71 protein-coding genes and 1 tRNA gene (2 of these 72 cut by a window edge) are annotated in these 52,380 nt (G+C 67.3%); 58 read left to right on the top strand and 14 right to left on the bottom strand.

Going from position 1 to position 52,380, the window contains the following annotated elements; all coding sequences use genetic code 11:
- Together CQ042_RS11435 and CQ042_RS11430 are read right to left on the bottom strand one after the other, a co-directional pair.
- Positions 1–1,927 carry the 5' portion of an RNA degradosome polyphosphate kinase gene (locus tag CQ042_RS11435; RefSeq protein WP_105670606.1) on the bottom strand. 239 nt of this gene lie to the left of the window's left edge, so only the first 1,927 of its 2,166 coding nucleotides appear in the window; its start codon is at positions 1,925–1,927; the stop codon falls past the left edge of the window.
- 51 nt (positions 1,928–1,978) lie between these two features.
- Entirely contained in the window at positions 1,979–2,662 is a 684-nt protein-coding gene (locus CQ042_RS11430) for a response regulator transcription factor (RefSeq protein WP_105670605.1), read from the bottom strand.
- Positions 2,663–2,734: 72 nt separating this feature from the next.
- Between CQ042_RS11430 and CQ042_RS11425 the strand changes: the two genes are divergently transcribed.
- The 3 genes from CQ042_RS11425 to CQ042_RS11415 all read left to right on the top strand — a co-directional run bounded on the left by CQ042_RS11425 (position 2,735) and on the right by CQ042_RS11415 (position 4,910).
- Entirely contained in the window at positions 2,735–3,025 is a 291-nt protein-coding gene (locus CQ042_RS11425) for a hypothetical protein (RefSeq protein WP_105670604.1), read from the top strand.
- A 150-nt stretch (positions 3,026–3,175) separates the two neighbouring features.
- Entirely contained in the window at positions 3,176–3,778 is a 603-nt protein-coding gene (locus tag CQ042_RS11420) for an FABP family protein (protein ID WP_105670603.1), read from the top strand.
- Position 3,779: 1 nt separating this feature from the next.
- Positions 3,780–4,910: a folate-binding protein YgfZ gene (locus CQ042_RS11415; protein WP_105670602.1), complete on the top strand. Its 1,131-nt coding sequence runs from the start codon at positions 3,780–3,782 to the stop codon at positions 4,908–4,910.
- 1 nt (position 4,911) lies between these two features.
- Here the strand turns inward: CQ042_RS11415 and CQ042_RS11410 are convergent, their stop codons facing one another.
- Positions 4,912–5,739 (bottom strand): class I SAM-dependent methyltransferase, encoded by an 828-nt coding sequence (locus CQ042_RS11410; protein ID WP_105670601.1) that lies wholly within the window; start codon positions 5,737–5,739, stop codon positions 4,912–4,914.
- Between the two features lie 59 nt (positions 5,740–5,798).
- On the opposite strand from CQ042_RS11410, the gene CQ042_RS11405 reads away from it, so the two are divergent.
- Entirely contained in the window at positions 5,799–6,548 is a 750-nt protein-coding gene (locus CQ042_RS11405) for a phosphoglyceromutase (protein WP_105670600.1), read from the top strand.
- Between the two features lie 71 nt (positions 6,549–6,619).
- On the opposite strand, the gene phoU is transcribed toward CQ042_RS11405, so the two are convergent.
- Positions 6,620–7,330, bottom strand: a complete 711-nt coding sequence (gene phoU, locus CQ042_RS11400; RefSeq protein WP_105670599.1) for a phosphate signaling complex protein PhoU — start codon at positions 7,328–7,330, stop codon at positions 6,620–6,622.
- Between the two features lie 216 nt (positions 7,331–7,546).
- Here phoU and CQ042_RS11395 point away from each other — a divergent pair, with 216 nt between their 5' ends.
- Together CQ042_RS11395 and CQ042_RS11390 are read left to right on the top strand one after the other, a co-directional pair.
- Positions 7,547–8,770, top strand: a complete 1,224-nt coding sequence (locus CQ042_RS11395; protein WP_105670598.1) for a cell wall metabolism sensor histidine kinase WalK — start codon at positions 7,547–7,549, stop codon at positions 8,768–8,770.
- A complete protein-coding gene (locus CQ042_RS11390; RefSeq protein ID WP_105670597.1) occupies positions 8,767–9,450 on the top strand; it encodes a response regulator transcription factor in 684 nt (227 codons plus the stop codon). Before CQ042_RS11395 ends, CQ042_RS11390 begins: the two co-directional genes overlap by 4 nt.
- Positions 9,451–9,515: 65 nt before the next feature.
- On the opposite strand, the gene CQ042_RS11385 is transcribed toward CQ042_RS11390, so the two are convergent.
- Positions 9,516–10,043: a DNA modification methylase gene (locus CQ042_RS11385; RefSeq protein ID WP_105670596.1), complete on the bottom strand. Its 528-nt coding sequence runs from the start codon at positions 10,041–10,043 to the stop codon at positions 9,516–9,518.
- A 134-nt stretch (positions 10,044–10,177) separates the two neighbouring features.
- Between CQ042_RS11385 and CQ042_RS11380 the strand changes: the two genes are divergently transcribed.
- The 5 genes from CQ042_RS11380 (at position 10,178) to CQ042_RS11360 (ending at position 15,098) form a co-directional block, all read left to right on the top strand.
- On the top strand, positions 10,178–10,660 hold the full coding sequence (locus CQ042_RS11380) for a CarD family transcriptional regulator (RefSeq protein ID WP_017201416.1): 483 nt from the start codon (positions 10,178–10,180) through the stop codon (positions 10,658–10,660).
- Positions 10,661–10,729: 69 nt separating this feature from the next.
- Positions 10,730–11,926 carry a 2-C-methyl-D-erythritol 4-phosphate cytidylyltransferase gene (ispD, locus tag CQ042_RS11375; RefSeq protein ID WP_105670595.1) on the top strand — a complete coding sequence of 399 codons (1,197 nt, stop codon included), beginning with the start codon at positions 10,730–10,732 and terminating at the stop codon, positions 11,924–11,926.
- A gap of 103 nt (positions 11,927–12,029) precedes the next feature.
- A complete protein-coding gene (gene cysS / locus CQ042_RS11370; protein ID WP_105670594.1) occupies positions 12,030–13,433 on the top strand; it encodes a cysteine--tRNA ligase in 1,404 nt (467 codons plus the stop codon).
- Positions 13,426–14,436, top strand: coding sequence for a 23S rRNA (guanosine(2251)-2'-O)-methyltransferase RlmB (gene rlmB, locus CQ042_RS11365; RefSeq protein WP_105670593.1), 1,011 nt, complete (start codon positions 13,426–13,428; stop codon positions 14,434–14,436). Before cysS ends, rlmB begins: the two co-directional genes overlap by 8 nt.
- A gap of 20 nt (positions 14,437–14,456) precedes the next feature.
- Positions 14,457–15,098, top strand: coding sequence for an NAD(P)-dependent oxidoreductase (locus CQ042_RS11360; RefSeq protein ID WP_105670592.1), 642 nt, complete (start codon positions 14,457–14,459; stop codon positions 15,096–15,098).
- Positions 15,099–15,130: 32 nt separating this feature from the next.
- On the opposite strand, the gene CQ042_RS11355 is transcribed toward CQ042_RS11360, so the two are convergent.
- Positions 15,131–16,435 carry a DUF4032 domain-containing protein gene (locus CQ042_RS11355; protein ID WP_105670591.1) on the bottom strand — a complete coding sequence of 435 codons (1,305 nt, stop codon included), beginning with the start codon at positions 16,433–16,435 and terminating at the stop codon, positions 15,131–15,133.
- 80 nt (positions 16,436–16,515) lie between these two features.
- The gene (locus CQ042_RS11350) at positions 16,516–17,619 is read right to left on the bottom strand and encodes an ABC transporter ATP-binding protein (protein WP_105670590.1); all 1,104 of its coding nucleotides are present in this window, start codon (positions 17,617–17,619) and stop codon (positions 16,516–16,518) included.
- Between the two features lie 228 nt (positions 17,620–17,847).
- Here CQ042_RS11350 and CQ042_RS11345 point away from each other — a divergent pair, with 228 nt between their 5' ends.
- A complete protein-coding gene (locus CQ042_RS11345; RefSeq protein ID WP_105670589.1) occupies positions 17,848–18,792 on the top strand; it encodes a thioredoxin domain-containing protein in 945 nt (314 codons plus the stop codon).
- A gap of 41 nt (positions 18,793–18,833) precedes the next feature.
- A tRNA-Thr gene (locus CQ042_RS11340) sits at positions 18,834–18,906 on the top strand.
- A gap of 81 nt (positions 18,907–18,987) precedes the next feature.
- Here CQ042_RS11340 and CQ042_RS11335 read toward each other — a convergent pair.
- The 3 genes from CQ042_RS11335 to CQ042_RS11325 all read right to left on the bottom strand — a co-directional run bounded on the left by CQ042_RS11335 (position 18,988) and on the right by CQ042_RS11325 (position 21,005).
- Complete coding sequence (locus CQ042_RS11335; RefSeq protein ID WP_105670588.1) at positions 18,988–20,151, bottom strand: site-specific integrase; 1,164 nt, start codon at positions 20,149–20,151, stop codon at positions 18,988–18,990.
- Entirely contained in the window at positions 20,151–20,594 is a 444-nt protein-coding gene (locus tag CQ042_RS11330; RefSeq protein ID WP_105670587.1) for an ImmA/IrrE family metallo-endopeptidase, read from the bottom strand. Before CQ042_RS11330 ends, CQ042_RS11335 begins: the two co-directional genes overlap by 1 nt.
- Before the next feature lie 72 nt (positions 20,595–20,666).
- Positions 20,667–21,005: a helix-turn-helix transcriptional regulator gene (locus CQ042_RS11325; RefSeq protein ID WP_105670586.1), complete on the bottom strand. Its 339-nt coding sequence runs from the start codon at positions 21,003–21,005 to the stop codon at positions 20,667–20,669.
- Positions 21,006–21,108: 103 nt separating this feature from the next.
- Between CQ042_RS11325 and CQ042_RS11320 the strand changes: the two genes are divergently transcribed.
- Together CQ042_RS11320 and CQ042_RS11315 are read left to right on the top strand one after the other, a co-directional pair.
- The gene (locus CQ042_RS11320; protein WP_105670585.1) at positions 21,109–21,342 is read left to right on the top strand and encodes a helix-turn-helix domain-containing protein; all 234 of its coding nucleotides are present in this window, start codon (positions 21,109–21,111) and stop codon (positions 21,340–21,342) included.
- Positions 21,339–21,575 carry a helix-turn-helix domain-containing protein gene (locus CQ042_RS11315; protein WP_105670584.1) on the top strand — a complete coding sequence of 79 codons (237 nt, stop codon included), beginning with the start codon at positions 21,339–21,341 and terminating at the stop codon, positions 21,573–21,575. The genes CQ042_RS11320 and CQ042_RS11315 overlap by 4 nt, the downstream gene beginning before the upstream one ends.
- A 95-nt stretch (positions 21,576–21,670) precedes the next feature.
- Here the strand turns inward: CQ042_RS11315 and CQ042_RS11310 are convergent, their stop codons facing one another.
- Positions 21,671–22,048: a hypothetical protein gene (locus tag CQ042_RS11310; RefSeq protein ID WP_105670583.1), complete on the bottom strand. Its 378-nt coding sequence runs from the start codon at positions 22,046–22,048 to the stop codon at positions 21,671–21,673.
- Positions 22,049–22,177: 129 nt separating this feature from the next.
- Here CQ042_RS11310 and CQ042_RS11305 point away from each other — a divergent pair, with 129 nt between their 5' ends.
- The 7 genes from CQ042_RS11305 (at position 22,178) to CQ042_RS11275 (ending at position 26,093) form a co-directional block, all read left to right on the top strand.
- Positions 22,178–22,369 (top strand): hypothetical protein, encoded by a 192-nt coding sequence (locus CQ042_RS11305; RefSeq protein ID WP_105670582.1) that lies wholly within the window; start codon positions 22,178–22,180, stop codon positions 22,367–22,369.
- A complete protein-coding gene (locus CQ042_RS11300; protein WP_105670581.1) occupies positions 22,366–22,806 on the top strand; it encodes a hypothetical protein in 441 nt (146 codons plus the stop codon). Before CQ042_RS11305 ends, CQ042_RS11300 begins: the two co-directional genes overlap by 4 nt.
- Entirely contained in the window at positions 22,803–23,552 is a 750-nt protein-coding gene (locus CQ042_RS11295; protein WP_105670580.1) for a phage antirepressor KilAC domain-containing protein, read from the top strand. Before CQ042_RS11300 ends, CQ042_RS11295 begins: the two co-directional genes overlap by 4 nt.
- A gap of 64 nt (positions 23,553–23,616) precedes the next feature.
- Complete coding sequence (locus CQ042_RS11290) at positions 23,617–23,904, top strand: hypothetical protein (RefSeq protein WP_105670579.1); 288 nt, start codon at positions 23,617–23,619, stop codon at positions 23,902–23,904.
- Positions 23,905–23,906: 2 nt separating this feature from the next.
- Positions 23,907–24,893: a hypothetical protein gene (locus tag CQ042_RS11285; protein ID WP_105670578.1), complete on the top strand. Its 987-nt coding sequence runs from the start codon at positions 23,907–23,909 to the stop codon at positions 24,891–24,893.
- Positions 24,883–25,659 carry a hypothetical protein gene (locus CQ042_RS11280; RefSeq protein WP_105670577.1) on the top strand — a complete coding sequence of 259 codons (777 nt, stop codon included), beginning with the start codon at positions 24,883–24,885 and terminating at the stop codon, positions 25,657–25,659. Before CQ042_RS11285 ends, CQ042_RS11280 begins: the two co-directional genes overlap by 11 nt.
- Complete coding sequence (locus CQ042_RS11275) at positions 25,659–26,093, top strand: hypothetical protein (RefSeq protein ID WP_105670576.1); 435 nt, start codon at positions 25,659–25,661, stop codon at positions 26,091–26,093. Before CQ042_RS11280 ends, CQ042_RS11275 begins: the two co-directional genes overlap by 1 nt.
- Here the strand turns inward: CQ042_RS11275 and CQ042_RS11270 are convergent.
- A complete protein-coding gene (locus CQ042_RS11270; protein ID WP_105670575.1) occupies positions 26,053–26,643 on the bottom strand; it encodes a hypothetical protein in 591 nt (196 codons plus the stop codon). The two genes, CQ042_RS11275 and CQ042_RS11270, sit on opposite strands and share 41 nt — an antisense overlap.
- 27 nt (positions 26,644–26,670) lie before the next feature.
- Between CQ042_RS11270 and CQ042_RS11265 the strand changes: the two genes are divergently transcribed.
- From CQ042_RS11265 to CQ042_RS11105, 33 genes are all read left to right on the top strand, one after another.
- The gene (locus tag CQ042_RS11265) at positions 26,671–27,069 is read left to right on the top strand and encodes a hypothetical protein (RefSeq protein WP_105670574.1); all 399 of its coding nucleotides are present in this window, start codon (positions 26,671–26,673) and stop codon (positions 27,067–27,069) included.
- 2 nt (positions 27,070–27,071) lie between these two features.
- On the top strand, positions 27,072–27,524 hold the full coding sequence (locus CQ042_RS11260) for a hypothetical protein (protein ID WP_146115384.1): 453 nt from the start codon (positions 27,072–27,074) through the stop codon (positions 27,522–27,524).
- Positions 27,521–27,823: a hypothetical protein gene (locus CQ042_RS11255; RefSeq protein ID WP_105670572.1), complete on the top strand. Its 303-nt coding sequence runs from the start codon at positions 27,521–27,523 to the stop codon at positions 27,821–27,823. The genes CQ042_RS11260 and CQ042_RS11255 overlap by 4 nt, the downstream gene beginning before the upstream one ends.
- Positions 27,820–28,062, top strand: coding sequence for a hypothetical protein (locus CQ042_RS11250; protein ID WP_105670571.1), 243 nt, complete (start codon positions 27,820–27,822; stop codon positions 28,060–28,062). Before CQ042_RS11255 ends, CQ042_RS11250 begins: the two co-directional genes overlap by 4 nt.
- Before the next feature lie 366 nt (positions 28,063–28,428).
- The gene (locus tag CQ042_RS11245) at positions 28,429–29,082 is read left to right on the top strand and encodes a hypothetical protein (protein ID WP_219844848.1); all 654 of its coding nucleotides are present in this window, start codon (positions 28,429–28,431) and stop codon (positions 29,080–29,082) included.
- Positions 29,066–29,242: a hypothetical protein gene (locus CQ042_RS20475; protein WP_181157542.1), complete on the top strand. Its 177-nt coding sequence runs from the start codon at positions 29,066–29,068 to the stop codon at positions 29,240–29,242. The genes CQ042_RS11245 and CQ042_RS20475 overlap by 17 nt, the downstream gene beginning before the upstream one ends.
- Positions 29,239–29,607 carry a hypothetical protein gene (locus tag CQ042_RS11240; RefSeq protein WP_105670570.1) on the top strand — a complete coding sequence of 123 codons (369 nt, stop codon included), beginning with the start codon at positions 29,239–29,241 and terminating at the stop codon, positions 29,605–29,607. The genes CQ042_RS20475 and CQ042_RS11240 overlap by 4 nt, the downstream gene beginning before the upstream one ends.
- Entirely contained in the window at positions 29,607–30,071 is a 465-nt protein-coding gene (locus tag CQ042_RS11235; RefSeq protein ID WP_105670569.1) for a single-stranded DNA-binding protein, read from the top strand. The genes CQ042_RS11240 and CQ042_RS11235 overlap by 1 nt, the downstream gene beginning before the upstream one ends.
- Positions 30,072–30,178: 107 nt before the next feature.
- Complete coding sequence (locus CQ042_RS11230; protein ID WP_219844847.1) at positions 30,179–31,120, top strand: hypothetical protein; 942 nt, start codon at positions 30,179–30,181, stop codon at positions 31,118–31,120.
- A gap of 212 nt (positions 31,121–31,332) precedes the next feature.
- A complete protein-coding gene (locus CQ042_RS11225; RefSeq protein WP_105670568.1) occupies positions 31,333–31,773 on the top strand; it encodes a hypothetical protein in 441 nt (146 codons plus the stop codon).
- Complete coding sequence (locus CQ042_RS11220) at positions 31,770–32,183, top strand: hypothetical protein (protein ID WP_105670567.1); 414 nt, start codon at positions 31,770–31,772, stop codon at positions 32,181–32,183. Before CQ042_RS11225 ends, CQ042_RS11220 begins: the two co-directional genes overlap by 4 nt.
- On the top strand, positions 32,180–32,500 hold the full coding sequence (locus tag CQ042_RS11215; protein ID WP_105670566.1) for a hypothetical protein: 321 nt from the start codon (positions 32,180–32,182) through the stop codon (positions 32,498–32,500). Before CQ042_RS11220 ends, CQ042_RS11215 begins: the two co-directional genes overlap by 4 nt.
- Before the next feature lie 656 nt (positions 32,501–33,156).
- On the top strand, positions 33,157–33,453 hold the full coding sequence (locus CQ042_RS20825; RefSeq protein WP_105670565.1) for an HNH endonuclease: 297 nt from the start codon (positions 33,157–33,159) through the stop codon (positions 33,451–33,453).
- 18 nt (positions 33,454–33,471) lie between these two features.
- Positions 33,472–33,741, top strand: coding sequence for a hypothetical protein (locus tag CQ042_RS11200; RefSeq protein WP_105670564.1), 270 nt, complete (start codon positions 33,472–33,474; stop codon positions 33,739–33,741).
- The gene (locus CQ042_RS11195) at positions 33,741–33,995 is read left to right on the top strand and encodes a hypothetical protein (RefSeq protein WP_105670563.1); all 255 of its coding nucleotides are present in this window, start codon (positions 33,741–33,743) and stop codon (positions 33,993–33,995) included. The genes CQ042_RS11200 and CQ042_RS11195 overlap by 1 nt, the downstream gene beginning before the upstream one ends.
- 129 nt (positions 33,996–34,124) lie before the next feature.
- Complete coding sequence (locus CQ042_RS11190) at positions 34,125–34,607, top strand: hypothetical protein (protein ID WP_146115383.1); 483 nt, start codon at positions 34,125–34,127, stop codon at positions 34,605–34,607.
- Between the two features lie 28 nt (positions 34,608–34,635).
- Positions 34,636–36,099 carry a terminase large subunit domain-containing protein gene (locus tag CQ042_RS11185; RefSeq protein ID WP_105670561.1) on the top strand — a complete coding sequence of 488 codons (1,464 nt, stop codon included), beginning with the start codon at positions 34,636–34,638 and terminating at the stop codon, positions 36,097–36,099.
- A 14-nt stretch (positions 36,100–36,113) separates the two neighbouring features.
- The gene (locus tag CQ042_RS11180) at positions 36,114–36,338 is read left to right on the top strand and encodes a hypothetical protein (RefSeq protein ID WP_105670560.1); all 225 of its coding nucleotides are present in this window, start codon (positions 36,114–36,116) and stop codon (positions 36,336–36,338) included.
- A 9-nt stretch (positions 36,339–36,347) separates the two neighbouring features.
- On the top strand, positions 36,348–38,360 hold the full coding sequence (locus CQ042_RS11175; RefSeq protein WP_146115382.1) for a phage portal protein: 2,013 nt from the start codon (positions 36,348–36,350) through the stop codon (positions 38,358–38,360).
- A gap of 8 nt (positions 38,361–38,368) precedes the next feature.
- Positions 38,369–39,382: a hypothetical protein gene (locus CQ042_RS11170; protein ID WP_105670558.1), complete on the top strand. Its 1,014-nt coding sequence runs from the start codon at positions 38,369–38,371 to the stop codon at positions 39,380–39,382.
- Positions 39,383–39,385: 3 nt separating this feature from the next.
- Positions 39,386–40,642, top strand: coding sequence for a phage major capsid protein (locus CQ042_RS11165; protein WP_105670557.1), 1,257 nt, complete (start codon positions 39,386–39,388; stop codon positions 40,640–40,642).
- A gap of 59 nt (positions 40,643–40,701) precedes the next feature.
- Positions 40,702–41,052: a hypothetical protein gene (locus CQ042_RS11160; protein WP_105670556.1), complete on the top strand. Its 351-nt coding sequence runs from the start codon at positions 40,702–40,704 to the stop codon at positions 41,050–41,052.
- A 14-nt stretch (positions 41,053–41,066) separates the two neighbouring features.
- Complete coding sequence (locus tag CQ042_RS11155) at positions 41,067–41,609, top strand: hypothetical protein (RefSeq protein WP_105670555.1); 543 nt, start codon at positions 41,067–41,069, stop codon at positions 41,607–41,609.
- A complete protein-coding gene (locus CQ042_RS11150) occupies positions 41,606–41,947 on the top strand; it encodes a hypothetical protein (RefSeq protein ID WP_105670554.1) in 342 nt (113 codons plus the stop codon). Before CQ042_RS11155 ends, CQ042_RS11150 begins: the two co-directional genes overlap by 4 nt.
- Positions 41,947–42,198, top strand: a complete 252-nt coding sequence (locus CQ042_RS11145) for a hypothetical protein (protein WP_105670553.1) — start codon at positions 41,947–41,949, stop codon at positions 42,196–42,198. Before CQ042_RS11150 ends, CQ042_RS11145 begins: the two co-directional genes overlap by 1 nt.
- Positions 42,195–42,635, top strand: coding sequence for a hypothetical protein (locus tag CQ042_RS11140; protein ID WP_105670552.1), 441 nt, complete (start codon positions 42,195–42,197; stop codon positions 42,633–42,635). Before CQ042_RS11145 ends, CQ042_RS11140 begins: the two co-directional genes overlap by 4 nt.
- Before the next feature lie 61 nt (positions 42,636–42,696).
- Positions 42,697–43,278 (top strand): hypothetical protein, encoded by a 582-nt coding sequence (locus CQ042_RS11135; RefSeq protein WP_105670551.1) that lies wholly within the window; start codon positions 42,697–42,699, stop codon positions 43,276–43,278.
- 83 nt (positions 43,279–43,361) lie between these two features.
- On the top strand, positions 43,362–43,628 hold the full coding sequence (locus CQ042_RS11130) for a hypothetical protein (RefSeq protein ID WP_105670550.1): 267 nt from the start codon (positions 43,362–43,364) through the stop codon (positions 43,626–43,628).
- Complete coding sequence (locus CQ042_RS11125) at positions 43,571–43,990, top strand: hypothetical protein (protein WP_105670549.1); 420 nt, start codon at positions 43,571–43,573, stop codon at positions 43,988–43,990. Before CQ042_RS11130 ends, CQ042_RS11125 begins: the two co-directional genes overlap by 58 nt.
- 13 nt (positions 43,991–44,003) lie before the next feature.
- Positions 44,004–45,980: a phage tail tape measure protein gene (locus CQ042_RS11120; RefSeq protein ID WP_105670548.1), complete on the top strand. Its 1,977-nt coding sequence runs from the start codon at positions 44,004–44,006 to the stop codon at positions 45,978–45,980.
- Positions 45,981–46,004: 24 nt separating this feature from the next.
- Positions 46,005–46,757 carry a hypothetical protein gene (locus tag CQ042_RS11115; protein ID WP_105670547.1) on the top strand — a complete coding sequence of 251 codons (753 nt, stop codon included), beginning with the start codon at positions 46,005–46,007 and terminating at the stop codon, positions 46,755–46,757.
- Between the two features lie 11 nt (positions 46,758–46,768).
- Positions 46,769–47,839, top strand: a complete 1,071-nt coding sequence (locus CQ042_RS11110; RefSeq protein ID WP_105670546.1) for a hypothetical protein — start codon at positions 46,769–46,771, stop codon at positions 47,837–47,839.
- On the top strand, positions 47,836–48,492 hold the full coding sequence (locus CQ042_RS11105) for a hypothetical protein (protein WP_105670545.1): 657 nt from the start codon (positions 47,836–47,838) through the stop codon (positions 48,490–48,492). The genes CQ042_RS11110 and CQ042_RS11105 overlap by 4 nt, the downstream gene beginning before the upstream one ends.
- Here CQ042_RS11105 and CQ042_RS11100 read toward each other — a convergent pair.
- Positions 48,489–48,914, bottom strand: coding sequence for a DUF732 domain-containing protein (locus tag CQ042_RS11100; protein ID WP_105670544.1), 426 nt, complete (start codon positions 48,912–48,914; stop codon positions 48,489–48,491). The two genes, CQ042_RS11105 and CQ042_RS11100, sit on opposite strands and share 4 nt — an antisense overlap.
- A gap of 109 nt (positions 48,915–49,023) precedes the next feature.
- On the opposite strand from CQ042_RS11100, the gene CQ042_RS11095 reads away from it, so the two are divergent.
- Both CQ042_RS11095 and CQ042_RS11090 read left to right on the top strand, forming a co-directional pair.
- The gene (locus tag CQ042_RS11095; RefSeq protein WP_105670543.1) at positions 49,024–49,500 is read left to right on the top strand and encodes a hypothetical protein; all 477 of its coding nucleotides are present in this window, start codon (positions 49,024–49,026) and stop codon (positions 49,498–49,500) included.
- A 3-nt stretch (positions 49,501–49,503) separates the two neighbouring features.
- The gene (locus CQ042_RS11090) at positions 49,504–51,096 is read left to right on the top strand and encodes a right-handed parallel beta-helix repeat-containing protein (protein WP_105670542.1); all 1,593 of its coding nucleotides are present in this window, start codon (positions 49,504–49,506) and stop codon (positions 51,094–51,096) included.
- Here the strand turns inward: CQ042_RS11090 and CQ042_RS11085 are convergent.
- Entirely contained in the window at positions 51,093–52,238 is a 1,146-nt protein-coding gene (locus tag CQ042_RS11085) for an acyltransferase (protein WP_105670541.1), read from the bottom strand. The two genes, CQ042_RS11090 and CQ042_RS11085, sit on opposite strands and share 4 nt — an antisense overlap.
- Positions 52,239–52,322: 84 nt before the next feature.
- Here CQ042_RS11085 and CQ042_RS11080 point away from each other — a divergent pair, with 84 nt between their 5' ends.
- Positions 52,323–52,380: the 5' end (the start) of a peptidoglycan DD-metalloendopeptidase family protein gene (locus CQ042_RS11080; protein WP_105670540.1), read on the top strand. Its footprint extends 908 nt past the window's final position; 58 of the gene's 966 nt are visible here — the first part of the coding sequence; the start codon lies at positions 52,323–52,325; the stop codon falls past the right edge of the window.

The raw sequence follows: 52,380 nt of genomic DNA, 5'->3' as shown, positions 1-52,380 counted from the left end.
GCATCATGTCGGCGCTGCCGATGTAGACCTGCGGATCGCCGCCGTTCTCGAACGCGAAGATCCGCGAGTGCTCCAGGTAGCGACCCAGGATGCTGCGCACGGTGATGTTGTCGCTGATGCCGTCGAGATCGGTGCGCAGGCTGCAGATGCCGCGCACCCAGACGTCGACCTTCACTCCGGCGGCACTCGCACGGTAGAGCGCGTCGATGATCTCCTCGTCGACCATCGAGTTCACCTTGATGCGGATGTGCGCGGGGATCCCGGCTTCCGCATTCTTGCGCTCGGCATCGATCTGCCGCACGAGGCCCTTCCTCAGGTGCAGAGGCGCGACCAGGAGGCGCTTGAACTTCTTCTCGATGGCGTAGCCGCTGAGCTCGTTGAAGAGCCGCGTCAGATCCTTGCCGACCTGTGCGTCCGCGGTGAACAGCCCGAAGTCCTCGTAGATGCGGCTGGTCTTCGGGTTGTAGTTGCCGGTGCCGACGTGGGAGTAGTGCTGCAGCCTTCCCTCTTCCTCGCGGATGACGAGGGCGAGCTTGCAGTGCGTCTTCAGGCCGACGAGACCGTAGACCACGTGCACGCCGGCCTTCTCGAGCTTGCGCGCCCAGACGATGTTGTTGGCCTCGTCGAAGCGGGCCTTCACCTCGACCAGGGCCAGCACCTGCTTGCCCGCCTCCGCCGCGTCGATGAGTGCCTGCACGATGGGGCTGTCACCCGAGGTGCGGTACAGGGTCTGCTTGATCGCCAGCACGTGCGGGTCACGGGCCGCCTGCTCGAGGAAGGCCTGCACGCTCGTGGTGAACGACTCGTACGGGTGGTGCACCAGCACGTCGGACTTGCGGATCGCCTTGAAGATGTCGGCGCGGGTGCTCGATCCTGCAGGCTGGAAGGCCACGGCGGTGGTGGGCAGATGCGGCGGGTAGCGGAGGTCGGGACGGTCGATGCGGGACAAATCGAACAGGCCCCGCAGATCGAGCGGGCCGGGAAGGCGGTAGACCTCGAGGTCGGTGATGTCGAGTTCGCGGACCAGCAGGTCCATCGTGACGTCATCCATGTCGTCGGTGATCTCGAGGCGGATCGGCGGGCCGAACCGTCGCCGCAGGAGCTCGGCCTCGAGCGCCTGGATGAGGTTCTCGCTCTCGTCCTCCTCGATCTCGACGTCTTCGTTGCGGGTGAGGCGGAACGCGTGGTGGTCGAGCACCTCCATGCCGGGGAACAGATCGCCCAGGTGGTTGGCGATGAGCTCCTCCAGGCGCAGGAAGCGCTTGATCTCGCCGCCTCCTGGCACCTCGACGAAGCGCGGGAGCATGGGGGGCACCTTGAGGCGCGCGAACTCCTGACGCCCGGTGCGGGCGTTGCGGATGCGGATCGCGAGGTTCAGCGAGAGGCCGGAGATGTAGGGGAACGGGTGGGCCGGGTCGACGGCGAGCGGCATCAGCACCGGGAAGACCTGGGCCTGGAAATACTCCGAGAGGGCGGAGCGCTCGGCGTCGGTGAGCTCGGACCACTCCATGATCTCGACACCGGACTCGGCCAGGGCGGGGCGCACCAGCGAGATCCAGGCGTCCGCGTGGCGCAGCTGCAGCGCGTGCGCCTCGCGAGAGATGTCGGCGAGCGCGTCGACGGGGGAGCGGCCGATGTTGGTCGGCACGGCGAGACCGGTCATGATCCGACGTTTGAGGCCGGCGACGCGCACCATGAAGAACTCGTCGAGGTTGCTCGCGAAGATCGCGAGGAAGTTCGCGCGCTCGAGCTCGGGCAGTGACGGATCCTCGGCCAGCTCCAGAACGCGCTGGTTGAAGGCGAGCCAGCTCAGTTCGCGATCCAGGTAGCGGTGGTCAGGGAGCAGGGAGTCGGGCGACTCGATGGCGTCGAAGTCGTCGTCTTCGGCGTCACCGAGTCCGGCGTCGGCGAGTGCGGGATCGATCATGGGGTACATCTAAGCACCGCGAGGTGACGCTCGTGTGAACGGAGCCGTCCGTCAGTGGGCTCCGACGAGACTCTCGTCCTCGTTCACGTTGAAGCGGTAGCCGACATTGCGCACCGTGCCGATGATCTGCTCCTGGTCGCCGAGTTTCGCCCTGAGTCGTCGCACGTGCACGTCGACCGTACGGGTGCCGCCGAAGTAGTCGTAGCCCCAGACCTCGCTGAGCAGCTGTTCGCGGGTGAACACCCGGGAGGGGTGCGTGGCAAGGAAGTGCAGCAGTTGGAACTCCTTGTAAGTGAGATCCAGGGGTCTGCCGCGCAGCTTCGCCGAGTACGACTGCTCGTCGATCGTGACACCGGACGCCTGCACGCGTGCGGGCTCGGCGACCTCGTCGCGACGGGCCAGCGCGAGACGGAGCCGGGCGTCGATCTCGGCCGGGCCGGCGGTGACGAGCAGCACGTCGTCGATCCCCCAGTCGCCGGAGAGGGCGCTCATCCCTCCTTCTGTGACCACGAGCAGCAGCGGGGCGTCCTGACCGGTGGCCCGCAGCAGCCGACACAGTGACTTCGCGGCGACCAGATCATGACGGCCGTCGACGATCACGACGTCGTAGTCGGGGGCGTTGACCAGCTGGGCGGGCTCTGCAGGGATCTGACGCGTGCGATGGCTCAGCAGCTCGAGGGCGGGCAGCACCTGCTCCGAGAGCGGAGCGTTGGTCAGTACCAGCACCTGGGCCACGCGCACTCCTCACCGACGCGGATCGTCGTCGTGCCGCCATGATACCGGGAGCGGATGCGCAACAATGGAGACATGACGGATCCCGCACTGGCACCACGCAACGCCTTCGTCGGTGTGCTCGTCGTCTGGGTCACCGCCTTCCTCGCGACCATCGCCATCGGCATCTTCGTTCCGGAGGAGTGGCGCGTTCCGTGGCTGCTGGTGGCCTTCGGCGGTGTCGTGCTGCTGTCGTTCGCCGTGCAGCTCTGGTACGGGCGGACGCAGGGGTTCATCTTCCGGGTGGCGAGCAGCGTCACCGGGGGTCTGCTGCTGATGGGCATCATCTCGGTCGGTTTCGGCCTCGCGGCATTGATCCCCGCCTGACATCGGCGTCGCGCGGTAAGGTGGAGCACATGGACCTCATGGCGCTCGAAATCTTCTTCATCGGCCTGCTGGGCCTCGCGAGCCTCGCTATCGTCTTCGTCTCGGCAGTGGTGCTGCGCAACCTCTTCCGCGGCCAGCGCTGACGCGATCGTGATCGAACTCCCCACAGACCTCCCCGCCGACATCGTTCCGTTCGCGTGGCTGATCGGCGTGTGGGAGGGCACCGGCGTCATCGACTATCCGGTCGGCGACGATCGTCTGCAGGGCGAGTTCACGCATCGGGTCAGTTTCAGCCATGACGGCGGCCCCTTCCTGAACTACTCCGGCACGGCGACGTTCCTCACCGAAGACGGCGCCCCGGCTGCCGCCCTGCTCGCCGAGACCGGTTTCTGGCGGCTCGCCCGACCGGCGACAGCCGCGGATCCCGGCCCCGCGCTGCTCCCGCCGACGGCACCCACCGTCACCCGCACGGTCGACGACGTCGAGGAGTTGCGCGCTCCGAGCGGCGGATTCCCGATCGAGGTCTCGCTCGCGCATGCAGACGGCGCCCTCGAGCTCTACATCGGCGAGATCAACGGCCCGCGCATCGACATCGGCTCGGATGCGGTCGTGCGCAGCGCGGGCGCGAAGGTTCACACGGCCTCTTCGCGCATGTACGGCCTCGTCGACGGGCATCTTCTGTGGGCATGGGACATCGCCGCCCTCGGCACCCCGCTGCGCTCGCACGCCTCGGCGCGACTGGCCAAGGTCTGACGTGTCGGGTTTCGCGGGGATCGACGGCGTCGTGTCCGACGGAGACACGATCGCGCATTTCGGTGACGCCTTCCGCGAGCAGCGTCGTCTTGCCGATGGTGCCGCTCTCGCGCCCCTCGGGGACCGTGCGGTGATCGAGGTCGCCGGTCCCGAACGGCTGACCTGGCTCGACTCCATCACTTCGCAGGCCGTCGGTCATCTGGCTCCCGGCGACAGCACCGAGCTTCTCGTGCTCGACCCGCAGGGTCGCGTCGAGCATGCCGCGGGGGTCTTCGACGACGGCGCATCGACCTGGCTCATCGCCGACGCCGGCGATGCCGAGGCACTCGCGGGATGGCTGACTCGCATGAAGTTCCGCACGCAGGCCACCGTCGAGATCCGCTCCGATCTCGTGCTGGTCGGCTACATCGATGGGGGAACGGTCGCGTCGACGGCATCTGCTGCGGCTTTCGCCCCGAACGGCGTGCCCCTCGTCTGGGCGGACCCATGGCAGCGCATCAGCGCCGGAGGGCACCAGTACGCCGAGGTGGCCGCGCATCCTGCCGCCGACTTCTCGTGGCGCGTCGCGATCCTGACCGGCGAGGGCGCGGATGCGCTCGTCACGGCGCTCGACCGTGAGGCACTCGCGGGTCTTCTGGCCGCCGAGGCGCTGCGCGTCGCGGCGTGGCGTCCGCGTTGGACGACCGAGGTCGACGAGCGTTCCCTGCCGCATGAGTCCGACTGGATCCGCAGCGCGGTGCACCTGAACAAGGGGTGCTATCGCGGGCAGGAGACCGTCGCGAAGGTGCACAACCTCGGACATCCGCCCCGTCGTCTCGCCGCGCTCCACCTCGACGGCAGCGATGCGGTCCTGCCCGAGCCCGGTGCGCCGGTCTTCTCCGGTGACGACGAGGTCGGACACCTCACCTCCGTGGTCCGTCACCATGAAGACGGCCCGATCGCCCTTGCGATCCTGTCCCGTCGCGCGCCGATCGGCGACCTCGTGGTGCGTGCTGACGGCATCGACATCGCGGCCTCCCAGCAGGTGATCGTGCCGGCAGATGCGGGCGCCATGGCCGACATCCCGCGACTCACGCGGCTGTCGCGGCGGCCCTCTGCGCCGGATCCGCGCGACTCCCGCACGGGTATCTGAGTCAGGTGGAACGGGGAGCGACAGCCTCCCAGGGCAGCGTGAGCTCGCCCAACCGCCAGCGGGTGCGCCCGCCGAGCACGGGCCATCCCTGTCCGCGGAGGGCGGCGACGGCGGCGAGGAATCGCTGGGTGGCGCCGAACGTCGACAGCGGGGCCGCATGATCCCATTCGCGGTCGAGATCGACGAGCAGCGCGTGGATGCGCTCACCGGGGACGTTGCGGTGGATCAGCGCCTTCGGCAGGCGCTCGGCGACGATGCTCGGATGCTCGAGGTCGGCGAGTCGCAGCGAGATCGTGAAGCGCAGGGGAACAGCGTGCGTGTCGACATCGATCCAGCTGGCGATGCGGCCGATCTCGTCGCAGGTGCCCTCGAAGAGCAGACCGCGCGGTGCCAGGCGTGATGCCATCCGACTCCACGCGTCGGGGACGTCCTCTTCGTCGTACTGGCGCAGCACGTTCATGGCGCGGATGACCGCGGCCTTCCGCGCGCCCGGGAGCGGCACCTCGAATCCTCCGCGCGCGAACGAGACCGGCAGGTCGGCAGCGAAGGGTGTATGCCCGGCACGCACCTCGGCGAGCTGCGCGTCGGCAGTCGCGACGCGGGCGGGGTCGATCTCGAGTCCGCGGACCTCGACATCGCCGCGCACGCGCACGAGGCGGGTCGCGAGCTCGAGCGCGGTCACGCCGCTGGCACCGTAGCCGAGGTCGACGACCAGGGGATCGGGTGCTTTCCGCAGGGCATCGCTCGCGGCGATCCAGCGATCGTTGCGCCGCAGTCGGTTGGTCCCCGTCGTCCCGCGGGTGGGCCGACCGAGGGGAGATGACGCCATGTCTCCATCCTCCCAGCATCCGACTCGGGCGCCGCGTCCCGGGCAGATAAACTGACGGCATGACTGCGACGCGCACCCTCATCCTGCTCCGCCACGGCCGGAGCGAGTGGAACGAACTGAACCTGTTCACCGGTTGGGTGGACGTCCGCCTCAACGCGCAGGGCGAGAAGGAGGCGCGCCGCGGCGGCGAGCTGCTGGCCGAGTCCGGCATCCTTCCCGACGTGCTGCACACGTCGCTGCTGAGCCGCGCGATCCAGACGGCGAACATCGCGCTCGACGCCGCCGATCGCCTGTGGATCCCGGTGACCCGCTCCTGGCGGCTCAACGAGCGTCACTACGGTGCGCTCCAGGGCAAGGACAAGGCGCAGACGCTCGAGGAGTTCGGCCCCGAGCAGTTCCAGCTGTGGCGTCGCTCGTTCGACGTGCCGCCGCCCGTGCTCGACGATGAGAGCGAGTTCAGTCAGGTGAACGACGTCCGCTACGTCGGCATCGACGGCGAGGTACCGCGCACCGAGTCGCTCAAGCTCGTCATCGACCGTCTTCTGCCGTACTGGGAGAGCGCGATCGTCCCCGACCTCGAGGCCGGCAAGACCGTTCTCGTCACAGCGCACGGCAACTCGCTGCGTGGTCTCGTGAAGCACCTCGAGGGCATCAGCGACGACGACATCGCCGAGCTCAACATCCCCACCGGAATCCCGCTCGTGTACGAGCTCGATGGGAACAACGTGCCGACCGGTCCCGGCCGCTATCTCGACCCCGAGGCTGCGGCCGCGGGTGCCGCCGCCGTCGCGGCGCAGGGCAAGAAGTAGGAGCTTCCGCAGAACACGGAGAAGCCCCCGATGCGAGTGCATCGGGGGCTTCGTCGTCGTCGAAGCGCGCGTCAGGCGTGACCGAGCTCCTGCTGCTCCAGCTCCTGCTGCTCGACGGCGAGGGGGATGTCCTCCTCCTCGACCGCCCAGTCGCCGGTGGCGAGGTAGACGACCTTCTTGGCGACCGCGACCGCGTGGTCGGCGAAGCGCTCGTGGTAGCGGCTGGCGAGCGTGGCGTCGACGGTCGCGGTGGCCTCGCCCTTCCAGTTGTCGCTGAGCACCTTCTCGAAGACGGTGGCGTGCAGCTCATCGACGTCGTCGTCCGCGTTGCGGATCGCGTCGGCGAATCGCAGGTCCTGCGTGCGCAGCAGCTCGGAAAGCGTGCGGGCGACCTCGACGTCCAATTCGCCCATCTTCACGAAGGTGCCCTTGAGGCCCTTCGGGATGGCGCGCTCGGGGAAGCGGAGGCGGGCGAGCTGCGCGATGTGCTCGGACATGTCACCCATGCGCTCGAGCGAGGCGCTCACGCGCAGTGCGGTGACGACGATGCGCAGATCGCGGGCGACCGGCTGCTGGCGGGCGAGGATCTCGATGGCCTGCTCGTCGAGCGCGACGGCAAGCTCGTCGATCTTCGCGTCGTCGGCGATGACCTCTTCGGCCAGGGCGACGTCGCTGGTGGCGAATGCCCTGGTGGCCTTGTCGATCGAGACCGTGACGAGGTCGGCGATCTCGACCAGGCGGTTCTGGAGGTCCTCGAGGGACTGGTGGAAGACTTCGCGCATGTTGGGGCGCAACCTTTCATTCGGATCTCGGCTGTGGCAGCGCGAGACGGCGGGTCGTCCGCACGAGAGCAGGTCCGTGCTCCCGCACAGGCCCGAAGCGATTGTCTGCTTCGAAGGTTAACGAACGGTGCCCAGCACGTGAATAGTACTTCTCCTGTTCCCGTCAGGGCGCGGAAACCCGCCGGACGGACGGTGAACGCACTCTACGCTGGAGTCATGACCTTGCCGCAGCTCGCGCTGTCTTCGCTCGCCATCGGGCTGGTGATCGGCGTCGGCCTCTCCCTGCTCGTCGTGTGGGCGTATCGCGCCCGAGCACGGGTGCAGGAGGAGACATCGCTGGCGATTCCGGCCGGCATCACCGATGTGCTGCGCAGCATGGATGACGCCGCGGCGATCGTCGATACCTCGGGCCTCGTGCTCGCCTCCTCGCAGGCCGCGGCCCGATTCGGCATCGAGGTCGGCTCCACGCTCGAGAATCCGGAACTCCGCCAGCTCGTACGAGGGGTCAGGGAGGCCGGAGGCTCCGTCACGGAGTCGATGCGCATCACCAGGGGCGGGCTGAGTCTCGACCCACGCCTCGTGTCTGCCCGTGCGAGCGTGATCGGCGCGCGACTGGTGCTGCTGATCATCCGCGATGTCACCGAGCAGGAGCGCCTCGATCAGATGCGGCGGGACTTCGTGGCGAATACGAGCCATGAACTCAAGACGCCGGTCGGAGCGGTGAGCCTTCTCGCCGAAGCCATCGAATCCGCTGCCGACGATCCGGCGCAGGTGCGCATCTTCGCGGCACGGATCTCGGCGGAGGCCGGGCGACTCGGACAGCTCACCGGGCGCATCATGAGCCTCTCCCGGCTCCAAGCCGAGGACGGCCTGGCGAAGGTGGGGCCGGTCTCGATCGACGAGGTGATCGCCTCCTCCATCGAGGCTCACGTCGTGCAGTCCGATTCCGCCGGTGTCGATCTCGCGAGAGGCGGCGACCGCGGCGTCTGGGTGCGTGGTGACGCGCAGATCCTGATCGAGGCCGTCGGCAACCTGATCGCCAACGCGATCGTCTACTCGCCCCGTGGATCCCGCGTCGGAGTAGGTGTGCGTGCCGAGGACGGCGTGGTCGAGATCGCGGTGTCCGACCAGGGGATCGGCATCGCCGAGGCGGATCGCGAGCGCATCTTCGAACGGTTCTATCGGGCCGACGAGGCCCGTTCACGACGCACCGGAGGAACCGGACTCGGTCTCTCCATCGTGAAGCACGCCACCCAGCGTCACGGCGGAGAGGTACGACTGTGGTCCCGTCCTGGACGGGGATCCACCTTCACGATCCGTCTGCCTCGGATCGACGCCCCGGACAACGCCGATGCGGGCAAGAAGAGCAAGAAGAAGCGTGCGCGCAAAGCGGCCAAGACCGCCGCATCCGCGCGCGTTCGAAACGGAGAGAGAGCATGACCCGAATCCTTCTCGTCGAAGACGAGCCCGACCTCGCCGATCCGCTCGCCTATCTCCTGCGCCGCGAGGGATACGAGGTGGAGATCGCGGAAGACGGCCCCGGTGCGCTGGCGGCGTTCCGCGAGCGCGGTGCGGACATCGTGCTCCTCGACCTGATGCTGCCGGGGATGCCGGGCACCGAGGTGTGCCGGCAGATCCGTTCGACGTCCGCCGTGCCGATCATCATGCTCACGGCGAAGGACTCCGAGGTGGACATCGTCGTGGGCCTCGAGCTGGGAGCCGACGACTACATCACGAAGCCGTACTCGTCCCGCGAGCTGCTCGCGCGCATGCGCGCCGTCCTGCGCCGGGTCGTGCAGGCGGAGAACGAGCTCGACGAGCGCGTGCTCGACGGCGGACGGGTCTCGCTCGACATCGATCGGCATACCGTCTCCGTCGCCGGTGACCAGATCAACATGCCCCTGAAGGAGTTCGAGCTGCTCGAGGTCCTGATGCGCAACTCGGGGCGCGTCCTCACCCGCGGCCAGCTCATCGATCGGGTGTGGGGGAGCGACTACTTCGGGGACACCAAGACCCTCGACGTGCACATCAAGCGCATCCGTTCGCGCATCGAGGAGAACCCGAGCGAGCCGGTCATGCTCGTCACCGTGCGCGGGCTGGGCTATCGCTTCGAGGGCTGACGGTCCGACCGAAAGAGAAGAGGCCGGTACCCCGCGGGGTACCGGCCTCTTCTCTGTGCTGCTCGTCAGTTCGAGGGCGCCGGTGCGGCCGTGTCCGTCGGAAGCGGCGTCGGGGTGGACGCCTTCTCGGACGGGACGAGGTCCGCGTAGTAGGGGAGGGAGCCGTCGAGGACGGGCACCTCTGCCTTGACACCCGTGGAGTCGCCCGACTGGAAGTGCATCTCGACGGTGGCACCCGGCTTGGTGTCGAGCCCGTCGATGCGCAGCGGCTCCTCGTCGGCGCCGAGGCTCACGCGTCCGCCCGCGGGGACGGTGACGGTGAGCGGGTCGAGATCCCCGACCGTGATGGTGAGCGTCTCGCTCTCCTCGGTGGGGTTCACGACCGCCGCGATCAGGTTGCCGATCGAGCCGTCCTCGGTGGCGATGACCAGGACGTTGCGGACGTCGATGGGGCCGTCGGCGTCGGAGATGTTCACACCGTCGGAAGCCGGGTACTCGATCTTCGTCGACTGGGGGGTGATGAATGTGCACCCGGTCGCGCCGAGCAGAACGAGGGCGCTGAGGGCTGCAGACGCAACAAGGCGCGATTTCACGGGTCCTCCTGAGGTCCGGCGGGATATCCGCATCCATTCTATGGGTAAGTCGTGACGGCTCCTGGTCCAGGGGGCGCGAACCTTAGCGCATATCCCCTGTGGTATCCTTGAGGTTGCCGAAAGGACACGTTTTTATGCTTTTTGAGGTTGGCGAGACCGTCGTCTATCCCCACCATGGCGCTGCGACCATCATCGAGGTCAAGGAGCGCATCATCAAGGGTGAGGCGAAGAAATACCTGAAGCTCAACGTCACCCAGGGCGATCTCATCATCGAGGTCCCCGCGGAGAATGTCGACCTGGTCGGCGTTCGCGACGTCATCGGCAAGGAAGGCCTCGATCATGTCTTCGAGGTGCTGCGAGCACCCTTCACAGAAGAGCCCACCAACTGGTCGCGCCGGTACAAGGCGAACCTCGAGAAGCTCGCCTCCGGCGATGTGATCAAGGTGAGTGAGGTCGTCCGCGACCTGTGGCGTCGCGATCAGGACCGCGGACTCTCCGCGGGCGAGAAGCGGATGCTGGCCAAGGCTCGGCAGATCCTCATCTCCGAGCTCGCGCTCGCGGAGAAGACCGACGAGGACAAGGCGGGCGCTCTGCTCGACGAGGTGCTCGCTTCCTGAGCTCCTTCACGGTGAAAGGCGGATGCTTCGGCATCCGCCTTTCGTCGTCTTCGCCGGTAACGTGATGCTGTGACCATCATCCCCGTCCCCCGTACAGCGATCATCGTCGTGGCCGCGGGTTCCGGTACGCGACTGGCGGCCGGCGCTCCGAAGGCCTTCGTCGGCATCGATGCCCGGTCCGTCCTCCGTCATGTCCTCGAGGGCGTGTTCGCGGCCGCTCCGGCGCAGGTGATCGTGGTAGCTCCGGTCGGGCTCGAAGGTGATGCCGAGACGGAGCTGCGCGCAGCGGCCGGAGAACGCGTCGATCTGGGTCGCGTGGTGACCGGTGGCTCGACCCGTCAACAGTCGGTCGCGGCGGGGCTCGCGGCGCTCTGGGGCGACATCGACACCGTCCTCGTCCATGACGCCGCGCGCGCCCTCACGCCGCCGTCGCAGATCGATGCCGTCGCCGCGGCCGTGACACCCGAGGTCGGCGTCATCCCGGCGCTTCCCGTCGTCGACACGCTCAAGAAGGTCGCCTCCGGCGCCGTGGTCGCCGCGGTCGATCGCTCCGAGCTCGCCGCCGCACAGACGCCACAGGGCTTCCCGCGGGCCTTGCTCGAGGCCGCGTACTCCGCAGCCCTGGCGGGAGGGATCGAGTACACCGACGACGCGGCGCTGTTCGCCGCCGCCGGCCACTCGGTGCGGTACATCGACGGCTCGCCCAGGGCCTTCAAGATCACCACGCCCACCGACCTCGAGCGCGCCAGGCACCTGCTCGCTCCGTCGGTTGCTGCATCCCCCATCCCGCGGGTGGGCATCGGGACCGACGTCCACGCCTTCGGGGGCGAGGGAAACCTCTGGCTCGCCGGCCTCGAATGGCCGGGTGAGCAGCCGTTGTCCGGACACTCGGACGGAGACGCCGTCGCTCATGCGATCGTCGACGCGCTCCTGGGTGCTGCCGGGCTGGGGGACATCGGCGAGCATTTCGGCACGGCTCATCCCGAGTATGCGGGGGCGCACGCCGAGGTGTTCCTCGCTCGCACCCGCGAGCTGCTGACAGAAGCCGGTTTCCGGATCGGGAACGTCTCCGTGCAGATGCAGGGGAACAGGCCGCGTTTCAGTCCCCGGCGGGTCGAGGCCGAGGGCGTGCTGTCCGCGGTGCTGGGCGCACCGGTGTCGGTGACGGCGACGACGACTGATCGGCTCGGGTTCCCGGGTCGTGGCGAGGGAATCTCAGTGACCGCCGTCGCGTCGGTGGTGTCGAGCGGACCCACCGCCGGATGACGTGCGGCAGGGGTGCTCCCCTGATCGGACCGCATATCGTCACAACCGCGGTGAATCCGGCCCAGGGGGCTGGCGCTCAGCAGCCGCCGAGTAGGCTTGAGCGGTGACACTCCGCCTCTACGACACCCGCGCACAGCAGCTGCGCGACTTCGTGCCTCTCGATCCCGAGAACATCACGATGTACGTGTGCGGACCCACGGTGCAGTCCGGCCCGCACATCGGGCACGTCAGGGCGGCCCTGAGCTTCGATCTCCTGCGCCGGTGGTTGGATCATCGCTACGGCCGCGTCACCTTCGTGCGCAACGTCACCGACATCGATGACAAGGTGCTCGCGAATGCCACCGATGCCGAGCCGTGGTGGGCGCTCGCCTACCGGATGGAGCAGGAGTTCACCGCGGCGTATGCCGGGGTCGGCATCCTTCCGCCGACGTACGAACCCCGTGCCACGGCATCCGTCCCGCAGATGCAGGAGCTCATCGCGGTGTTGATCGAGCGCGGACACGCGTATCCCGCGCCCGACGGGTCCGGCGACGTGTACTTCGACGTGCGGTCCTGGTCGGAGTACGGCGCGCTGACGCACCAATCGCTCGATGCCATGGAGGCCGCGGAGGACGCCGACCCGCGTGGCAAGCGCAATCCGCAGGATTTCGCGCTCTGGAAGGGCGCCAAGCCCGATGAGCCGAAGGATGCGACATGGGCATCGCCCTGGGGTGCAGGGCGTCCCGGCTGGCACATCGAGTGCTCCGCGATGTCCAAGCGCTATCTCGGCGCCGAGTTCGACATCCATGGCGGTGGGCTCGACCTGCGCTTCCCGCACCACGAGAACGAACTCGCGCAGTCGACGGCCGCCGGCGACGGCTTCGCCCGCTACTGGGTGCACAACGGACTCGTGACCGTCGACGGACAGAAGATGTCGAAGTCCCTGGGCAACTTCACCCTCGCAGCCGACGTGCTCACCGCGCAGGACGCGCTGGTGGTGCGCTATGCGCTCGCCGCCGCGCACTACCGTTCGAGCCTCGATCTCGGCGAGTCGTCGTGGACGGAGGCTGAGGCGGCCCTCAGCCGCATCGGCACTTTCATCGCCCGCGTTCGTCGTACGCTGTCCGGCGAGCCGGACGACGCACGCATCGGAGAGATCCCCGAGGCGTTCGCCGTAGCCATGGATGACGACCTCGGTGTGCCTCAGGCGCTCGCCGTCCTGCACGAGACGGTGCGTCGGGGTAACACGGCGATCGATGCCGGAGCGGACGAGGAGGCCTGGGCCGCATTCGTGCAGGTGGACGCCATGGTCCGCCTTCTCGGCTTCGACGAACTCATGTCGAGCGGGGGAGACGTCGCCGAACACCGGACGCTGGACGCTCTCGTCCAGACGATGATCACGCAGCGCGCGCAGGCCCGCGCTGACAAGGACTGGGCGGCGGCGGATCGCATCCGAGATGCGATCGCCGCCGCAGGAATCACGCTGGAGGACACTCCGGCCGGAACTCATTGGAGTATCGATGGTTAAGCCACAGCGCCCCGGCGCGAGCAACGGCAAGAAGAAGGGCCCCACCAAGGGCACCGGCGGGCTCGGGCGCAAGGCGCTCGAAGGCCGCGGGCCGACCCCGAAGGCCGAGGACCGCGCCTGGCACCCGGCGGGCAAGCGCAAGGCTGCGGCCGAGCGCTACGCCGCGGCGACGGGCGGCAAGGGTCGTCCCGGCGGGAGCCGTCCGGGCTCCGGCGGCGGGTCGAACCGCGCGCCGAAGGCCAAGGCAGGAGATGACACCGAGAACGTCACCGGTCGTAACTCTGTCCTCGAGGCTTTGAGGGCGAAGATCCCGGCGACGGCGTTCTACATCGCGCAGCGCGTCGAGATGGACGACCGTGTGAAGGAGATGCTCGCGATCGCCACGAATCGCGGGATCCCGGTGATGGAGGTCACGCGTCCGGAGCTGGATCGCATGGCCGGGTTCGACGGCGTGCACCAGGGTGTCGCGATCAAGGTGCCGCCGTACGAGTACGCGCACCCGCAGGATCTGCTCGAGCAGGTCATCGACCGCGGCGACGTGCCGTTGTTCGTCGCGCTCGACGGCATCACCGACCCCCGTAACCTCGGTGCGATCATCCGCTCCACGGCGGCGTTCGGCGGCCACGGCATCATCCTTCCCCAGCGCCGCTCGGCGGGTGTCAACTCCGCTGCCTGGAAGACCAGCGCCGGAGCAGTCGCCCGCACCCCCGTCGCGCTGGCCACCAACCTCACCACGCAGCTCAAGGAGTTCAAGAAGCAGGGTGTGTTCGTGCTCGGCCTCGACGGCGACGGCGATGTGTCGCTTCCCGAGCTGCAGTTGGCTGATCGGCCTGTCGTGATCGTGGTCGGATCGGAGGGCAAGGGCCTGTCGCGTCTGGTCTCCGAGACCTGCGACCAGATCGTCTCGATCCCGATCTCCGCGGCGACCGAATCGCTGAACGCCGGCATCGCGACATCCGTCGCGCTCTACCAGGTCGCGTCGCTCCGCGCCGCGAAGAAGTAGACCACTCGGGAAGGCAGACCATGGCTCGCATCATCGTGCTCGGGGGAACCGGTTACGCCGGTCGTCACATCGTCGCAGAGGCGGTGAGCCGCGGCCACGCGGTGATCGCGATCTCCCGCTCCGCGCCCAGCGATCCGGTTGCGGGAGCCGCGTACGTGCAGGGGTCCGCCCTCGACCTCGCGCCACTCGCAGACGCGTTCGTCGGAGCGGATGCGGTGGTGTCGGCGCTGTCGCCGCGTGGAGACATGGCCGATCGTGCGCTGGACGCGCTGGCGAACGTCGTCGAGCGGATCGCGGGCACGGAGACGCGTCTCGGTGTCGTCGGCGGCGCCGGCGGCAGCCTGATCGCTCCCGGCGGCCCTCGGCTGTTCGACCAGGGCTTCCCCGAGGAGTACAAGCACGAGGCGCAGGTCGGCATCGACTCTCTCGCGCTCCTCGAGAAGACGGATCCGGGCCTCGACTGGTTCTTCATCCACCCGGCCGAGGTGTTCGGACCGTGGGCCGAGGGCGAGCGCACCGGTCGCTACCGTGACGGGGGCGACGTGATCGTCCGTGACGCGGAGGGCAAGTCGTATATCTCGGGCGCGGACTTCGCTGTCGCCGTGGTCGATGAGATCGAGCAGGGCCGCCACCATCGCGAACGGTTCACCGTCGGTCACTGAGCCCGTACCGAGGCCGACGGAGCGTCGAACGCTCAGACGAGGTCACGCCAGTCGACGTCCTCGTCCTCGTCTGACACCGGCGTCACACCGGTGATCACGGGAAGACTCATCGTCTCGGTCGGCGGCCCCATGATGGTCGCCTCATCACGCCGATGGCGCAGCACCTCGTTGATGTAGCTCGTCAGGACCTCGGCGAGGGGGATGGCCCGCCCCTGTGCCTGCGACAGATACCAGCGGTGCTCCAGCACCTGATGGAAGACCTCAGCGGGCTCGAGCTTGGCGCGCAGCTCGTAGGGGATCGCACGCACGACAGGCTCGAACACGCGGGTGAGCCATTCGTGCGCGTACATCTCCTCGTCGGCCCACTGCTTCGTCGAGCGTGCGCGGAACTCGTCGAGGTCGTTGAGCAGGCGCCTGGCCTGGTTCTCCTCGACGTCCAGGCCCGTGAGACGGATGAGGCGGCGCTGATGGTGGCCGGCATCCACGACTTTCGGCTGGATCTCCACGACGGTGCCGTCGGCGGTCGTCGACATCGACATCTCGTCGATGTCGAACCCGAGCGCGTTGAGGCGCTCCACCCGCTCGGTGATGCGCCACGTCTCTGCGGCGGAGAACGATTCCTGCGCCGTGAGCTCCGCCCACAGCGAGCGATAGGAGGAGACGATGCCGTCGGCGATCGCGATGGCATCCACTCCGTGCTCGAGTCTTCCGCCTGCCGCGAGGTCCATGATCTCCCCGGCGATGTTCGTGCGGGCGAGATCGAGGTCGTAGGCGCGCTGACCGTCGGTGAGTCCCTCCTCGTGCAGCTCTCCGGTCTCGGCATCGACCAGGTAGGCGGCGAAGGCGCCGGCGTCGCGGCGGAACAGCGTGTTCGACAGCGAGACGTCGCCCCAGTAGAAGCCGACGTTGTGCAGGCGCACCAGCAGCAGCGCGAGGGCGTCGACCAGGCGGTTGGCGGTGTCCGGGCGCAGGACGCGCGTGAACAGGGCGCGATACGGCATCGAGAAGCGGAGGTGCGAGGTGACCAGAGCCGCGGGGAGCGGGTCGCCGTGGGCGTCGGTACGCCCGGCGATCACGGCGACCCGGTCGACGCAGGGCACGTCGAGGCGCGCGAGGTTGCCGAGCATGTCGTACTCGCGCTGCGCCATCTCCGCCGTGGTCTCCTTCACGGCGACGACGCGACCGGAGAGGTCGGCGAAGCGCACGAGGTGCCGGGAGAGGCCCTTGGGGAGCGAGACGATGTGCTCGGACGGCCACTTCGCGAGAGTGGTGGACCAAGGGAGGGCGAGCAGCCCCGGATCGATCTTGCTGGCGGTGATCCGCAGCGAATCGTGCATGACGCTCCCTGGATGAGTGATGGACGAAAAGACGCGGCGCAGGCGACCGAAGTCAGCCTGCGCCGCGTCTGTGGTTCCGATCAGGCGGAGACGACCGGCTTGTCGTTCAGGCGCTCGCCGGACTCGATGTCGAACGCGTGCACGTGGCCCGCGTTCGCGGCGAGCGTGACCGTCTCGCCGGCGTTCGGGTGGCTGCGGCCGTCGACGCGGGCGACGATGTCGCTGCGCTTGCCGTTGATCTCGGTGTGGCCGTAGAGGTAGCCGTCCGCGCCGAGCTCCTCGACCAGGTCGACGACGACGGGCAGGCCCTTGCCGTCGGCCGGTCCGACCGTGATGTCCTCCGGGCGCACGCCGACCGTGACCTGGCTGCCGTTCGCACGGCCCACCGTGTCGCGATCGAGCGGGACGATCTCGGAGCCGAAGCGGATTCCGCCGTCGGCGAGGTCGGCGGCGAACAGGTTCATCGCGGGCGAGCCGATGAAGCCGGCCACGAAGACGTTGTTCGGCTTCTCGTACAGGTCACGCGGCGAGCCGACCTGCTGGAGCAGGCCGTCCTTGAGGACCGCGATGCGGTCGCCCATGGTGAGCGCCTCGGTCTGGTCGTGGGTGACGTAGACCGTGGTGACGCCGAGGCGACGCTGCAGCGACGCGATCTGCGTACGCGTCTGGACGCGGAGCTTGGCGTCGAGGTTCGACAGCGGCTCGTCCATGAGGAACACCTGCGGCTGACGCACGATGGCGCGGCCCATGGCGACACGCTGACGCTGACCACCCGAGAGGGCCTTCGGCTTGCGGGTCAGGTACGGCTCGAGGTCGAGGAGCTTGGCGGCCTCGAGCACGCGAGCGGCGCGCTCTTCCTTGCCGACGCCGGCGATCTTGAGCGCGAAGCCCATGTTCTCGGCGACGGTCATGTGCGGGTACAGCGCGTAGTTCTGGAAGACCATCGCGATGTCGCGGTCCTTCGGCGGAACGTCGGTCACATCGCGGTCGCCGATGAGGATGCGGCCGGCGTTGACCTCTTCGAGGCCGGCCAGCATGCGGAGGGACGTGGACTTACCGCAACCGGAAGGACCGACGAGAACGAGGAACTCGCCGTCACCGACCTCGAGGTTCAGCTTGTCGACGGCCGGACGGGTTCCGCCGGGGTAGAGGCGGGTGGCCTCGTCGAAAGTCACAGATGCCATTGCTGTTTCTCCTTCACCGGCAGGTACGTGCCGGACGATCCGTAGTGATGAAGCGGTGGGATGAGCCACCGTGACCCGTCATTGGGTCGGGATCAGTATGACATGAAAGGCGGTACCTGGGTATTTCTCAGCCTCACTGGCTAGCATCGAACTCGGCCGTGCTCAGCGGCGATCGTTGCTGAGCGGCGGTAGGGGCCAACCCGGACCCCCGGAGACACAAGAGGAACGATGTCGAGCGACGAAACGCCGAACGTCCCCACGCCTCGCAATTCCCGCGAGGCCGTGCGGGAGAAGGCACAGAAAGTGCACGCCCAGCAGTCGAGGGCGCGCCTCATGCGACGGATCATCATCGGCGCCGTCGCGGTCGTCGCCGTGGGCGCGATCGGCACCGCGGTGACTCTTGCGGTGTCGTCGCAGGTGTCGAAGCCCCGACTCACCCCCACGGGGATGCAGTCGGACGGTGTCGTCGTGACGGACATCACCGCCGTCGCGGGGTCCGATGAGCTCCCGGCGACTCCGGCCCCGGAGACGAGCGAGGCCGGCACCCCCACCGAACCGACCCCGGAGCCCACGGCTTCCGAGAAGGTCGACATCCACGTCTACGTCGATTACCTGTCTCCGGACGCCGGAAAGTTCGAGCGCGCCAACGCCCGTCAGTTCGCCGGGTGGATCAACGAGGGTGCGGTCACGGTCAGCTACCACCCGGTCGCGTTGCTCACCGCCAGCTCGAACGGCACCAAGTACTCGCTGCGCTCCGCGGCCGCGGCGGCGTGCGTCGCCACCCACTCGCCCGCGCAGTTCTACGCGTTCAACCACGACCTGCTCGACGACCAGCCCGAGGTCGGCAGCGATGGCTTCTCCGATGAGGAGCTGGCCAACCTCGCCGGCGCCGTCGGCGTCGACAACCCGAAGGCCGTGCGCTCCTGCATCGAGGACGGCGACTTCGTCGGCTGGGCGAAGGACGCGACCACGCGCGCGCTCGACGGGCCCCTCGCCGGTTCCAAGGACCTGGTGCTGACGGCAGCCCCCATGGTCGTCGCGAACGGCGAAGCGTACGTCGGTGCCCTCGACGACCCCGCCGAGTTCTCGCAGTTCGTGCTCAGCGTCGCCAGCGACGCGTCCCGCGAGACGCAGTCCCCGACGCCGACGGCGTCGTCCACGCCCGCTCCGTAGGTCGGAGCAGGCCCGATGCCATCGCTAAGCTGGTGGCATCCGCCGACTTGGCGCAATTGGTAGCGCACCGTACTTGTAATACGGGGGTTACGGGTTCGAGTCCCGTAGTCGGCTCAAGAAACACCAGGTCAGAACAAAGAAAATCGCCCCGGCTCCTTCGTGGAGTCGGGGCGATTCGTTGTTTATCCATGGTTTTCAGGTGAACAGCTTGGACAGAACAAGTCCGGCAGCAGGGCCGCGGTGCACCTCGTCGGCGTAGTGCAGGCGCGTGGTGCGCTCGTCCTCGTGGCCGAGCTGCTCCTTCGCGGCCTGGATGCCGAGCTCGTCGCGCATCACCGTCGCGACCGTCTTGCGGAAGCTCTTCGGCGTCGTGCCCTTCCAGGGCGTATCGCGCAGCGCCTCGCGCCAGGAGGTGCGGTAGTTGTTCGGATGGCGGAACGTGCCGACGCTCGATGCGAAGACGAACGCCGAGTACGACGCGACGCGACGGCGCAGCAGCATATCGACGACATGGTCGGGAAGCTCCAACTCGCGATAACCGGCATCCGACTTCGTGAACTCCTGCACGAAGAACTTCCCGTCGCGGTCCTGCGCGATCGTCCGGCGGATCGTGACGCGTTTCGCATCAAGGTCGAGCTGATCCCACTGCAGGGCGAGCAGCTCGCCGGTGCGGATGCCGCTGCCGATGATCATGTCGGTGGTGTCGAGCAGCTCGCTCGCGCGCGGACGCCGCCGTCGGCGATCGTCCTCGGGACGCGGTTCAGTGCCGGCGTCCCACTCCTCGAAGCGTGCGCGCATCGAGCGCACGACGTCGAGGTTTGGTGCGGCACGCTTCGCGACGCGCTTCGCCTTCTCGGGCGCGGGGACGTCGGTCATCGGGTTGGGCCGTACTGCGCCGTGACGGGCGGCGAGGGTGAACATTCCTCGGAGCACGACGTGCGCCGTCGTCGCCGACCCCGCGCCCGACGATTTCGTCAGCGACGTGATGAACCGGTCCAGACGTGGCACGGTCACCTCGATCAGACGCACGGAACCGAGGCCCGGTGCGATGTGCTTCTCGATCGCGTTCATGTAGATCCGAATTGATCCCTCGGCGAGACGCGTCTTCGTGTCCAGCCATGCCGTCGCGAGGTCGCTCACGAGGGAGTCGGGCGTGAGGATCTCGCTCGCCGGCGCGAGCCGCTTCTTCAGCGCCTTGACGAGATTGCGCTCGGCGTCCGCGCCGGTGCGGCCGCTGCGCTGCATCAGCCGAGTGATCCCGTCCGAGTCGCGGTAATACGCGATCGCGGTCGGCTTGCCCTTCACGGTCGCCCGGCGGATCCGCCCCCAGGTCTCCAGCTCGAGCGGCGGGCGAGGCATCAGCCGGCCTCGACCCGATGCGCGAACTGCGCGAGGCCCATCCGTGGACGGACATAGGTTGCGAGGTCCGTGCGCAAGAGTGTGCTGCGATAGATCACGACGAACTCGTCCGGGACGTTGAGGTCGATCGCCATCGACGTGATGTGTCCGTCGCGAGCTCGCTCCGCCTCCGCGTATGCAGCGGGGGTGATGAGCCGCTGCACGGCCCAGAGATTCGCGTCGCGTTCCTGGCGCTTGCGGATCGGACCGAAGTCCGTCGGGAGATGGCCTAGAACATGGTGCCCGATCTCGTGATGCATCACGCCATTCAGGACGCGTCCCCGCATCCCCGGCGTCAGATCGATGTGGTTCGACTCGGGCGCGTACCCGCTGCGGTGGACTCCACGCTTTTCGCGGACTTCGAGGCCAAGGTCGGCGGCGAGGTTCCAAGCAGCGAGCGGCATCAGGGAAGACCCATCGGGATGGTGCGATGGATGGTGCGTAGATGCTTCTCGTTCATGGTGTGACCCCTCCGGTCATGCGTGGTCGTAGTCAGTGTCGTGACCATCGGGGAACTCATTGATCGAGTCGTTGGCCACGAGGCCGTAATCATCTCGGCGACCAGCGACATTTGCGGATCCAACGACTCGCTCGGCGATGTCGATCACTTCTGCGGGCGAAATGCCGAGGGCGCGGCAGAGCGAGAACAGCGCATGCATGGGGATGTCGCGCTTGTCATTGAGGTAGTTCAGGACGGCGCTCTTCGACAGTCGCGTCTCGCGCACAAGCGCGTCGATTGTGATCTGAACACGGCCGCGCTGGGCGCGAAGCTCCGCTGCTACGGCGGCGTTGAACTCGTCTCCGGTGGTCTCCATGCGAGAACCATATCACCGCATTGGGCACTCATAGTAGTCAAAATGGGATTTTAGTTTTCGCTTGGAGTTGACAGGTGTTCGGACGCAGACCTATGGTCGTCGTATGAACACCGCGCAGGAAGTTGCATCGCTCATCAAGGCCGCAATGGATGCCGCCGAGCGAACCCCTTCATGGGTATCGCGGAAGGCGGCGATTGCTCTCACAACCCTCAACCGCAAGCTCGAAGGCGGGGCCGACTTCACGGTTAGCGAAGTGCGTCGAATCGCGGTAGCGCTTCGCGTCCCCGCCTCCTCACTGCTGCCGCACGACTTCTTCGTGGAGGCGATCGCATCATGAGCGACGCGACGCAGGCCGCGCCTGTTCACTCCGGCGCTCGGCGCGGTCCGGTCCTCACGACTCGCGATGCTGCGAAGTACTGCGGGATCGCCTACCAGACTCTGCGAAATCACCTCGCGGCCAAGACAGGCCCGAAGAAGTTCAAGCAGGGCGCTCTCAATGTGTTCTACCCGGTCGATCTCGACGCGTGGCTCGCAACGCGCGTCACCGACCCTGAGGCGGTGGCCTCATGAGCGAGCATCTCCTCGACAGCGTCCCGCATGATGATGGCCGCGGCCATGATTCGTTCTTCCCGCGTCATATCCATACCGCCGAGCCTAAGGCGACTTCAGGCGTCCTCCGCCGTGCTTTCCGTCGCGTGGTTGGCGCGGATCTCAGCGTCGATCCCGAGAGCCTTCGCAAGATCCCAGGCTCCGATGTTCGGCTTGATGTAGCGGTCGACGAGGGCAGCGAGATTGCTGTTGGTCGCCTTGTCGAGCGAGAGATCGCCCGACTGTTCCGGACGAGCGAGGGTGGAGATGACGGCGGAACTCGGGCGAACGAGGACGCTCTTCACTTCGCTGCCGTCCTCGGTGCGAATCCAGATCGTCTCTCCGCGACTACCGGCCGCGGCAATCACCCGTTCCCAGAGCATGATCACAGGCGCGGGGGCCGTGATGGTGAATCCATCGATGGTGATGCTGCTGTCAGCGGTCAGAGTGCTCATGGTTCTCCTTCGAAAGGTGCCTCGGACGTCCTACCGTCCGGGGTCTCTGACCTGATCGTAGGGGAAGCGTCCGGCGCGGATGCGGTTCTCGCAACGCCCGCGCCGGACGCGCCTTCATACTCCCGGTCTGTGCTCAGCCTCATGCTGTGGGTGGTCGCGGTCGGGTATGCCGCCGTAGGTGTAACGCTCGTCTATGTCGCCTGCGTGCTCGCCCCCTGGGGGCTGCTGCTCCTGATCCTCGCGATCGGTGCGCTCGCCGCCGCCGCGCTCTGCGGCTTCGTCGCCTTCGGTATCTCGCGCCTTGAGGCGGATCCGGCATGAGCGCGCTCGAGGTGTTCAACTTCGCGGACTTCGGATCGATGACGCATCACATCGAGGCGCTCGGCGCTGCACCACTCGCAGGCGTCGAGAAGCACGTCTACGTGATCGAGGTCGGCAACGTCGGCGTCAAGGTCGGGATCACCGAGCAGCCGCGCAAGCGCATCCAGGCACACGCTCGGGCTGCTCGCGCACACGGACATGAACTCGGACGAATCGCGGTCACGGAGGCGTGCGAGAACGCCCGCGCCAATGAGCGTGAGTTGATCGCGCTCGGCGGCGATGGCAACCGGAGCGAGTACCTCTCGCTCGACTTCGACGTGGTGCTCGCCGCGATGCGTTCGCTCGTGATCGAGCGCGCGGACGCTGAGTGGCACGCCGCGCGCGCTGAGGGCGTCAAGAACCTGTTCGCCAATCTGCTGTTCGGGGGAGCGCGATGAGTGCCATCACTGGATTCCACTTCGAGGGTGCGCCCGTTCGCACCGTCGTGCTCGACGGCGAGCCCTGGTTCGTCGCGAAGGATGCGTGCGACGTGCTCGGTATCACGAAGTACCGCGACGCCACCGCGCAGCTCGACAGCGACGAAAGGGCGTCCGCGGCCGTGGACACCCTTGGTGGCCGCCAGCAGATGGCGATCGTGAGCGAGGCCGGGCTGTTCGCTCTGATGCTCATCAGTCGATCGCCGAAGGTCCGCGAGTTCCGCCGCTGGGTGACGCATGAGGTACTGCCGTCGATCCGCCGGACCGGCGCCTACATCGTGCCCGAGACGCCCGAGCAGCTGATGGCGCGCGCCGTTGTCCAGGCGCAGGAGATCATCGCCCGCAAGGACGAGCAGATCGCCGTGCTCGCACCGATGGCAGAGGCATGGGAAGAGATCGCCGACGCCGGCACCGACTACGCGGTCCGCGACGTCGCCCCGATGCTCTCCCGTGCGGGCATCGAGACCGGCCCGCAGCGCCTGTTCGACACACTCCACGAGCTCGGCTGGATCTACCGCGGCGAGAAGCAGCGGTGGACCCCGTACGCGAAGGCGGTCGACGCCGGATACCTCAAGGTCCGCGCGATGCCCCCGTACCGCGACCGCGACACCGGCGATCTCAAGCCTGCAGCCCCGCAGGTGCGCATCACCCCGAAGGGCATCGAACGCCTCCGCGTCCGCCTCGGCGCCGGCGCACTCACCCACTGACCCCGCACACGAAAGCGGGGCGCCCGCTGCAACGGACGCCCCACCGAGAACGAAAGGCAAGCACATGCCTCAGTCACAGGATACCGACGAGAACGTCGTCCCGGTGGACGACTTCACTCCGCGCCCCGCGGGCACGCACGTCAGTGTCATCACCCGCACGACTCCGATCGTCCCGGAGCGCCGCGGCATGTGGCCGCTCGCCCCGTGGCGCTGGGTGCTGCTGGTCACCGGCCTCGCGCTCGCCGCAGTCTGCGGCGTCCCGGCCGCGGATCCCATCATCAACGGCGCCGACCTCGGCGTCCTCATCAGCCTGGCGATCTTCGTCGCCGCATTCACCCCCGGGAGGGACTGACCATGACCCCGCAGATCACGACGTCCCGCCTCGTCGTCCCCGAAGACGCACCCCGCGCCGTGTGGATGCTCGAGCGCGGTCAAGGGCCGACCGCATCCGAGATCTGGGCGATCGCCCGCGGCGGAATCAAGACGTGGCGACGCATCCTCGAGCAGAAGATGAACGGCTCGACGTTTGGTGGCACGAAGGCCACCCGCGCCGGATCCGCGCGCGAGGCCGCCCTCATCGAGGAGGCCGATGACTTCCTCGACGAGGTCACCCCGAACAGCGCACTCTGGGCGTCGCTGCAGAACGAGCGGATCCGTGCGACCCCGGACGCCACGGGCCGACTGCGCGGGAAGCTCTGCGTCGTCGAGGTGAAGTCTCACGAGCATGGCTACAAGGGCGACCCGTTCCCGATGGATCATCGCGCGCAGCTCGTGCTGCAGCGGTTCGTGCTCGGCGCGGAGCTCGCCCTCTACGGCGCCGAGGTGCGCGACGAGGACGACATGCCTCCGATGGGCGGCGCCGAGTGGCAGTTCCTCCCGGACGACGAGGAGCACCGCGAGCTGCTCGCGTTCCTGCTCTACCGTGCCGAGCAGTTCCTCGCTTGGTGGGACGCCGGATGCCCTGACGTCGACGACCTGCACCCCGACGTGCAGAAGGCGCTCGACGAGTGGGCGCCCGCGAAGCGCGCTCTCGACGAAGCGGCCGCCGCGGAGAAGACCGCAAGCGCCGCACTGCGGGAGGCGATCGCCGGGAACTATCCGCACGCCGCGCGCTTCGGCGCGATCGCCATGGGCGAGGCAGGCGGCTTCCAGCTCATCCCGTCGTCGACCGTGTCGATCGACGAGGCCAGGTGGAAGACCGAAGCCCCCGAAACGCACGCCGAAGCGCAGCGCCTGCGCACGGAGCTCGCCGTGCTCGAGGCGACCGCGAAGAAGCACTACCCGAAGACGACGCCGAAGGCGCCGTCGCTGCGATTCCAGGAGGTCGAGAATGTCGACTGAACTCATCGAGAAGAAGACCATCGGCGAGGTCGAGCACATCGTGCACGCCTCGGGTGAGTGGGACGGCACCGGGCCGGTCGAGTTCTCCGACGACGGCGTGACCTGGGTGCAGGCGTGGGCGCCGACCATCGAGTTCGCCGCCGACGGATCCCCGATCCGTGTCGAGATCGCACACCCGGAGTTCGCCCGCGTCGAGGTCCACCGCAAGGGCGTCCGGATCCCGACAACGGTCACGATCCGCTGGTCCGAGCAATACCCCGCCGCGTCCGAGGAATGGTCCGCGAAGTGGGACCGATCGCCGATGCGCCACCTCGGCCGCACCGTGCGCATGGTCGCCTTCCGGCAGACGTTCCGTGACCTTCTCGGCGACCTCCGCATCGAGGAGGAGATCGACGAACGCGACCTGCCCGCGGACGTCGCGCCGCAGGCAGCGGCGGACGCGCCCGCCGCGCGCGACTGGGATGCGGAGATCGCCGCCGCCGAGACCATCGAGCAGATCGACCAGGTCGAAACGGATGCCCGCGCCGCACGCGCCTTCACCCCGAACGCCGCCGGCACCGCTCGTCACCGCGCCCTGCGCGCCCGCCGCAAGGCGATCGTCGAATCCGCCTGGGCGCTCGATCACACCAGCGCGTCGACGCCCGAACCTGAAGCCGCGCCCGCGCCCGCGCCCGCGGCTGCCGAGCGGCCCGCGCCGCGGGATTACCTGCCGCCGCAGAACCGCGCCGACCGCCGTGCTGCGCGCCGCAAGAAGGGGCGCCGCTGATGTACACGAACCCCGTGACCGGCGAGGTCATGACGACCGAAGCCGCGACGTTCGCCATCAAGGCGGGCGCGCAGCTGCTCGACTACCAGCCCACCAACCCGACTGAGATGGAGTACTTCATCCGCGAAACGGTCGGGCTGATGGAGAAGTTGCCCGACGTGATGCTCGAGATCAACGCCCGCCGCTACAACGCCGAGCGCGCCTACATCGCGAAGAAGCAGACGCAGCTCGCCCACTACGGCCGCAACAACGTCCCCGCGACCTTCGCGCGCGCGATGGCCGACACTGACGCGCAGAACGAACTCGAGGCATGGCACAACGTCAAGGCCGAGTATCACTACGCCGCCGGCACCGAGCGCGCCCTGCGCACGAAGGTCAACTCGATGCTCAACATCAACCGCGCGATCGCCGCGCAGTTCGGAGCGCACCGATGAGCGTCGACACGAGATCCATCCGTGCTGGCTTCCCGGCCGCTCTGTTCAAGAGCGCGCGCCAATCCTTTGCCACGAATCCGCGCTCCCAGTCCGTCAGCTCATCGAGATGTCGCTGGATCTCCGCGGTATCGACCTCGCCGTGCTTCCAATCACTCAGGAGCATCAGGGCCGCCGAAGCCGCGTACGAGAGCTGTGCGCGCCCCCGGTTTGCGTCTCGCAGCACGATCGCAACAACCAGCTCGAGTACCGGATACTCGTCCTTGCTGAACACAGACTCCGCGACGTTGGCGGCAGCCACGAAGTCTGTCACCCTCCGGTTCCGTTCTGCACGATTCGCGCGATCAGTTGCGATTGCGTCCACCATCGTCAGCGCCAGCATCAGGTTCGCCAGAGCGACGTCCTTGCGCTCCTGCCGGGCAGCGTGGCGCTCACCGCGCGCGATCGAAACCGCGATGAGCGCACTGATGATGATCGCGGCGGCGGGGACGAGCACGGAACCCACGAGGTCGAGGGGCTGCTCGACAACGACTGTGATCGGCGTGGTGAACATGCCCCGCACTCTATCGGGGGTGACCCGATGAGCGCGCCGACGACGGAGACTCGCAACGCGGTCTACCAGCGCGACGAGCGCCGATGCGCTGCATGCGGTGTGCTCGTGCTCACGTTCCAGCACCGCCGAGCGGTCGGCATGGGCGGCTCGAAGAACGTCCCCTCGCCCGTCGACGGCCTCTCGCTCTGCGCGTTCTGCAATGCCGCCTGCGAGGGCGCACTGCAGGCTCAGGCGCTCCGATTCGGGTGGAAGGTCCGCCGCTGGGTGACTCACCCGGAGCGCGTGCCGGTCTTCTACCCGATCGAGATGGCGTGGTACCGCTTCGAGGGCGTGGTCCGCATCCGGATCTCTCGTGCCGTCGCGATGGAGATGGGCTGCAGTGTCTACGGCGCTGAGTGGCTGGCCTGGCATGAGGCGATCGCATGAACATGACGACGGACGAAATGCGGGCAAAGCTCACGTACTCGCGCGATCGGCTCAAGGCGGCACAGCACGCCAAAGAGCAGGCCGAGCGCCTATCGGCTTCCGCGCACGAGATGGGCGGCGGCATCCCCGGCTTCGGCGGATCCGGCAATCAGAGGGCCGCAGGTCAGGTTCGCGGTGCCCATGATCGTGCTTACCGTGCACATCAGGAGGCCGACGAGCGCATCCAGAAGTGGTCGCACCGAGTCCGGTCGCTCGAGCGGCGGATCGCTGAAGCGGAGCGAGTGCACTTCACGCGCGACGACCTGACCGGCGCCGAGTTCATCCACGACGGGATCTCGTGGCGCCAGGTGCGCAAGATCAACGCGAAGACCGTGTCCGTTGAGACCGGCTACTCCTGGGTCGACCGGGTTCCCTTCGAGAAGATCCGAAGCGTGCGACCGGAGGTGAAGCGGTGAGCATAATCAGCGAGGCATTCAACGCGTGGCGGGAGTGCCGCGCCGAGTACGACGACACCCTCTATGCGCTGTTCGTCGCCGCGGAGGAGGCCACGCGCGGCGCGATGCTGAACGCTCGCGGTCGGGAGAAGGGTATCGACCCGTTCTCGCTGTTCATGGGCAACCAGACCCGCGCGCTCGCGTACGCCTCTGAGGAGCTCATCGAGCACTGGGAGAAGCACCCGCGGATCACGTTCGCGAAGTTCGAGCGTGCGTGGCAGCGGCAGCGCGAGGCCGAGCTCATCGAGGACGCCGCATGAGCGCCGTGCTCGCCGTCGCGCCGACTGAGGCCGAGGAGAAGGAGTGGACGCCGAACCGTGAGGTCACGCTCGAGCGTCTCAGGATCGTCGCCATGATGCACGAGGGCTGGCCGCAGTGCCGCCTCTGCGGGCAGACGGTGTACCGCCTCGACACGTTCGGCCTCTGCTCCAAGACGACCGAGTCGCACCGGCATCGCCGCGGCGACTTCACGCCCGTGAAGAAGGCGAGGAAGCGATGAGCGCGATGCCGAAGTTCGCGATGACGTATGTCGTCGTCTGGGCGGACGAACACGGCCCGGGACGTCACGTGCTGAAGGTCGGCCGGGCCTGGCGATTCTCCCGCGTGCAGGAGATGACCGTCTCGGGCGGACAGGTCGTGGTGCTCGCGCGGGGCACGGATGCGTCGTGGGAGACGGAGGCGCTGCGGATGCTGCGTCGCTGGTTCCCGCAGGCGTTCGCCTCGGAGCTCGAGGCGCGGCGGTTGCTGTTCCGTGGCCGCGGGTGGACGGAGTGTTTCGAGGTCGACGACGAGCACCTGCAGCTCGCGATCGATCTGGTGTTCGAAGGGTTTGCGAAGGGAAGCGATCAGGGTGTCAACGAGGAGCGTGCAGCGGCGGATCAGCGCGGAGGACATGCGGTGGCCGGGCTACCTGCGCGCGCCGCACGAGGCGAAGCCGACAGCGATGGGGCTGTGGACAACGGCGACGGACCCGCTCGGTCGGTGCGAGCTGGTGCCGGAGTTGATCGCCGCCGCGATCTATCCGGGCGAAGCGGCGACGGATCTGGTCGTCGATCATCTGCTGATGCTCGCGGACTCCGGGTTCCTGACGATCTACGAGGAGCGCGGGTCGGAGTGGATCGCGCTTCGGCGCCCGCTGCGCGTGGATGCGCGCCTCGCGTCGTCGGATGCTCCGGAGCCGCCACGCGAACATTCGCGAACGTTCGCGGCTGTGGGGGGAGCGGGCGAGCGGGCGCGGGCGAGGGTGCGATCCGAGGGTGCCGAGCGGTCGGGGGAGTGGGAGTCGTGGGAGCGGGAGCAGGAGACCCGGTCACGGCCGCCCCGCCGGCCTCTGCTGCTCGATGCTCCGCCCATCGGATGCCCGGACCACCCCAGCGGTCGCCGGGAGGACTGCGGACCCTGCGGCACGTACCGCCGCCGCCACGATCGCTGGCTCGCGCAGGAGCGCTACACGCTGCAGATGACCGAGTACGAGCAGACCCAAGAGACAGAGGAGGCCTGGGGTGGAGATCCATTCTGACGCTCTCGCCGGCTTCATCGTCCTCACGGCGATGAGGTTCGCCAAGGACCGCACGTTCCGGCTTCGGCTACTGGCTGAGGCCGACGAAACGCCACGAGAGACCGCATACAAGATCCGCCGCGACGCGATGGTCGCGGCTCAGAGGAGAACAGCATCATGAGGATCACGATCGAGCACGAGGACGGCAACACCGTCACCGGCACACCTGAGGACGTTCTGAACCACGGGCACTTGATGCCGGGATGGGAGTACCGCAGCACCGAGCCGGTGACGCTCGACGATGTGAGCGAGGCCACCAGCCTCAAAGAGTTGATCGACGAGGCGCGAAGCGAGGGCGTCTGGTGTTGCGAGGACGGATGCGGCAGCGGTGCGTGCGAGACGTGCCCTTGCTGCTCGGCGGGCTGGTGCGTGTCTGGGGTCGACGGCATTCCTGATGCCCCGGAGGATCGCGAGCGGTGGCTCGACGTCGCGGCCGAACATAACCCGGTCGCCGCCGCTCTCCAAGCCGCTGAGGGCGTGCGCTGATGGCCGGCGAGACCGTGATCACCGTCGTCGGCAACCTGACCGCCGACCCCGAACTGCGCTTCACGCAGAACGGCCTCCCGGTGGCGAACTTCACCATCGCGAGCACGCCCCGCACGATGAAGGACGGCGAGTGGAAGGACGGCGACCCGCTGTTTCTCCGGGCGTCCGTCTGGCGGGAGTTCGCTGACCACGTCGCCGGGTCGCTCACGAAGGGCATGCGTGTCATCGCTCAGGGCCGCCTCCGTCATCGCTCCTACCAGGATCGCGAGGGCAATCAGCGCACGGCGATCGAGCTCGAGGTCGATGAGATCGGCCCGAGTCTCCGGTACGCGACGGCGCAGGTCACCCGCACCGCCCGGACGGCCGACGCGAAGGGGTCAGCGGCGCAGCCGTCGAACGAGGAGCAGTGGGCGACCACGGAACCGTCAGCAGAGGGGGCATGGGGAGATGACACACCGTTCTGAGGATGAGGACACCTGCAAGTGGTGCCACGGGAAGCTGTCGCTGATCGTGTCCCGTGATCCGGATGAGGAGGTCGACTGCGTCTGCACCGATCGAGTGGAGGTGGAGCATGTCTGACCGCTACTGCATCCGTGGATGCCTCCGGCGCGGCGAGCACTTCGCGGTCTGCGACCGCAACGGCGAGGACTACAAGGGGGACAACCCGTGCCCTGGATGCGCGCAGGTCGATGCTCGGGACGGGGTGCTGATCTGTGAGCGCTGCTACCGGAGTCTGCGCCGGCACCTCGAGGATGCTGCGGACATCGTCGGTCACCTCCGCTCGATCGCAGACCCGACGAAGGCCGCGGTGTTCGATCGGATCCGGGTGCAGTCGTCGTCGATCGAGATCCCGGCTCCCGTGGCTGCTGACCTGATCGACGCATCGAATGACATCACGACGACGTTGAACATGTGGGCGAACCACGTCGCGGGGGAGGACCGGCCCGGTGCTGGTCTCCCGGCCGGTGCGATGGCGGATGCCGCGCATGATGTGGTGCAGCTCGCCGTCGATGTGATCCTCGAGGACCTCGACCGCCTGGCGAACGACTCGCATCAGGTCTACTCGCTCTGTGAGGGCGTGATGGTCGTGCACAAGGATGCCCCGGACGTGTGGACGGTCGCGGATGCCGCCGTGCGCTGGCCGCTCGAAGACTCACCCCGGTGGGCGCAGGCCGCATGCCCGGTGTGCGACCTGATGGCCGTCCGGATTCAGCCTGGCCGCAACGGCCGCCCCTCCCGGTATCGGTGCACGACCGAGGACTGCGACTGGGAAGCGAACTCGAAGGACGACGGCGGCCTGTGGGCGTCGGTGTTCGCGGAGCCGGCCCCGGCCGAGGTGCGACCGCATGACCCGCGCTGGCTGACCCTCGCGGATGCTGCACGCCTCGTGGAGCGCACTACGGGCACGGTCCGCAACTGGGTGACGCAGAACCTTCTCGCACCGCAGATGGGCCGGTACTGGCAGGACGACGTGCTCGCCGTCGCAGCGCAGAAGAGGGGAGAGGCTGCATGAGTACCTGGCTGACTCTCACGGAGGCCGCGAAGCGTATCCAGGGTGATGCGGCGCTCGCGTCTGCTGAGCGGCGTATCCGCCGGTGGGTGGAGTCCGGTGACCTGAAACCGCTCGCCGGCCGCTTCCGTGCGGCGGACGTCCTTGCCACTGAGAAGAAGATGCGGTCGCGTCGCGGCCGCCCACGCAAGCATGCACAGATTGGGAATTAGCCAATGGCTATTCACTCTGAGGGAATTAACCCGACCGGCGACGAGCGGGAAGCGCTGCTCCGCGATCTGTACACGCTCCGCGGGTGGAGCGGCGGAGACGTCGCGCGCCGCATCGAGATCATCGATCGCGCTATGGCTGCTCTGGGCCATCCCGAGGTGCCAGAGCCGAGCGCCGACTGGGATCGCGTGCACGATCGGCCCGCGGACGTCTACACGCCTCCGGAGGATCGTGTAGCCCGCCCGGAGCCGCAGGGCGAACCGTCCGACGCGGGCGTGGGCTGGTTCGAGTGGTTCAAGATGCCGGAGAACACGACGGAGATCGCGTACGTCCATGAGAGCGGAGAGGTCTTCGACCCGGTCCGAGGATGGAACCCGGTCGAGTTCACCATCGCCGCAGCGGAAGGCCGCGTGCACCGCCTGGTGCGGGCTGGGGGTGTGCGATGAGCGTCGAGACACTACCGGGCCGTGAGGAGTGCCCTGGCACTCTGCAGTGGTCCGCATTCGGTGCGAGCTACCCGGACACCGTGTGCGCCTCCGTGGTCACGTGGGAAGGCGGCTACCAGGGGCACGGCCTCTGCGACGCCGACGCCGACTTCCGTGAGGGTGACATCCCGTGCCCGTTCTGCGACCCCGACGGCTTCATCGACTACGAGTGGTCGGTCAGCGACGGCGAGACGGTGATCCTCTGGTCGCACGACGAGCAAGCCGTCCACCCGGACACCGAGATCCACTTCCACGACGGCCAGGCGCTGTGGTGGACCGCGACGCATCCCGAGCGGGGCGAGGAGAGAGTGCTGTTCCGCTCGATCATCGACCGCTGGGACGCCGTTGAGGAAGGGCAGGTAGAGCGATGAGCGAGCAGATGAGGCCGACAACCCAGAGCGTGCAGGTGTGCGATCTGTGCGGCAAGCCGGTGGACACCTACGGTCATCGTGACTGGTCAGCGCTGAACATCGGCCACGCCCCGCTGAGCGCGAGCGGCCCACGCGAGCCTAAGAAGAAGGCGTTCGTGTTTTGGCGGAAGCGAGGCGGCGACCGGGCCAGCGGTGCGCCGCAGGGTGACTACCGAGAGTGGCGGTGGGACTTCCATGGCGAGTGCTTGGTGAAGGCACTCATGCCGCTCGTCACGGACGAGGCGCGAACGACTGCAGGTGCCGCTGTGCAGGGCTGAGCGCACGGCAAAGAGCCCCGGACCTCGCTCAGAGGTCCGGGGCTTTCGCTATGTGTTCACCCGTTGGCGATGGGCGGCCCTGCGTAGTGTCGCTCGAATCCGCAGGCGCCGCACGTCACCCGTGTCCGCGCTGACCGCGTGTATCTCGCCGGCTCGTACTTCTGCTCGACGTTGGTGGATCCGCATTCCTGGCACTTCATGAGCTTCCCCGTTCTACCTGTCGCCTCGTCGCTGCAGGTGCTTTCACGTTACGACTCCTCCACGACAGGCCCTCGATCTCTTGTGGATAGCTTTTGTGCGGAGCGACCGGGATTGATCTCATCTGACCAAAGAAATGTGTCAAACGTGTCCAGATGGTGTGTTAAGCTGTGCTTGCACCTGAACTATGACCCGAAGCCTCGCCGATCTGGCGGGGCTTTCGTCGTTCTCGGGTGGAGGCACTGGAGGCATCCGGACTACCGCACATGATGCGCGGGTGAGTGACCGCTCCGCTGCTGATCTCCGCTGGCCTAACGGCAGGGCGCGCGGTTCTGGTCCGCGAGGTCGAGGTTCGAGTCCTCGGTGGAGAGCATCGTCTTCCGGCTCGCCTTCGCTGCGGCGCACATACCTCGCGCGTGGGCTGAGCGAGCCGGACGCTCTCGAGCGGGGGTCGATCCGTGGCTGCTGGTGTACCTGGCCGGTCTACCGCTCAGCACCGGAAGAACCGCGCTGATCTGCGGAAGCTCACCGCTGAGCACAACCTCCCGTGCGCACTGTGCGGCGAGGCGATCGACACGAACCTGCCTCGCACCGACCCGGACTCATTCGAGTACGACCACCGGCAATCGATCAAGACGCACCCTGAGCTCGCTGACGACCCCGCGAACGGGCAGCCGTCGCACAAGCGGTGCAACAGGAACAAGGGCGCTGGCGACGCGCGCCCCGGCCTCGGCGATCCGTCCGAGGTCTGGTGACTCCGAGAGGACACGATCATGGCACGCAAGCTGAAGGCTCAGGGTGGACCGCTCGACGGGCGCACCGTCATCGTCCACGAGACCCAGAAGACGTTCACCCACCACGGCGACACGGACGGTCACTACAAAGTGAACGAGAAGTCCGTGACGTGGCAGCCGAACACCAAGCCGGCCGAGGAGACCGCACCGAAGACGGCGCGCACCTCCAAGGCGAAGAGCGCACCGAAACCGCAGGTACCCGCACCCGCGGACGCCCCGGTCGATCAGGGTGCAGCGAGCGCCGGCTGATGACCGCCTGGCCTGCGTCCCTCGGCATCAAGGTCCGACTGCGTGTCGATGCTGGCATTCGTGAGGACACTCTCGTCGAGGTCGGTCACGGTGACCTCGACATGCGAGTCCCGGTCGAGATGACGCACACACCAGGTGTCGGCATCACGTTCACCATGGACACAGCCGACCTCACGCGTCGCATCGGAGCCGCTGCTCACGCGTTCGAGGCCGCCGTCGAAGACAGCATCCAGTCCGGAGAGTTCACAGACTGAGAGGGCACACGCGCACAGGGGTAGGGGCCTCGAAATCTCTACCGCTGTGCCCCAAAGACGAGCACCGGCAGTGATCTATCCCCCTCCGGACGGCAGTGTCCCATGTCCCACCATCGGGAGGTGGTCATCATGGCCATGACTCCCGAGGAGAAGCGGCAGCGTGAGCGCGAGCGGAAACGCCGCCAGCGCGCGGCCGCACGGGAGAAGCCGAAGCTCGCTGCGCTCCCTCAGATTGGTCCTGGCGGGAAGTCGGACGGCGGGACAGAAGGTGGGACACGAGGCGGGACAGATGCGCCGGCCGATGACTTCGACATCAGCAACGAGGACGCCGCTCGCGCGGTGCTCCGCGGGCTCACGATTCCGGAGTCTGCGAAGTGGCGTGCCGCGCTCGTTCTGCAGCTCGCCCGCGACCTCGACGCACCCATGGCTATCCCGCAGCGGGCAGGACTCGCAGCGCGATACACCGAGAACCTCGACGCGCTGATCGCAGCCGCACGGCCTCGCGAGCGGGACGAGCTCGACGAGCTGCGCCGCCTGTTCTACAGCGGGGGTACCAGTGGCATCGACGACGACCCGGAGGCGCCCAAGCGCGCCGCCCGCAAGAAGGCGTAGCACCCGGCCGGCTCGGCTTCGTGGGCACATGGTGCCGCGAGTCTTCACCCCGCCTCGGCGTCGACTCACTCCGAAGACGTCGGCCGGGTACGCGGCGATCCACTTCGCGATGTGGCTGCACCTGCAGCTCGTAGACAGCCGCCACGCCGAGCTCGCCCCCAAGCTGAACCCCTGGCAGCGGTGGTTCCTGATCCACGCGCTCGAGCTGAACGAAGACGGCTCGTACCGCTTCAAGACCGTCCTGCTCTGGGTCGCGCGACAGAACGGCAAGACGTTCATCGTCGCGCTGCTGATCCTGTTCCGGATGTACGTCGACGGCGACGCGCAGGTGATCGGCGTCGCGCAGAAGCTCGCCACGGCCAAGAAGACATACGAGCATGCGCAGAAGATCATCGACGCAATCCCGCGCCTCGCGAAGGAACGCGGCAAGACGAACGCGATCAACGGCGAACTCTGGTTCGAGCTCACCGGCGGACAGCGCTACTGGGTCGACTCGGCCGAGAACGGCGGCCGCGGCCTCACGTTCGATCTCGTCTTCGTCGACGAGATCCTGAAGCACAAGACGTTCAAGGCCTGGTCCGCACTGTCGAAGACCACCGCCGCGCGCCGACGCTCGCAGCTCATCGCCGCGGCGAACACCGGCGACATGGACGCCATCGTCCAGCGCCACCTCCACAAGATGGCGATCGACGCCATCGAGGCAGGCGACGACGAGACGACGATCGGCCTGTTCTGGTGGTCGCCGCCTCCGGGGATGCCGCTCGACGGTCCCGAGGCGTGGGCGTACTCGAACCCGTCGATGAACTACAACCTCCCGCAGGAGAACCTCTTCGCGTACTGGGCATCCGACCCGGCGCCGGTGTTCGCCTCCGAGGTCGGGAACGTCTTTGTCGACTCGTCGACGGGCGGACCGTTCCAGCCGGGGAAATGGCTCGAGGGATTCGACCGTCTGTCGAAGCGGCGCGAGGGCGCACCGGTGTACCTCTGCATCGAGGTCTCCGCCGATCGCACCTGGGCACACATCGCGTTCGCCTCCGTTCGCGAGGATGGGAACGCGCACGTCGGAATCATGCGCTCAAGGCCCGGCACCGACTGGGTCGTCCCGTGGTTGACGGATCCCGAGCGGCGTTTCACGCCGGCGGCGATCACGTTCCAGACACGAGGCGCGCCGGTCTCGTCGCTGTTCTCCGAGTTCGAAGCGACCGACTTCGAGATCGTCGAATGGGGCGGTGCTGACCTGGGCCGCGCAACGGGCATGCTACTCGATGGCGTGAACCTCGGGAAGGTGTTCCACCGCGCGCAGCCCGTGCTCGACGTGGCCGCCGGCACGGCGGTTATGAAGCGCCTCGGTGACGGTTACGTCGTCGATCGCATCGGCTCACCTGGCGACGCGTCCCCGATCTCCGGGGTCGCGGGCGCCTACTGGCTGCTCAAGAACCCGCCCGAGGATGGCACGTCCATCTACGAGGAGCGCGGGCTCGCCACTGTCTAAGAGAGGCGAACATCATGGCCCGACCCGATCGACTCATCCGATCGATGATCCGCACCCGCTACATCGTCACGCTGAACACCGAGGAGACCTTCGAGGGCGTCCTCATCGACGCCGACGAAAGCCATCTCGTGCTCGCCGACGTCGTCAGCCTGGCCGCCAACGGCGACCGCCTCGGCGTCGACGGGCACGTGTGGCTTCCCCGCCCTGCTGTGAAGTACATGCAGACATTGACCGTCTAGGAGGTCGAGTTGCTCCTCTCAAACGGATCGATGGTCGGCGTCACTCCGCAGTCCGTCGACTACGCAGACAGCACGTCCACCTATGCGCACGGCGTCTACGGCGGGAACAGCCACGTCCCGCTCGTCGGGTCGTGGTCGGCGTACGGCGAGATCTACACCCGGCAGCTGTGGGTCGGCGTCGTCGTCCGCAAGCTCGCCATGGCGACGGCGCGGAACCGCTTCGAGATCAAGAAGCGCGACGGCTCCGGTGGCGAGAAGGACGAGAGCGGCAACCTTGCCGAGCTCATGGCCCGCCCCAACGATCGCCTCTCCGGATTCGAGCTGTGGCAGTGGACCTCCTCGACGTACGACATCTACGGTGAGGCGTTCTGGCTGAAGCTGCGCGACCTCGACGGCCGCGTCCGCGAGCTGCACCCGATCCACCCGACGAACGTCGTCGTCAAGCGGAACGACGACGGCGACGTCGTCTTCTCCTATCGTGGGCGCGCCGACATCGAGTGGCCCGAGGACGACGTCGTCGTCTTCAAGAACTACAACCCGGAGAACCTGCGGCGCGGCCTCTCGAACCTCGAGGGCCTGCGGATGACGTTGCTCAACGAGGACGCATCCCGGCGTGCCACGGCATCCTGGTGGAACCGGGGCGCTCGGCCGTCGCTCGTCGTGAAGCACCCGAAGACCCTGTCCGATGCCGCGATCAACCGGTTGTCGTCGCAGATCGACGCGCAGTACAGCGGCAGCGACAACGCCGGTCGGCCCCTGGTGCTCGAAGAGGCCATGGAAGCGACCGTCGTGCAGCTCTCCGCCGAGGAGATGCAGTACATCGAGTCGCGGAAGCTGAACCGTGAAGAGGTCTGCGGGGCGTACGACGTCCCGCCGCCCGTGGTGCACATCCTCGACCAGGCCACCTTCTCGAACATCACCGAGCAGTTGCGGTCGATGTACCGCGACACCATGGCGCCGCGGTTCGAGATGTTCGAGTCCGTCGTCGATCATCAGCTTGTCCCGGACTTCTACAAGGCCGACGTGTTCACGAAGTTCAACATGGACGACGTGCTGCGCGGCGACTTCGAGACGCGCGCGACCGCGGTGGCGGCGCTGATCGAGCGGGGAGTTATGCGCCCGTCCGAGGCGCGGCCGCTGTTCAACCTTCCGCCTGCCGGCCCCGAGTCCGAAGTCCTGTACGCGAACGCCGCGCTACTCCCGCTCGGGAGCACCGCACCGAGGCCGCAGCAGGTTGCGACCGACGGAACGCTGATGGCTCAGCCCGTCGAGGAGCGATCGGTGCCCACTGTGCGCCGCCGCTCGACGACGTTCCGATCCATCATGGGCCGGATCTCGCGTGTGAAGGCGAACGCCGAAGACACCCGGGATGCTCTCACCGAAGAGCACCGGAAAGCCCTCGGCGAGTTCTTCACAGAGCAGCGTGACGCGGTGATCGCCGCGGCCGCGTCGAAGGCATCCGGCGTGTTCAACGCCACCGACTGGGACGAACCGCTCACCGAGCTACTCACGACGCTTTCCACCGCCACCGCCTCGGCGGTCGGCGCGAAGGCTGCGTCGGATCTCGGCGGCACATACGACCCGGCAACCGTCGAGGCATGGATCGCCACGGATGCGAAGGACTCGGCCCGGAAGATCAACCGGACCACGTCCGATCGGATCGACGCGGCGATCGCGGACATGGAAGACGAAGACTCCCTCGAGGACGCAGTCGGAAGGCTGTTCGACGAGGGCACCCTCGCCAACCGTGCCGACGAAGTCGCCGTCTCCCGGATGGCCACCGTCGTCGGTTTCGCGACCCTCGTGGCCGGCCAGCAAGTCGCTGTCGAGCGTGAAGTCCGTGTCGTGAAGACGTGGAACGCGAGCAGCTCGAACCCGCGGTCCTCTCACGCGCAGATGGACGGCGAGACGGTCGGCATCGACGAGCTGTTCTCGAACGGCATGAACGCACCCGGCGACCCCGCCGGTGGCGCCGATGAAGTCGCCGGCTGCATGTGCGGTCTGACGATCACCGTGGAGTAGGAGACGCAATGAACATCATCCGGAAGGACGCGGCCATCGCGTCCACAGGATCGGCCGACGACTTCCCGGGCACCTTCGAGGTGATCCTCTCGGCGCCGACACTCGACCGCGACGGCGACACGCTCAAGGCCGACGAGTGGGTGATGCCGCTCCCCGAGCACATCACGTTCGACTCCGACCACGGCATGTCCGTGGCGACGACGGTCGGATCTGGCGTGCCGCGCATCGACGAGGAGACCGGGAACCTGATCGTCGCGGGGACATACAGCTCCCTGCCGCGCGCACAGGAGGTGCGGACCCTCGTCAACGAGGGGCACATCCGCACCACCTCGGTCGCGTTCATGTCGATCAAGAGCGCCAAGAGTGCCGGAGCGAAGCGCGAGCTTCTCAACGGCGCCTTCGTGGCGATCCCCTCGAACCGTGAGGCCGTCGTGCTGTCGTCGAAGTCCGCGACCCAGAAGGTCGGGGCGCGCAACAGCACCGCGGACTCCGAGCTCATCCAGGCGATCCTCGACGCAGCCCTCGCCCTCGGCGGGACACTCCCGGCCGAGAAGGCCCTGCAGAATCGGCCCACGCTGAAGACGCTCGCCGGGTCGCTCGAGGCCGTGCAGGAGCGCGCCCGCGAGGCGGTTCGCGACGCCAACCCCGGCATGTGGGTGTGGCTGCGCGGCACGATCCCGGATGCCGACGGCGGCGGCACCCTGGTGTTCGAGGTCGAAGACCCCGACACCTACGAGACCGAGCTCTACCGCCAGAGCTACACCGACGACGGCCTGACCATCACCCTCGAGGGTGATCGTTCGACCGTGGGAGTGACAGAAGTGCTCACTCCCGACCCTGAGAGATCAGAGTCCGCAGAGTCCCCCGACGGCGACGACGAGACCCCCGCGACCGGCGCAGCCGCCCCCGTCGCCGGCGTCCGGTCGACCCCCTCCGGCGATGAAGCGGCTGCAGAACTCCAGGTCCGCGCGGCCCGAATCCGGGCCTCGCTTGCCATCGCAGTCCCATCATCTGAGGAGTAAGAAATGAGCACGAAGCTGAAGGAGGCTCAGGACAAGGTCCGCGAGCTCTCGCAGAAGGCCCTCGCCGTGGCCGAGAACCACGGCGGCCTGTACAAGTCGTTCGCCGAGCAGAAGGCGGCGCTCGACCCGCTCGAGGCCGACATCAAGACGGCGACCGAGGAGGTGCAGAACCTCGAGGAGATCGAGGCGAAGCGCAAGCAGTTCGCCGCCTCCGCAGGCGGCGGAAGCCTCGACAACGCGGCAGCCGACGAGCGGTCCGAGGCGGTCGCGAAGTCGTTCGGCCAGCAGTTCGTCGAGTCCGCGGCGTACAAGTCGCTCATCGAGCGCGGGCTGAAGGGCAGCAACTGGGCGTCGGGAGACGTCGAGCTGAAGGCACCGCTGCTGGAAGGCACCGTCGGCGCACCCGGCGGCGGCTACCAGGTCAGCAACCAGGCCGCCGTGCAGAGCGGCATCGTCGAGCAGCGGTTCCGTCAGCTGACGATCGCCGACCTGTTCCCCTCGGGCAACACGACCTCACCGCTCATCCGGTACCTGGTCGAGTCCGTCGTGACCAACGGCGCCGCAGCGGTGCTCGAGGGCGGCGTCAAGCCCGAGTCGGCGCTGGCCTTCACGAAGGTCGACGAGGTGCTCCACAAGATCGCCACGTTCCTGCCGATCTCGGACGAGATGCTCGAGGACTGGGCGCAGGCCCTCTCCTACATCGACGCCCGCCTCACGCTGTTCGTGAAGCTCGCCGAAGAGGCGCAGCTGCTCAACGGTGACGGCACCGGCGCCAACCTCGTCGGCCTGCTGAACCGCCCGGGCCTCGCACCCGCCGTGGTCCGCGGCACCGCGCCGTCGGCGGCGGACGACAACGCGATGGATGCCATCTATCGCCAGATCACCCGCATCCGCACGACGCAGTTCCTCGAGCCCGACGCGGTCGTCATCGACCCGCTCGGCTGGGAGGGCATCGTCCTGTCGAAGAACGAGATGGGTGCGTACTACGCAGCCGGTCCCTTCGTGCAGGAGGCCACCCCCTCGCTGTGGGGCAAGCGCGTCGTCAGCACCCCCGCCATCGCGGAGAACACGGCCCTCGTGGGCGCGTTCGCTCAGGGCGGCCAGGTGTTCCGCAAGGGCGGCATCACCGTCGAGGCGAGCAACAGCCACGCCGACTACTTCCAGAAGAACCTCACGGCTCTTCGCGCGGAAGAGCGTCTCGCGCTGGCCGTCTACCGCCCCGGCGCCTTCGGCCAGGTCACGAACCTCCAGGGCGCGTGACCCACGGGAGCGCCCGGCCAAGCACGGCCGGGCGCTCCCCGATCTGAGGAGAAGATCCCATGAGCATCAAGATCGAAGACGAGGTCACCACGCCGGTCAGCACGGGCGCGGTCGAGTTCGACGGTGGCCCGGTGACGACGAAGCTCGTCGCCGACAACCGCAGCACGGATGCGGTCAAGTACGTCGCACCCGGCACGACCGAGATCACCTACCCGGCCGAAGCCGTCGTCGCCTTCGGCGGCAGCGACGAGCCGGTCGTGACGAGCGTGTCGTGGCTGTCCGACGTGCAGACGAAGCCCGTCACGGCACCGGAGATCCCGGAGCCGAAGCAGGCACCCAAGCGCGCGCAGACGAAGCGCGTGACGAAGTCCACCAAGAAGGCCGCAGCCGACAGCGCTGCAGCCGAGTAGGGAAGGGGCCGGGGATGGATCCGTTCGCGACCAAGGAGCAGATGGCCCAGCGTTCGCAGGGTGCCATCCCCGCCTCAACCCCCTTCCTCGACGACGAGCTGAAAGCCGCCAGCGCACTCATCCGCGGCTATTGCCGGTGGCACGTCGCGAAGCGCGAGGCCGGTCTCGTCTACCGCGCGCGGACGCGATTCCGTGAAGAGGTCTGGCTGCCGGCGATGCAGATCGCGTCGCTGGAGGAGGTATCGATCAACGGCATCGCGGTCACCGACCCGGCCGCGATCGACTTTGACCCCGCCACGGGGTGGGTGAACATCCGGTCCACGGCAGCCATCATCAAGTTCACCGCCGGTTATGAGGTCGTCCCCGCCGACATCGTGTCCCTGACTCTGCAGATTGCCGCGCGCGCCCTCGGATCGCCCCTCGGCTTCGTCCGTGAGCAGGCGGGCGGCGTCGGCGTCACGCACTCACAGATCACGTCGAACGTCGCCGGGGGATCAGTGCTGTTCCCGCACGAGATGGCGCAGCTCGACGCATACAAGATCGGGTGGATGGCATGATCACCGGCGCAGTCGCGCGGCACACCATCGCCCGCGAGCGGCCCGCGATGGTCGACGACAACCGCGGCGGCACCGAAGCGGACTTCACCGGCGTCGAGCCGGTCGACCTCCCGGGATGGGCGCTCGATGCGGGGAACACGCTCGCTGACGAGCAGAACCGCGACGGCGCACTCATCCAGTGGACCGCGCGCGGACCGTACGGCGCCGACGTCGAACGCCACGACCGCATCACCGTGTTCGGTGATCAGTTCCAGATCGACGGCGCTGTCCGCCGACAGCCGGGACCGAGCGCGACGACGTCGCACACAATCCTGCTGCTGAAGATGTGGGAGGGCTGATGCCGATCAAGAGCGTGCGGATCAAGCTGAACCGCGCCGGCGTGCAGCAATTACTCACCTCGCAGGTGGTCACCGACGACCTCACGAAGCGAGGCGAGCGCATGGCGGCCGCAGCCGGCGAGGGCGTCGAAGCGACCACCACGCGCAACCGCGACCGCACGGTCGTGTTCGTCCGCACTGAGACCTTCGACGCCATGCGCGCCGAGGCCGAAGACCGGACCCTCACACGCGCTATCGACGCCGGGAGGTGAGCACCATCGAGCTCCTCATCCCCGCCGACGTCGAGGTAGCCAGCCTCGACCACGTGTCCCTGCACCTGCCCGACCACGGGTTCCCGAACGTCACGAAGGCGAAGGGCACCCTCGGCACGAAACTGCCGAAGAAGAATCCGAAGCCGCCCGAGTTCGGTCGACTGTTCTCCACCGGTGGCCCGCCTCGCGACCTCGTTACTGACTCGCCGACCTTGGTGGTCGAGGGGTATGCGGAGCAGGAGCAGCGTGCACGCGATCTGTGCGCGCTGATGGTCGCGATCATCGAAGCCGCAGGCCGTTCGGGCATGCTCGGCACCGAGATCGTCTACCGCGCTCGAGCAACCTCCCTTCCGGGGAATCTGCCGCACCCGCAGGTGCCGAGCCACTTCCGTTTCACCGCCATGATCTCCGTCGACCTCCGCAGGAAGACGGCCTAGGTTCCTCAACCCGCACCGCCCGACCGGGCGGCGTTTCGTCATGCCTGAAAGGGGCACAGCAATGGGAGTCAACTCCAAGGACGTCTTCGTCGGCGCCCCAGATCAGCAGGTCACCGGTGCAATCCTCACCGGCCCCGAGACCGACGTCATCCCCGAGACGATCGACGACTTCGTCTACACCGGTCTCGACGACTCCGGCTACGTCGGCGAGGACGGCGTGACAATCACGCCGACCGAGTCGACCGAGTCGATCCGGGACTGGTCGCTCAAGGTCATCCGCAAGGTGCTGACCGAGTTCGACGCGACCCTCGCGTGGGCGCATCTCGCGCTCGACGAGTTCTCGCTGAAGAACTACATGGGCGACGACAACGTCGAGGTGACGGCCGCGACCGCGACGAAGGGCACGCTAACGCGTGCAGCCATCGCTGGCGAGGCCCGCCCGACGAAGGCCTGGTACTTCAAGATCAAGGACGGCGACCGCCGCGCCGTGGTCTTCGTGCCGCACGGCCAGGTCACCGAGCGCGGCGAGATCGCTCTGCTCGCGTCCGCTGCGATCACTCTCCCGGTGACCCTGACGACCTACCCGGACACCGCGGGCAAGTCGATCTACATCTACCTCGACGACGGCGTCGTCTCGGCCTGAGCTGAAATACCGGCGCGGCCGAGTGACGGGAACCCATTCGGTCGCGCCGCCCAACCCCCTCGGTTCCCAGAGAGCAGGTTCCCATGATGGAGAAGTTTCACCACACGTTGCCCGACGGTCACGAGCTCGTGCTCCCGCGCTTCGAGAACGTCCCGGTCGGAGTGATCCGCAAGGCGCGACGCCTCGACCAGGCAGATCAGGTGTTCACGATCCTCGAAGAGATCATGTCGCCCGCCGACCTCGAGCATGTCGACAAGCTCGACCGCTCCGAGTTCAACGTGGTCGTGCGTGCGTGGCGCGAAGGGTCGTCGATCGAGCCGGGGGAATCTTCGGCCTCCTCGACCTCGTAGACGAGCATCAGGAGGCCATCGAGTTCGAGCTGCTCGTCATCGGCCGTCGTCTCGCCGAGCTGTCGACGGCGGCGCTCTCCTGGCGTGATCTGTTCGTGCTCGTGCGCCGCTGGCAGAAGACACCCGGTAACGCGTTCGCTGCCGTGATGCACGGTGGTGAGGTGCCGTCCTGGTCCGAGCAGGTGCTCGCGGTCATCGTCGACATGCTCAACGGCATCGCGTTCATCCTCCGCAAGGGCAAGGGATCCCGACCGAAGCGCCTTCAGCGCTGGTGGGAGAAGCGCAAGCAGCAGAAGTTCGGTCGCGAGCCGATCCCGCTGTCGAAGTTCGACGCCTGGTGGGAGTCCGCCAGCAAGAAGTGATCGGGGGTGTCGGATGCCTGAAGGTGTCGAGCTCGCAACCGCATGGGTCCGTCTGGTCCCGACGGTCGAGGGCATCACCGAGCAGCTGACCAAGGAGTTCGCACCGGCCGAGCAGGCCGGTGCGGACTCCGGCAAGAAGGCGGGATCTGCCTGGTCGGCTCAGGTCAAGGGCGCGATCGGCGTCGCCGCGATCGGCACCGCTGTCGTCGGAGCGTTCAAGGGGCTCTACGAGGTCGGCGCCGTCTTCGACGACGTCACCGACACGATCCGCGCCGGGACAGGTGCGCAGGGCGAGGCTCTCGACGGGCTCGTGCAGGTCGCGAAGAACGTTGGCACCTCCGTGCCCGCATCGTTCGATCAGATCGGCGGCACGGTTGCCGATCTCAACACCCGACTCGGTCTGAGCGGCGAAACCCTCACGACGGTCGCAGCTCAGTACCTCGAAGCCGGACGCATCCTCGAGCAGGACGTCGACATCGCAGGCACGACGGCCGCGTTCAACGCTTTCAAGGTCGAGGGCGACGCAGTGTCCGGCGCGATGGACACTCTGTTCCAGGTGTCGCAGGCCACCGGTGTCGGCATGAACGAACTCGCCTCCGGCGTGCAGTCCGCGGCGCCCGCGCTGCAGAACCTCGGCTTCACGTTCGAGGACTCCGTCGCGCTGATGGGCTCGCTCGACAAGGCGGGTCTGAACAGCCAGCAGGTGCTCGCGTCTCTGTCGAAGGGGCTCGTCACTCTGGCGAAGGACGGCGAGGAGCCGCAGGCCGCGTTCGAGCGTGTCACCGGTGAGATCCAGTCGTTCGTCGATCAGGGCAACACGGCCGCCGCGCTCGACCTCGCCTCGCAGGTGTTCGGCACCCGCGGCGCATCCCAGTTCATCGGAGCGCTGCAGTCCGGCGTCGTGAACCTCGAAGACATGCAGGCCGCCGTAGGCGCGACAGGGGACACGATCCTCGGCGTCGCCGGCGAGACGGCGGATGCCGCCGAGCAGTGGCAGATGCTGAAGAACAAGGCACTCGAAGCGCTCGAGCCCATCGGCTCCGCGATCTTCGGTGCGCTCGGCGATGGCCTGTCTTGGGTGAACTCGCTCCTCGACGGCGCCGACTTCTCCGCCTTCGCTGAGTTGCTCGGCTACCTGTCACCGCTGAGTGTGATCTTCCAGGCGATCCAGCCGCTGCTCCCGCAGATCATGGGCGTACTCGGTCCGGCGCTGCAGTCGGTGATGTCGGCCATGCTGCCCGTGCTGCAGACCGTCGTGGGCGTGTTCTCCGAACTGCTCGCGACGATCCTGCCGCCGCTGCTGCCGATCATCACGATGCTCGCCGATCTCATCGGCCAGGTGCTGCTCGCGGTCACCCCACTGCTGCCACCGCTGATGATGCTGATCGAAGCGATCTTCCCGATCCTCGGCGCCGTCATCACCGCACTGATGCCCATCTTCGAGGGCGTCGTCAACATGTTGAGCACCATCCTCATCCCCGTGGTGAATATGCTCGTCGATGTCCTCGCGGGCGTCATCGAGTTCCTTACCGGCGTCTTCACCGGCGACTGGGAGAAGGCATGGGGCGGGATCCTCTCGATTTTCGAGGGCATCTGGAACGGCCTCGGCGACATCTTCATGGGCGTGCTGAACGGCGTCATCGACCTCATCAACGGCTTCCTCGGCAGTCTCAACGAGGTCGGCAACTTCGTCTCCGACGTGACCGGCGGAACGATCTCCTTCGAGGTCGGGAAGATCCCGCATCTCGCCGACGGAGCGACCGTGCTCCCGCGGCGCGGCGGCACGCTCGCGGTGCTCGCTGAGGCGGGCCGCCCGGAGTCTGTCGTGGACACAGGGCTGCTGAACCGGGCGCTCGAGGACGGGATCGCTGGTGGGGCCGGTGGCGGGACTCAGGGGCCGCTGGTGGTCGTGAATCCTGCACCGCGGATGGATGAGACCACGATCGGTCTCATCGCCGCGCAAGAGATCAACAAGCAGCTTCGGGGGTGACCTGTGCGCGGTATTCGAGGCGCGATGATCGCTGGCCGGACCTTCCATGGTGACTACGCGCGCAGCGTGGTGAAGAAGGGTCTGTTCCTCGACCCGGACGGGATCAAGGGGTGGTTGGGCGGGGGGACGTGGCGGCGCGAGGAGATCGCGAAGCCGAACGGGTTCGGGGCGTTCAACCTGCCCGGCCAGCTCCCGCAGAAGGTCATTCCGGTGTCGGGGTCGCTGATCGTCCACGACCGGTTCGACCTGGCCCACGAGATGAAGGTGCTGTCGGGGATCCTCGGCGACGGGCTCGCACACCGGATGTCCGTCGTCGACCACGACGGCACGACGTTCCGTGACGTCGGGTTGGCGATCTCCCCGGACATCGTTGAGGTCGACGCGATCACCGCCCGATTCACGATGTCCGTGTGGGCCGCGGACCCGCGCGCGTACGGCGAAACGAACTACATCCCCGCCGGTGGACAGGCCGTCCACTACGGCAATGTCGCAGCGTTCCCCGTCCTCACCGTGAGGGCGACCACGACGATGGCCGGGTACACGATCCTCGGCCCGGGCGGGAAGCAGTACGTCGTCACGCAGACCCTCCCGGCGGGGTCGACCGCGCAGATCGACATGCGCACCGGGTGGATGACGCGCGGCGGCGTGCAGCAGCTCGGCGCTGTCGCACGTGCCGACACGTGGAGCATCCCGGGCGGGCAGCCCGTGACGCAGACGCTCGTCCCCGCATCCGGGACCGGTGTCCTTACCGCCGAGGTGATCGACACGTTCATCTGAGAGGAGACGCCGTGGCCTGGTCGCACGTGATCTGCAACACTCTGACCGGGGAGCGGATCCTCCCCGTGTTCCCTTCCGGCGGCCAGTGGGCCACTGGACTGAACGGGAACATCGGCGCCGGCAGCCACCCCTTCCAGACCCGCGACGGATCGCTGAGCGCCGCGACGTGGCGAAGCCTGATGGCGCCATGGTCGCGGACACTCGTGTCCTGTTGGGATGACGTCCCGCAGCACGCGGGAATCATCATGGGCCATGAATACAACGCCTCCAGCGGGATGCTTATTGTTAGCCATGCGGAGTTCCGGTCGGTGTTCTCGCGCCGACTCGTGACATCCGGTGCGACCTACACGCCTTCGGGAGCATTCGCCGTTGCGGGGAAGTCGCTGCGAGGGCTCGCTCGTGCGGTGATCGCGCGGTACACGTCGGGGATCGGCGCCGGTTTTGACTTCCCCGTGGCGCTCCCGGCTGACGAGGCGGGCAGCGAGTCGCGGCGGTGGCCGTTCTACGAGTTCGCCACCGCCGAGGATCTGCTATCGGAGATCGAGAAGGCCGATGGCGGGCCTGACATTTACTTCCGGCCACGATGGTCCCCGACCACAGGCCGACTCGAATGGGTCGCCGAGATCGGGTCGCCGACGCTCACAGGTCCCGCTGTCGAGTGGGTAGTCGGTGCTGAGGATGCCGCGATGATGGGCGTCGCGCAGCGCACCGACGCGACGAAGACGCTGACGGGAATCGTCGCGCTCGGCAAAGGATCCGAGCAGGACATGAAGCTCGGATTCGCTGGCGGTCTCGGGACGTTCCCCGTGTGGCTCGACGCCACCCGGTCGTACAAGTCCATCGGCGTCGCGACTCAACTGGACGCCCGAGCGCTAGGCGAGCTGCGGTCCGTGGAGAAACCCACAGTGCAGATGTCCGTGAGGGACATCCCCGCGGGACTGGCGTTCCCGAATCTGCGCGTCGGCTCGCGGCTGACGCTGCTGGTGTCCGGTGACACGTTCCTTGACGACGGACCCCGCGCTCTCCGAGTGATCGGCCTGTCGGGTGGGGTCGGGGAGACGATCGGAGTGCAGGCGATATGACCGCGATCGATGACCTCAACGACATCAAGGCCGAGCTCAGCGGCCTGAGGCAACGCGTGCGGGAGCTGGAAACTGGGACGCCTCAACAGTCGATGTCGATCACCGAAGGGCGGATGCGCTTCATCGGTGGGCTGCTGCGCATAGACTCCGGTGGCCGCGTCGAGATCGTGGGTTTCCTCCAGATACAGGGGCAGGCTGACATCATCGGTCCCGTGACGATCTCGGGAGACACTCACTCGACCGGTGAGTGGACGCAGGTCGGACCCTGGCATCTGAACGGCGACGGCTCGATCGCGGGCGACGTCGACATCACGGGTGACCTCAACCTGCTCTCGGACCTCATCGTCTCCTCGCTCGGTCGGATCAAGGTCGGCGGCATGACATTCGATCCGAGCATCGCCGGAGGGGCAGTCACCTTCCCCAATGGCGCTCAGGTCTTCACGAACGGTTCCACGATCCAGGTGTACCTCGGGAACGGAGTCGTTCAGGTGAGCGATTCCGAGGTGAAGATGCAGCTCGGAGGTACCTCGCTGCGGCTGACGTCGGGGCACATCTACGGCGCAGGCATGGCGACGAAGTCGGTCGCGTCTGTGCCAGGCGGCTTCCTGAACGCGATCGTCTACGACTCGGGCGAGTGGAAGCGGTTGATCTAGGCGAAGGCCGGGCAGTACGAGAGGATCGCCCCGCCCATAATCGCGCTGGTGTCGTAGTAGCCGCCGGTGGATGGGTGGGCCGTCTCGCCTTCCACGACTCGAACATCTTCCAGTGCGACGCCTGATTCGAGTTGACGGCAGGCTTCGTGGCCGGCATCGATCAGCTGCTTATCGGTGGCCCTCGGGATCTGCGTCTCCGGGAGTAGGGTCTTCCGGACGTACGCGAGGAACGCCGTGTCCGGATCGCTGATCTCAGGGGGCGCAGTCTCGGCGCTGAGCGGCGCGGCGCTTTCCACCGGCGAGGCAGATTCGGTCGCCGCAGGTGCTGCGCGCTCGTCTCCCGACCCTGGTGTCGTTCCGGCGCATCCTGTCAGAGCTACCGCTACTAGTGCCGCCAGAATGGCGGCTGTTACCTTGGGCATGTCGATCCTCCAATGATCGGCGTCTGGCCCTCATCAGTTACCGCTGATGGGGGCCTTCTTAGTGCCCGGAGTCTACCGCGATCATTCGATCGCATGGAAGGGGTCCGGAATGGCTCTGGTCACGTTCAAGCTGAACACCTACGCGATGGCGAAGATGACTGGCTACTTCCCGCGGTTGCGGTTTCAGCCGACCACGGTGTCGACGCTCACCGGCGGGGGTAACTCGTACCTGTTTCCGACGCAGTCAATCTCGGTGGTGATCGCTGCGGACAACGAATCGTGCAGTGCGAACCTTGCTCCGTCGTCGTGGACGAGGCCGAACGTCTTGTACCGGCTCATCATCGAATGGCTGGATGCGGCGGGGAACTTCTCATACCAGGACGTGCTCCCTTGGCTGCTTTTCGTGCCGCCCGCAGGAGGCACGCTGGACGAACTCCTCGCGTTGCCCTCCAATCCGTACCAGGCGTACATCGGCGACGTTCCGCCCAATGAATGGACACCACCGATCCCGACAATCCCGGGTACGTGGTGGCTCGATTCCGATCCGGAGTCTCCGACCTTCGGGCATCTGCATGAGTGGGAGTGACACATGGTCTGGGTAGACAAGCTCAACATCCGCGGTCCCGAAGGTCCCGAAGGTCCCGAAGGTCCGCAGGGACTGCCCGGCGCGGGTGCTGTCCCTGCCGATGCTGCGGTCGCCGGATACGTGGGCACTGCGGGAACTTCTGAGACGCGGACGGCACTCGACGCGCGGTACGCCCGGGTGCTCACACCCGAGCAGTTCGGCGCTGTTGGCGATGGGATCGCCGACGACACCACCGCCCTGCAGGCGCTCCTCGCTGCTGTGCAAGATGGCGACACGATCCTCGGTCGTGCGGATGGGCGGTACCTGTTCACCACGAACCTGAATCTCACCGGCAAGGACCGGTGGGAGTGGTCCGGCGGAGTGTATCTCTTCGCCTCTCTGCAGGTGGGAATCAAGGGATCCGTCGTCGCGATCCGCCTGAACCAGTGCGACGACGCGTGGATGCACGACATCCGTGTGGAGAGCCTGACGCAGGCTCAGCAGCACAACGGCGTCAGCGTGGAGAACAGCGTCGGAACGGTCCTCGAGCGGGTCGTTGCATATGACTTCCGTTGGGTCGGACTCGGTGTGAGCGGGAGCAGCCGCGACGTGACCTTGGTGGACTGTCAGGGGCTTCGCTGCTACGTAGGCGGGTTCCTCAACTCGACCACCGCCGGGGTGAAAATCCGCGGCGGACGTTACTCGTCCGAGTGGTCCAAGACGCAGGAGTTCATCGACAAGGGTGGCATCTGGGACCCCACGTCGCTCTACTACGACGGCCTGATCGTCGGCGGCAACGAGTGGCTCATCGACGGTGTCACGCTCGATGACAACGGGCAGTCCGGCGTGTACGGAGGCGGCGGCAACTTCGGTGGCGTGGTCTCCAATTGCGTCGTCACCCGCAACTGGAACAAGGGCATCGACTTCGGCGTCGTCGGCGCGGTCACCCCGGAGAACGCGATCGATCAGCTCGTGTTCTCCGGCAACACGGTCAAGGGCAACAAGACGGGCGACATCCACCTGTCGGATGCCACTCGCTGTCTCATCATCGGGAACCGTGTGGAGACGACTGAGCCGACGTTCGGGATCGGCCTCAACGGTGCATCGCAGGGGAATACGATCCTCGGAAACCGCATCCGGTCGACTGCAGCCAACGCCGCGATCTTCGTCAACACGACCGCGACCGGCAACCACGTGCTCCACAACCCGGTCTCGGCATCGACGGCGTATTCGGTGAACGCGGCGGCCAACGTCCTCACATCCCTGACGGGCACGACCATCTCCCACAAGAGCGCACTCACCGTCGATCTCGCGGCGAACAGCGGGTTCGAGGGACGGCTTGCGCTCTCGGTGACGGCCTCCGCTGACAACACCTACGCGCAGATCGCATCGAACATGCCGGTTCGGTTCGCCGATGGTGGCGGAGTCCGGAAGCAGATCCAGGTGGGCGGTGTGCAGTCGACGGCACCGATCATCCCTCAGGGTGGCAACACGGCATCGCGACCAACTATGGCCTCGGGTGGTGACTTCGGAGCGTTCTACTTCGACCTCACGCTCGGGAAGCCGATCTTCTGGAACGGCACCGTCTGGAAGGACGCTGCCGGAGCGACTGTCTAGCTGGAGATCGAGGCGGGCTCGGGAGACTTCTTCCGGGTCCGCTTCGCTGGCAGATCCTTCAGCCGCATCGCCCACTTCTCGACGCCGTGCCAGGAGCACCACGCGAGTATCGCCGCACCGACCAGAGACAGGGCGATGTAGATTGCGAGCTTGTGCTGCAGTCCGGCCGCGCCGAGCACCTGCTGCACGGGCCATCCGTAGAGGTACAAACCATATGAGTAGTCGTTCTTCGCGCCGACGCGGTGGAACCACTGAGGGAGCGCGGTAGCGACCCAGATCGTCGCGTAGATGAACGCGGGGATGCCGATGAGATGGAACCCGCCGAACCACAGCGTGATGATGAGGACGACGCTCGAGCCGACTCCATACGTGTGCCGGAGCGGGATGCGCTCGCTGTATACCGCCGCGGTCGCTCCGAGCATGAACACCCATCCGAGGGTGACCATCTTGTCGTCGAACAGCGGCACGACGGAGACGGCGGCTCCGGACGTGATGAGCGTGGCGATCTGCAGGATCCCGAACACTCCCGCCACGACGGCGACCATGAACCGGGCGCCGCTGAGGATGCCGAAAGCGGCCAGTGCGCCGATCATCACGTAGCAGAGCAGCTCGTATGACAGGGACCACAGCGAGCCATTGACAGCCCCGGCGAGGCTCGGGTTGCTCGGGGATACTCCGAGCGGCACGGGGGCGAAGAGGTCGTGGATATCCCATTGACGAATCCAGAGCGTCGCGTTCTTCACCACGTAGCCGAGCGGCCCGTTCTCGCCCGTCCAGAAGTCGCTGAGATCGCGACCGGCGGATGCCCAGACGATCGGCGAGATCACGAACGCCGAGACGACAAGGGCTACCCAGTAGGCCGGGTACAGGCGGAGGACGCGGTGCCAGGCGAAGCGGCCGGCGCGGAGTCGTGCTGCGGACTTCGTGACCACGTAGCCGCTGATTCCAAGGAACCCATATACGGCGAGCAACCCGATGTGGACCTGACCGTTCCACCAACCCCAAGAGGGGTCACCGCCGCGCCCGCTTAGCGGGAACGCGTGGGACACGATCACGGCTGCGGCGAAAACGAGGCGGAGCGCTCCGAAGGAGTTCTGCTTTCCGTTCAAGCCGTCGCGGATCGAACGGACGTCTGATTGCACATCGAGACTCTATCGGCTCACAGATGCCCCCCAACACCTGACCCCCAACCCACGAAGCCCCGGTCACAGCGCCGGGGTTTCGTCATGAAAGGACCCATCATGGGCTACCAGCGTCCGTCCGCCACGTCCGCGATCTCCGACT

It is taken from the genome of Microbacterium sp. MYb62 (assembly GCF_002979475.1).
GTDB lineage: Bacteria > Actinomycetota > Actinomycetes > Actinomycetales > Microbacteriaceae > Microbacterium.
This window is presented reverse-complemented; position numbering and strand designations above follow the sequence as displayed.

What these genes read in the sequence shown, in the direction of transcription:
- CQ042_RS11425 (WP_105670604.1), top strand. Translation starts at nt 2,735, where the DNA reads ATGACGGATCCCGCACTGGCACCACGCAACGCCTTCGTCGGTGTGCTC.
- CQ042_RS11410 (WP_105670601.1), bottom strand. Translation starts at nt 5,739, where the DNA reads ATGGCGTCATCTCCCCTCGGTCGGCCCACCCGCGGGACGACGGGGACC.
- CQ042_RS11405 (WP_105670600.1), top strand. Translation starts at nt 5,799, where the DNA reads ATGACTGCGACGCGCACCCTCATCCTGCTCCGCCACGGCCGGAGCGAG.
- phoU (WP_105670599.1), bottom strand. Translation starts at nt 7,330, where the DNA reads ATGCGCGAAGTCTTCCACCAGTCCCTCGAGGACCTCCAGAACCGCCTG.
- CQ042_RS11395 (WP_105670598.1), top strand. Translation starts at nt 7,547, where the DNA reads ATGACCTTGCCGCAGCTCGCGCTGTCTTCGCTCGCCATCGGGCTGGTG.
- CQ042_RS11390 (WP_105670597.1), top strand. Translation starts at nt 8,767, where the DNA reads ATGACCCGAATCCTTCTCGTCGAAGACGAGCCCGACCTCGCCGATCCG.
- CQ042_RS11380 (WP_017201416.1), top strand. Translation starts at nt 10,178, where the DNA reads ATGCTTTTTGAGGTTGGCGAGACCGTCGTCTATCCCCACCATGGCGCT.
- rlmB (WP_105670593.1), top strand. Translation starts at nt 13,426, where the DNA reads ATGGTTAAGCCACAGCGCCCCGGCGCGAGCAACGGCAAGAAGAAGGGC.
- CQ042_RS11360 (WP_105670592.1), top strand. Translation starts at nt 14,457, where the DNA reads ATGGCTCGCATCATCGTGCTCGGGGGAACCGGTTACGCCGGTCGTCAC.
- CQ042_RS11355 (WP_105670591.1), bottom strand. Translation starts at nt 16,435, where the DNA reads ATGCACGATTCGCTGCGGATCACCGCCAGCAAGATCGATCCGGGGCTG.
- CQ042_RS11350 (WP_105670590.1), bottom strand. Translation starts at nt 17,619, where the DNA reads ATGGCATCTGTGACTTTCGACGAGGCCACCCGCCTCTACCCCGGCGGA.
- CQ042_RS11345 (WP_105670589.1), top strand. Translation starts at nt 17,848, where the DNA reads ATGTCGAGCGACGAAACGCCGAACGTCCCCACGCCTCGCAATTCCCGC.
- CQ042_RS11335 (WP_105670588.1), bottom strand. Translation starts at nt 20,151, where the DNA reads ATGCCTCGCCCGCCGCTCGAGCTGGAGACCTGGGGGCGGATCCGCCGG.
- CQ042_RS11330 (WP_105670587.1), bottom strand. Translation starts at nt 20,594, where the DNA reads ATGCCGCTCGCTGCTTGGAACCTCGCCGCCGACCTTGGCCTCGAAGTC.
- CQ042_RS11325 (WP_105670586.1), bottom strand. Translation starts at nt 21,005, where the DNA reads ATGGAGACCACCGGAGACGAGTTCAACGCCGCCGTAGCAGCGGAGCTT.
- CQ042_RS11320 (WP_105670585.1), top strand. Translation starts at nt 21,109, where the DNA reads ATGAACACCGCGCAGGAAGTTGCATCGCTCATCAAGGCCGCAATGGAT.
- CQ042_RS11315 (WP_105670584.1), top strand. Translation starts at nt 21,339, where the DNA reads ATGAGCGACGCGACGCAGGCCGCGCCTGTTCACTCCGGCGCTCGGCGC.
- CQ042_RS11310 (WP_105670583.1), bottom strand. Translation starts at nt 22,048, where the DNA reads ATGAGCACTCTGACCGCTGACAGCAGCATCACCATCGATGGATTCACC.
- CQ042_RS11300 (WP_105670581.1), top strand. Translation starts at nt 22,366, where the DNA reads ATGAGCGCGCTCGAGGTGTTCAACTTCGCGGACTTCGGATCGATGACG.
- CQ042_RS11295 (WP_105670580.1), top strand. Translation starts at nt 22,803, where the DNA reads ATGAGTGCCATCACTGGATTCCACTTCGAGGGTGCGCCCGTTCGCACC.
- CQ042_RS11290 (WP_105670579.1), top strand. Translation starts at nt 23,617, where the DNA reads ATGCCTCAGTCACAGGATACCGACGAGAACGTCGTCCCGGTGGACGAC.
- CQ042_RS11285 (WP_105670578.1), top strand. Translation starts at nt 23,907, where the DNA reads ATGACCCCGCAGATCACGACGTCCCGCCTCGTCGTCCCCGAAGACGCA.
- CQ042_RS11280 (WP_105670577.1), top strand. Translation starts at nt 24,883, where the DNA reads ATGTCGACTGAACTCATCGAGAAGAAGACCATCGGCGAGGTCGAGCAC.
- CQ042_RS11275 (WP_105670576.1), top strand. Translation starts at nt 25,659, where the DNA reads ATGTACACGAACCCCGTGACCGGCGAGGTCATGACGACCGAAGCCGCG.
- CQ042_RS11270 (WP_105670575.1), bottom strand. Translation starts at nt 26,643, where the DNA reads ATGTTCACCACGCCGATCACAGTCGTTGTCGAGCAGCCCCTCGACCTC.
- CQ042_RS11265 (WP_105670574.1), top strand. Translation starts at nt 26,671, where the DNA reads ATGAGCGCGCCGACGACGGAGACTCGCAACGCGGTCTACCAGCGCGAC.
- CQ042_RS11260 (WP_146115384.1), top strand. Translation starts at nt 27,072, where the DNA reads ATGACGACGGACGAAATGCGGGCAAAGCTCACGTACTCGCGCGATCGG.
- CQ042_RS11250 (WP_105670571.1), top strand. Translation starts at nt 27,820, where the DNA reads ATGAGCGCCGTGCTCGCCGTCGCGCCGACTGAGGCCGAGGAGAAGGAG.
- CQ042_RS11240 (WP_105670570.1), top strand. Translation starts at nt 29,239, where the DNA reads ATGAGGATCACGATCGAGCACGAGGACGGCAACACCGTCACCGGCACA.
- CQ042_RS11235 (WP_105670569.1), top strand. Translation starts at nt 29,607, where the DNA reads ATGGCCGGCGAGACCGTGATCACCGTCGTCGGCAACCTGACCGCCGAC.
- CQ042_RS11230 (WP_219844847.1), top strand. Translation starts at nt 30,179, where the DNA reads ATGTCTGACCGCTACTGCATCCGTGGATGCCTCCGGCGCGGCGAGCAC.
- CQ042_RS11225 (WP_105670568.1), top strand. Translation starts at nt 31,333, where the DNA reads ATGGCTATTCACTCTGAGGGAATTAACCCGACCGGCGACGAGCGGGAA.
- CQ042_RS11220 (WP_105670567.1), top strand. Translation starts at nt 31,770, where the DNA reads ATGAGCGTCGAGACACTACCGGGCCGTGAGGAGTGCCCTGGCACTCTG.
- CQ042_RS11215 (WP_105670566.1), top strand. Translation starts at nt 32,180, where the DNA reads ATGAGCGAGCAGATGAGGCCGACAACCCAGAGCGTGCAGGTGTGCGAT.
- CQ042_RS11200 (WP_105670564.1), top strand. Translation starts at nt 33,472, where the DNA reads ATGGCACGCAAGCTGAAGGCTCAGGGTGGACCGCTCGACGGGCGCACC.
- CQ042_RS11195 (WP_105670563.1), top strand. Translation starts at nt 33,741, where the DNA reads ATGACCGCCTGGCCTGCGTCCCTCGGCATCAAGGTCCGACTGCGTGTC.
- CQ042_RS11190 (WP_146115383.1), top strand. Translation starts at nt 34,125, where the DNA reads ATGGCCATGACTCCCGAGGAGAAGCGGCAGCGTGAGCGCGAGCGGAAA.
- CQ042_RS11185 (WP_105670561.1), top strand. Translation starts at nt 34,636, where the DNA reads ATGGTGCCGCGAGTCTTCACCCCGCCTCGGCGTCGACTCACTCCGAAG.
- CQ042_RS11180 (WP_105670560.1), top strand. Translation starts at nt 36,114, where the DNA reads ATGGCCCGACCCGATCGACTCATCCGATCGATGATCCGCACCCGCTAC.
- CQ042_RS11170 (WP_105670558.1), top strand. Translation starts at nt 38,369, where the DNA reads ATGAACATCATCCGGAAGGACGCGGCCATCGCGTCCACAGGATCGGCC.
- CQ042_RS11165 (WP_105670557.1), top strand. Translation starts at nt 39,386, where the DNA reads ATGAGCACGAAGCTGAAGGAGGCTCAGGACAAGGTCCGCGAGCTCTCG.
- CQ042_RS11160 (WP_105670556.1), top strand. Translation starts at nt 40,702, where the DNA reads ATGAGCATCAAGATCGAAGACGAGGTCACCACGCCGGTCAGCACGGGC.
- CQ042_RS11155 (WP_105670555.1), top strand. Translation starts at nt 41,067, where the DNA reads ATGGATCCGTTCGCGACCAAGGAGCAGATGGCCCAGCGTTCGCAGGGT.
- CQ042_RS11150 (WP_105670554.1), top strand. Translation starts at nt 41,606, where the DNA reads ATGATCACCGGCGCAGTCGCGCGGCACACCATCGCCCGCGAGCGGCCC.
- CQ042_RS11145 (WP_105670553.1), top strand. Translation starts at nt 41,947, where the DNA reads ATGCCGATCAAGAGCGTGCGGATCAAGCTGAACCGCGCCGGCGTGCAG.
- CQ042_RS11135 (WP_105670551.1), top strand. Translation starts at nt 42,697, where the DNA reads ATGGGAGTCAACTCCAAGGACGTCTTCGTCGGCGCCCCAGATCAGCAG.
- CQ042_RS11130 (WP_105670550.1), top strand. Translation starts at nt 43,362, where the DNA reads ATGATGGAGAAGTTTCACCACACGTTGCCCGACGGTCACGAGCTCGTG.
- CQ042_RS11120 (WP_105670548.1), top strand. Translation starts at nt 44,004, where the DNA reads ATGCCTGAAGGTGTCGAGCTCGCAACCGCATGGGTCCGTCTGGTCCCG.
- CQ042_RS11115 (WP_105670547.1), top strand. Translation starts at nt 46,005, where the DNA reads ATGATCGCTGGCCGGACCTTCCATGGTGACTACGCGCGCAGCGTGGTG.
- CQ042_RS11105 (WP_105670545.1), top strand. Translation starts at nt 47,836, where the DNA reads ATGACCGCGATCGATGACCTCAACGACATCAAGGCCGAGCTCAGCGGC.
- CQ042_RS11100 (WP_105670544.1), bottom strand. Translation starts at nt 48,914, where the DNA reads ATGCCCAAGGTAACAGCCGCCATTCTGGCGGCACTAGTAGCGGTAGCT.
- CQ042_RS11095 (WP_105670543.1), top strand. Translation starts at nt 49,024, where the DNA reads ATGGCTCTGGTCACGTTCAAGCTGAACACCTACGCGATGGCGAAGATG.
- CQ042_RS11090 (WP_105670542.1), top strand. Translation starts at nt 49,504, where the DNA reads ATGGTCTGGGTAGACAAGCTCAACATCCGCGGTCCCGAAGGTCCCGAA.